This is a genomic window from Alcanivorax sp. DG881 (genome assembly GCF_000155615.1).
Lineage (GTDB): Bacteria > Pseudomonadota > Gammaproteobacteria > Pseudomonadales > Alcanivoracaceae > Alcanivorax.
In genome coordinates this window covers 575135-632096 of the sequence record NZ_DS989915.1, presented here as the reverse complement: position 1 = coordinate 632096, position 56962 = coordinate 575135, and the positions used below count along the sequence as shown (strand labels likewise).

Here is a 56962-nt window from a genome sequence, read left to right as displayed (position 1 = left end):
ACCTGCGCTTCATCAAGGGGGTGATTGATGCCCCGGATCTGCCCCTGAACGTGAGCCGCGAGTTGCTGCAGGATTATGGCCCGGTACAGAAAATTCGTGCTGCGCTGACCAAGCGTGTGCTGCAGATGCTGAAGAAACTCAGCAATGATGATGAACAGTACGCCACCTTCTGGGCCCAGTTTGGCCAAGTGATCAAGGAAGGGGTGGCCGAAGACCGTGATAACCAGCAAGCCATCGCTGCCTTGTTGCGCTTTGCCACCAGTAGTAACCCGGATTCGGTGACTACCTCCCTGGATCACTATCTGGACAACAAGCCTGCAGAGCAGGACAGCATCTACTACCTGCTGGCGGACACCCCGTCGGCCGCGCGACAAAGCCCGCACTTGGAAGTGTTCCGCAAAAAAGGCATTGAAGTCTTGCTGCTCAGTGATCCCGTCGATGAATGGATGGTGGGCTATCTGGAAAGCTACAAGGATGTGAAGTTGGTCAATGCTGCCCGTGGTGAGCTGGACCTGGGCGATGATGAACAGGCGAACAACGATGATCCGCTGATTCAACGCCTGTCCGGCAGCCTGAGCGAGCATGTGGAAGCGGTGCGTGCGACGACGCGTCTGGTGGATTCCCCGGCCTGTCTGGTACTGGCGGAAGACCAGCTCGGCCCGCAGATGCGTCGAATGCTGGAAGCGGCAGGTCAGCCTGTTCCGGAGAACAAGCCGGTACTGGAGGTAAACCTGAGCCACGATTTGTTGGCCAAACTGAGCAGCATCGACGCGGGGGAGCGCTTTGATGATCTGGCTGCACTGTTGCTGGACCAGGCTATGTTGGCGGAAGGCCAGCTGCCAAAAGACCCGGCGGCAACCGCGCGTCGAATGCATGAAATGCTGGTGAAGACAGTCAGCAATTGATGGCAGACATCTGAACGCGCAAAGCTGGACGGCCCCCTTTTTCTCGAAAAGTGGGGCCGTTTTCGTTCATGGCGCGACGCAGAAAGTGACAAGGCCTTGAGCGGGGTTGCCTGGCCGATCTTTCGCAGTGAGAGCCGGAAGCTGGGCGCCTGACGCGAAAGCCTGCAAAGTGGCTGGCTGCTGCTTTGATTAATCTTTCAGCGGCTCCTTAACTGTCAACTGTCCACGGCTTCAATTATGATGCCCGAAAGCGTAAACAAGGCGTTCCTATGACGCAGAACAAGCATAATGCCGCCATTCTTGGCGGGGGCAGTTTCGGTACTGCCATGGCCAGCATCCTTGCGGCCAACGGTCACAGCGTGAACCTGTGGGTGCGCGATCCGGAAACTGCGGCCGCGATCAATATTGATCGCGAGAACAGCCGCTACCTTCCCGGTGCCGAATTACCGGAAGGGGTGACGGCCACTGACAACCTGGAAGAAGCCTTAACACACGCCTCCATGGTTTTTGTGGCGATTCCCAGCAAGGCGTTTGCCGAGGTGCTGGAGCAGGCCCGTCAGTGGGTGCCGGACAATACCCTGGTGATCAGTTGTACCAAGGGGATCTATGCGGAGGGTTTCCTGCTGATGAGCGAGCTGCTGCATCAGTATTGGCCGCATACCCGTATTGGCGTGCTCAGTGGCCCCAATCTGGCCAAGGAAGTGGTGGAGCAGAAATTCACCGGTACGGTGATCGCCAGCCCCGATGAGCAGCTGCGACAGACCGTGCAGGACGCGCTGAGCTGCGACTATTTCCGCGTGTACGACAACCCGGATATTTATGGTGTCGAACTTGGCGGGGCGCTAAAAAATATCTATGCGGTGGCATCAGGCATGGCCGCTGCCATCGGGGTAGGTGAGAACAGTCGCAGTTTTCTGATTACCCGTGCGCTGGCAGAAATGAGCCGCTTCGCGGTGGAACTTGGCGCCAATCCGATGACCTTCCTGGGCCTGTCCGGGGTGGGGGATCTGATTGCTACCTGTACCTCGTCGCTGTCACGCAATTACCAGGTGGGCTTCCAGCTCGGCGAAGGTAAAAGCCTGGAGGAAGCGATTGCGCACCTTGGGCAGACTGCCGAAGGGATCAATACCATCAAACTGGTGGCTGACAAGGCGGCGGAACTGGATGTTTATATGCCTTTGGCCACCGCGTTGTACAAGGTTGTCTATCACGGCAAGCCGCTGGAACTGGTCATCCAGAATCTAATGAGTGGTGAGTACAAGCACGATGTGGAATTTCAGCTGGGTGCATTCAGCTCATGAAACTCTACCTTAGCCGCCACGGGCAGGCCGTGTCCCAGGCGGCCACGGATGCCCTGCGGCCGCTAACGGAAGCCGGACGGGCGGCACTGCTCTCGCATTGGCAATCCTTGCAAGGCCGTGGTGTCCAGATCAATGGCCTGATCGTGAGCCCGTACCTGCGCGCCCAGCAGACCGCAGATTGTATTGCCCAGGTATACAGTGGCTTATCCCGGCAAGAGTGCCCCTACCTGACCCCCGATAGCCAGCCCCAGGCCCTGTTTGACTGGCTGTTGGCTAACCCGCCAGCGCCGAATACGGTGCTGGTGAGTCATATGCCGCTGGTGTCGCAATTGACCGCCAAATGGACCGGAGTACCAGAGCGGGTGGGCTTCAATGTGGGGACGGTTGCCTGTTTCGATGTGGATGTGACCGCCGCTGACGGAGCGCAGTTGCTATGGTTATGCAGTCCTGGCGAGGAGCTCACTAGCCGTTAATCGGTGATTCACCACCCTTGATAGCCCCCTGTGCACCGTTCACCGATCCGGTCTTTGCAACGAGAGATTGGCGTCGTAGCCTGAATCTGGTGACACAACGAACGCATGGCAGACTCCTGAACCGTGTCACCGGAACCACACCTGAGGGGGGAAATCATGGTGTCTCCTTGCACCGTGAGGCTTAGGTCGAATTAAGCACCAACCATCGGTTGGTGCTTTTTTTATGCTGTTCAGCGGTCCGGGATCTGAATCGTTACTGCCTGTTTTTTACGGGGTGGTTCAGGGCTGTTGCGTATCCGTAGTGCTGTTTTCCATGGGGCCCCAGGCCAGTTTCTCGATGGGGTCGCCATCGGAACCCACCAGGTTGATGGCCATGGGAATGCGGGCCAGAAATTCCAGCCCTTCTGTTCTTCTTAATTCTTTCAGATATTGCTTAACCCGGCCGCTGATCCAGGGGTGCAGTGTTGCCTTGATGCTGACGGCCTTGCCGCGTGCGCCCCGTTGCTGGAACCAGTCCATGAGTGCGGACCGCATGACCGGAAAGTGAGCCTGGAACTGCTCAAAATCATCAGCCACCAGGTAGATGTCGTATTGGTACAGGTTGCCTCGCCAGCTCAGGCCCAGCTTGGACTCTTTCAGGCGCAAGCGCGGGGCCAGTGGCGTTGTGGTGCCCTGTTCCTGGGGCCGGTAGCGGGAGCGGTCTGCGGTATAGTGCCCCGGGCCGGGCTCCAGATTATCCAGTTGGGCAATCAGCGCGCTGCCGCTTTCCGGGCGGTCTGCCGGGTCTTTGGCCAGTAACTGGCGGATCAGTGGCTGGTAGCGGCGTAATGCCACTGGCAGCAGGGGGAGTGGATCGCGCAGATGGGCCAGGCCCATGCTGCGTGCGTCCGGGGCGCTAAACGGGGGCTTGCCCGCCAGCATTTCGTAGAACACGCAACCCAGGGAATAGAGATCCGATTGTAGCGTCAGCGGCTGGGAGCGATGTTGCTCGGGGCTCATGTACTTGGGCGTGCCCATGATGGCATTAGACTGGGTCACGCTGGTATCGCGCAGCACGTTGGAGGCGATACCGAAATCCACCAGCAGAGCGGAACCGTCGGCGCGGAACAGCACATTATCGGGTTTGACATCGCGATGGATAAAACCGTGCTCGCCGGCATAGTTCAGCGCGCCGGCCAGCTGGCGCAGTATGCTCAGGGCATGACTCTCATCAAGGGCGTCGTCGGCGAGGCGCTGTTTGAGGCTGCCGCCGGTCACGTATTCCATGGTGAGATAATAATAGCCCTGATGCTCCCCCACGTCGTAAACCGGCACGATATGGGGATGGTTGAGGCTGGCAACGGTGCGGGCTTCCTGCATGAAGCGCTCGGCGAAGCGAGGTTCCAGCGCCAACGTCGGCGTCAAAATCTTGATGGCAACCTGCCGCTCAAAGGAGTGCTGGGTGGCAAGGAACACATGGGACATGCCGCCTTTGCCCAGCCGGCTGGTCAATCTGTATCCGGGAATTGAAATGGCCATGATATTTTTTATAGGTCGTCCTGACCGTCGCAGTATAGCCGGGGGCTATTCGGGTTGCTCACCGTACAGGGCATTCATTTCTGCCTCTGATCGGCGTGCGCGCGCTAATTTGGCTTCCAGCCGTTTTTTCTGCTGATCAAGACCAAGGAAAAACGACACCTTGCTTTGTAGTAGCTGGGGATCGATGGGCTTGAACAGATAATCCACCGCGCCACTGCGGTAGCCCTGCTGCACAAAGCGGGTTTCCTTGGAGATCGCGGTAACAAAGATGATGGGCACGTTCTGGGTGCGCTTGTGAGAACGCATGATGCCCGCGACTTCAAAGCCATCCATTTCGGGCATCTGTACATCCAGCAGGACCAAGGCGTAGTCTTCCTTGAGCAGTTTGGACAAGGCTGCGTTGCCACTGCTAACGCTATCCACCTGGCAATCCAGGTCCTCGAGCACCACTTCCAGGGCGACCAGGTTCTGTGGGGTGTCGTCCACCAGAAGCACCCGGGAAGCGGGGAGCTGGAGGTCGTCGTCACCAGTGGGGGAGATGCTGTTCATGCTGTGGTCCGTAACGTGCCTGAGTTGATACTTTAAGCTGATACGAGCGTATCAACTTTTTACTGATTCGTCTCCTTCTTCCAGCTTCCACTGCTGAACGGCAACCTGGTTTTTCACCTGCTCGAGAACGTCCAGCAGGGTGTCGCGAACCAACGCATCCAGTTGCTCACCTTCACCGCCGGCGGCGTTGATCAGGTCGTGCAGCAGTTGTTCCAGCTGCGGGCGATTGGCGGGGGAAGCCAGGTCATCCACCAGTTGGTCCACGAAGGCGCTGCCGGTTTCACGCACGGCATCGCCCAGCAGGGCGATGGCCCGGGGGCCAGCAACAGGGATGGCGGCCAGGCGCCGGCCTGCCTGGGTGCGCACCAGGGATTCGTCTGTCAGATGAGAAAAGTATTCGGCCAGTTGATCGCGATACTGGCCATGGCTTTTCTGGGTGGCGTTGGCGATGCGGGCGGCGGCAAAGCTCACCAGTTGCTCCTTGCGCGGAGCCAGGACCTGGGATTCGATACGATGGAGCAGGGGGCTGCCACCACCAATTTCCCGCTGAGCGCCACTTAGCACATTGACCACCACGCGGTCGGAGATTTCTTCCACGACGATGCCGTAGTACTTGAGGATCGTCTGCCCCAGCCAGGTTTGCGACAGGTCGACGATGCCCATGCGCTGCAGCCGGAACAGCAAGCTGATGACGCGCAGAATACGCAACCAGCGGAAGCTGCCCACGGGGATGCAGCCAAGCAAGTCGTACCAGTGTGCAAAGGGGTAGAAGAACCAGCGGTGGTACGTGCGCCGGGCGATGGCGACGATCCAGCGAATAGTGAATTCGGTCAGGTAAACCGCCACGAAGCAGAGGTCGTAGAACAGGAAATCGTTGTGAATGGTGTCCCGGTAAAAATCATGGAATGCCGGCGTCAGTGACGCCAGCAGTTCCTGAACGGGAGGAACCTGAAACAACCAGTCGAACAGGATCAGGCCCAGATTGGCGATGACCAGCACAATCATGCCCAGGTCGATGATAAAGCCAAGGGTATCCAGGTTGGCTTTCAGCTTTTCCGGGTGCAGCCTGATCTTCATGGGAGGCCCTGTTCAGCCGTTGAAACGCGCCCATACCGGGCAATGGTCCGAAGGTTTTTCCATGCCGCGCATGTCGTAATCCACACCGGTGGTATCCAGCTTGGCCATGAGCGGCTGGGTGGCGAGCACGGTGTCGATACGCAGCCCGCGCCGGGGCTCGCGATCAAAGCCCTTGGAGCGGTAGTCGAACCAGGAGAATACATCGTCGGTGGAGGGGTTCTGGTGACGGTAAGTGTCGGTCAGGCCCCAGCCCACCAGTCGTTCCCACCATTCTCTCTCTTCCGGGAGGAAGCTGGTCTTGCCTTCGCGCAACCAGCGCTTGCGGTTGGCTTCGCCAATGCCGATATCCAGATCGGTGGAGGAAATATTGAAATCCCCCATCACCGCGACTTGATCGCTGGGCTGGTGATGATTGATCAGATAATGCTGCAGGTCTTCGTAGAATTTTTTCTTGGCCGGAAATTTTGTCGGGTGCTCGCGGTTTTCTCCTTGCGGGAAATAACCATTGAGTACGGTGATCAAGCTGCCGTCGCTATGTTTCAGGGTGCCGATGATCATGCGCCGCTGGGCATCTTCCTCGTCAGTGGGAAAACCGTACTGCACAGATTCCAGTGGTTCACGGGTAATCAATGCCACCCCGTAGTGGCCTTTCTGGCCAAAAAAATAGGGGTGATAGCCCATGTCCCGAACCGCCTGCTCCGGGAATTCCGGATCGTGGACTTTGGTTTCCTGCAGGCCGATCAATGCGGGCTGGTACTTGTCGATCACCGTCTGTAGCTGATGCAGACGAGCACGAATGCCATTGATGTTGAATGAAATCAGGGTCATAGCGCCTCCTTTGTGCCGGCATTGTACACTACCTGGAAAGCACCGGCCGCATATGCCTTGCCAGGATGTATGGCGTTATCGGCCATGGTGTCGCTGTTGCCAGTGCCGCTATGATGTGCCTTTTGTTTGGGCCGGACACCCAGGCCCCAGGGAGAGTTCATGCCTGAACAATCAGGTCATCGTCAGGTGCTTGCCTTTGCTCACGCCAATGGCATACCCGGGCACAGTTACGACACTTTTCTGGCACCGCTGGCAGAGGATTATCAGCTGGTGGTACTGGACCGCGCCGGGCACGATCCTGCCTTCCCGGTGGATGATGGCTGGCACAGCCTTAGCCTGGAACTGGAGGCTCAGCTGGCGCCGTTGCCCAAACCTATCGTGGGGGCGGGGCATTCGCTGGGGTCGGTATTGATGTACCTGGTGGCTCAGCGCCATCCGGACTGGTTTTCCTGCCTGATCATGCTCGACCCACCGATGATGAATGGTTTGCATGGGGCGTTGATGCACGCAGCGAAACTGACGGGGCAAATCGATAAAGTGACCCCGGCAGGTAAAAGCCGTGGGCGCCTGGATTACTGGCCTGATTGGGATTCCGTGGTCAGCTATTTTTCTTCTCGTGGGCTGTTCAAGGCGTTCGATCCCCGTTGTTTGTCCGATTACCTGAAAGCCGGTGTGGAACCCTGGCAAGACGGCTGGCGGCTGCGTTTTCGGCCGGAAGTGGAAGTGGAAATTTTCCGCCATACCCCCACAAACGCAACCCGGTTGCCGCGGCTGAAAGTGCCGGGCGCTATCGTAACCGGCAAGGATTCGCCGTCACCCTTCCATGACAGTGCCAAACGCCACGTGAAACGCCACCGCATGCTGCATCGCATCGCGGAGGGTTCGCACATGTATCCGCTGGAAAAACCCGAGCAGACCCTGTCGCTGTTTCGGGAATTGCTGGATGAATTGCAACCGAAGGGAGCCTGATGAATGGACGCCATCGAACGAAAATTCAGTGTCTACGGCCAGACGCTCAGCGCGCTCGAATGGCCGGGCCGTGACGACGGTGGCACCGCTGAGCCCGTTCTGGCCTTGCATGGCTGGCTGGATAACGCGGCCTCATTCTCGCCACTATCGACCTACCTGAAACGGCCGTTGCTGGCGCTGGACGTATCCGGCCATGGCCATTCCGACCACCGTCCTGATGGTGTGGTCACCCATTTGGTGGATCACGTTCGTGATGTGCTGGCCGTGGTGGACCAGTTGGGCTGGGAGCGTTTTACCCTGATGGGGCACTCCATGGGAGCGGGCATTGCCTGCCTGTTCGCGGCGGCCTGCCCGGAACGGGTATCCCGATTAGTGCTGATTGAAGGGTTGGGGCCGCCCAGCACTGATGGCAAGGATGTGGCTACCAACCTGCGTAAAGCGCTGGATGATTCTGCTTCCCTGGCCGGGAAGCGCAAGCCGGTGTATGCCCGTGTCGATGATGCGATTGAGGCGCGTACTAAAGGGTTTGGTGGTTTGAACCATGAAGCCTCTGCGCTCCTGAGCGAGCGAGGCTTGATGCCGGTGGAAGGGGGGTGGACCTGGCGGGCGGACAGCCGCCTGCGGCTCACCTCTTTTTTGCGCCTGACCGAAGAGCAAGTCGAAGGCTTTATACGTGCCATCAAGGCGCCGACCTGTCTGATCATTGGCGAACAGGGCATGGGAGGGAATGGCATGTTCGATCACCGGTTGGGCTGGCTGGAGGGCGCTTCGATTGTGCGATTGCCAGGGCGCCATCATTTGCACATGGAAGCACCGGAAAGCGTAGCCGCCAGCATTAACGATTTTCTTTGCGCCACGGATGCAATCATTGAAGACTGACCAAAACCACCAGGGTATGCATTGATCCGGTTTTAATCGGTCATGGTGCTGTGAAGCTGTGCGGTTATCCTCGGAAGAAATCGAGACAGATTCCGTCAGGGGAGCAGTATAATGAAAGTGGTTGAAGTGGCAGGATTGGCCGATTACGTTGGCAAGGAATTGGGTACTTCAGACTGGTTTCAGATCGATCAGGAGCGCATCAATGCCTTTGCTGATGCCACTCTGGATCACCAGTTTATCCACGTGGACCCGGAGCAAGCGCGGAGTACACCGTTTGGCACCACCATCGCCCACGGTTACCTGACCTTGTCACTGCTACCGTATCTACAGGCATCCATCGACGATTTCCTGATGCCAAAAGGCATGAAAATGGCGATGAATTATGGCTTCGACAAGCTGAGATTCATGGCCCCGGTGAAAGAAGGCAAGCGTATTCGTGCGCGCGCTACCTTGCTGGAAACCACCGAGAAACGGGAAGGGCAGTGGTTACTCAAGTTTGCCTTTACGGTCGATATTGAAGGTGAAGACAAACCTGCGCTGGCCGCTGAATGGTTGCTGATGTACTTCGTTTGACCGGCTTTGCCTGCGGTTTGTGTAAACGACGGGCCGCAGGCAGCGTTACGCAGGGTGAGGTGAAGCAAAAGCGCTGACCGTTCACTGGATTTTTCCCTGGCTTTGCACTTCTGTGATCTCTCTTTGCTGATTTCCTGCTATTCTTGATCTGCTGATTTCGTCGTACTGTGTCGTATTGTAGTGTGTCGACGGCGTTAGTGCCTCCCCGGGCGCATTCTCCGACATGAGCGCAGACACACACGCTCGGTACATAAGAAAAACAGAACAGAAAGGCAGGGCAGGAAGATGTTGCACCGTCCCCGGCAGTGGTTACGCCACATCATAGATAACCGTTCCGCCATCCGTCGGGATCTGCGCCTCAGCCTGAATCACCTCACTGACATTCCCCGCATGGTCATGCCGGCAGGGGATGAGCCTGGTATTCGTTCCGAACTTTCCTGGTCGTCCTATTCCAGTCGTGGTGAAGCCCTGCTTTCCTTGCTGCAACTGCTGGTTCCTGCTACCCGGGAATCCATCAGTCAGGGCACGCTGGTGTGTCACCCGCCCCGTGCGGTGCGTGAGAACACGCGCAGTCGCTGGTTTTTCATTAATGGAATAGGAACCGCGGGGCCGGTGGCGTTACTGAATGCGTCGGAAATCGCCCGCTTGTTCGGGCGACCCGTGCATTTGATTCACACCCCGACCTGGGGGTTGTTGCGTGATGTAGCTGAATCGATTACCGCCAGAACACTGCGCAAGGATGGCAAGCTGTCACGGCCGGCAATGCACATTCTGGTGGATGCACTGGAAAACAATGATCGCGTTGTGCTGGTGTGCCACTCTCAAGGTTCCATTGTTGCCAGCTACATCGTTCGCAAACTGTTGCGCCATCCCAGTACCCGCCTTCTGGTCAAGAAGCTGGAGCTGTATTGCATCGGCGGCGTGGCTGACAGCCTGGATATCGATCCGCAACTGACTTTGGCAGCGGGGCACCCGGTGCCGTATGTGGAGCACTTTGCCAACGGACGCGATTACCTCGCCCAGTTGGGCATCCTTTCCCATCTTGATAGCACCGCAGGTACGGTTTACTGCATGGCAGCCCGGCCTGGACATCTTCTCAACGAACACTATTTGCCTGCTATTGTGCGGGGGGACTTTTGTCAGCGCCGGTCACGGCTTTATGGTTATGTGCGCGGGCGTGAGCCCGGGCCGCAGGGTGCGCTGGCGCTTTTGGAAAAGGAAACCGGCAATCATGGATAAGGCGCCTAAACCCTTACTGCTGTTTGTGGATGACTCCAAGGTAATGCGCCTGGCGGCGGACAAGATGCTCGGTGGCGAGTTTCGTGTCGAGGTGGCTGAAAATGGTCTCCAGGCCTGGACCATGATTACCAACAACCCGTCCATCAGTGTGGTGTTCTCTGACCTGGCCATGCCGGAGATGGATGGCTTTGCATTACTGAAAAAAATTCGCACCAGCGAAGATGAAGGTATCGCTGGCTTGCCGGTAATCATTGTCACCGGTGCGGAAAATGATGAAGAGGCCCGCGCTGAAGCACTGCGCCTGGGGGGAACGGATTTTATCAGCAAGCCGTTTAATTCCACGGATTTGCTGGCCCGGGCCAGAGCCCATGCCAATTACCAGAACGAGCGCAAGGAACTGGCCAAGCAGGCAATGATTGACCCGCTGACCCGGCTTGGCAACCGCCGTTACCTGGAGCACCGCTTGCGCCAGGAGCTGGCATTGGCCGCGCGTCAGCAGTACAAGCTATCCGTCGTGCAACTGGAGATTTACCAATTCAATCAACTTTTCGTACAGCTTGGTAAAAAGCGAACGGATATGGTGCTGTTGAAGCTTGCGCAATCACTGCGTGGGGTGATCCGCAAGGAGGACTCCCTGGCACGCAGCAGCGTGGCGCAATTTACTGTGTTGCTACCCAGTGCCGGCCCGGCGGGCGCCAAACGGTTTGTGGAACGGGCATTGAAAGTCAGCGAAAAGCTGGCCTTCCAGTTCCGTGGCAAGGTGCAGCGTTTGCCTCTGACCGTGATTATCCAGACCCCGGCCGCTCATGCGGGATTGACGCCGCGTCAGGTACAACTGACGCTGGATGAACAGTTGAAACAGGCCCGTACCCTGGGGCCGGGTGCGGTACTCAGTGATGATGCTGACACCACCTTGTCGGTGGATGACGCGGCCCCCATATTAACGATTGAACAGGCATTGGCGCTGTTGCGAGCGGGGAAATCCCGTCCCGTTGTCAGTGCCTTGCCGGATTTGAAGCGCCAGCTGGCACCGCTGTTACAGTTGATGAAGCGGGTGGCCTCAGGGCAGGAGACAGTATGAAAGTGATGGTTGACCGCCAGTACCCCATCGGTGTGGACCGGCTTTACGAAATCCTGACGAGCAAAGCGTTTTATGAGACCCGCTACGAGTGGGGCAAGGTGGACAATTACCGTTTTGGGGCCTTTGAGGATACCCCGCGGGGAAAGCTGATTCAGCTGATCCAGCCCATCGAAATACGCACAGACAAGGTGCCGTCCATGGCACGCCGTTTCTTGCCGGAAAGCGCGGATTTGCTGACAGAGTTTCTCTGGACTCCCACCACACAGGCTGGTCGCTATCAGGCCGAGTACCGGTTTGAATTGGGCAACGTCCCCATGAAAATCAGTGGTGTCATGGTACTCACCGGGGATGACAAGGAAGCGGTTCAGCACACCGAAGTGGAAATAAGCAGTTCGGTGCCGCTGGTGGGTAAAAAACTGGTATCGCTGGTCGCACCGAAAATTGACGATGCGCTGGCGGGGGATTACCGGCATACGCTGCGCTACGTGGAAACCTTTGCCTAGGGCCTGTTATCGTGGTGCCAAGGCTTTTGTGAGCAGCCTGCGCCTGGTCCGGTTTATGGCTCGGGTTCCCGGCGGCGATAGCGCTGTCCGCGTTGCTGCATTTTGTTATCCCAGCGTTTTCTGAACCAGCGTTTAAGACGCCAGTGCGCTCGGGTAGGCGCCGAGGGAAGATGCAGGGTTGCGCTCTCGGGCTTGTCCAGCATGGCCATAATATCGGCACTCAGAGACAGCGCAGTATCCAGGCTGTCACGAATCTTGCGTTCAAAGCGGGCCTGGCTGAGCGGGTCCGTGGCATCCAGCTGTACAGATAGCTCCCGGTAAAGGGGCAGTGCAATAAGGGTGGCGTTGACCGGGCTGTTGGCCAGTTCGCTGTTCAGGCTTTCGGTGAGGGCGACAATGCCTGCGTAGGTGCTGCTGCTTGCTGATGTCAGTGGCCCGGCCAGTAAACCGCAATCGGGCACCACATTAATAATTCTCCCGTTTCCCTGTTTCTTCATGGCCGTCAGGGCGCTTTGGCAGTTGTGCACGACGTGCATTTTCTGCTCGCTGGCCAGCGCTTGCCACTGCTGTTCCTGGATGGCTTCAAAAGGCCCTACCAGCAGGTTTCCAGGCAGGTTAATGATTACGTCCAGCTGCTGCCAGCGGCGCAGAACCCGATTTATACCCCGTTGAATATCCTGAGCATTCCCCGTGGTTGTTTCGATGAAGAGGGCTTCATGGCCGCCTTCATGCAGGCTGCGGCACAGCGCACTGCCGGTGCGTGTGTCGTCACTGGCGATGGCAACCCGGTAGTGGCCGGCGGCCGCCCGGGCCAGGGCCTGGCCGAGTGGGCTGCAGCCGCGGGTGATAAGGAGGGTGGGCGATTGTTTCAACGTGTCTCCATATGCGAGAAGCAAAGCAAAAATAATGTTGTGAACAGGTGTTGACTTGGAGAATTATAAAGTTAACATGTGTTCACATAAAGCATTAAAGGGAGCAATTGTTATGACTTTATTCTCACGTTTGTTCAAAGATACCCTGGCCCTGATGATTGCGGTTGCCGTAACGGTTTTTCTCGTGGCAGGCCTTGAAAACAACGGTGAAAACCTGTTTTCCGCAATGCTGGCGTTTGCCTGCATGGTACCTGTTATTGGCAGTGCTGCTGTTGCCATCAAGCGCGACTGGGATAATAGCGGGTCTGCACACGCATTCTAAGACTGTTCACTGGCTGTTGCATCTCGGTCCGCATGTCCGGCTGTTGTCGTTACCGTTTCCATCTCGGAGACCGGTAGCGACAACACCTGTTCTTCCCCCTCACTCCGTGCCAACACCACGGTAACCACGCTGTCGCCCCAGACGTTGACTGCAGTGCGGCACATATCCAGCACGCGGTCGGTGACCAGAATCAGCCCGATGGCTTCTGCCGGCAGGCCGATGGCGCCAAGAATCACCGTAATCGCCACCAGCGACGCAGCGGGAATGCTGGCCACGCCGATGGAGGTGAGCAGGGCGGTGATCACGATCATGAACTGGGTGGTCAGCGACAGGTCCAGGCCGTAGGCCTGAGCAATGAACATGGCTGCTACACACTCATACAGGGCGGTCCCGTCCATGTTGACGGTGGCGCCCAATGGCAGCACGAAGCTACTGGTGCGCGTCGATACCCCGGAGCGTTTCTGCACACATTCCATGGTCAGAGGCAGCGTTGCGGCCGAACTGGCGGAAGAAAACGCGGTGAGCAGCGCGGGTATCATGGCTTGGATATGGCGAAGCGGTGAGCGCTTGGTTGCCAGGGCAATCAGGATCGGCATGAAAACAAAAGCATGCAGGCCCAGCGCTACCAGTACGGTGAGGAAGAACCAGGCGAGTGGCTCGATGGCATCCATGCCGGTGCGGGTTACCGTGGCCGCGATCAGGGCAAATACGCCCAGCGGGGTGAAGCGGATCACCAGCATGGTGATTTTCATCACTACCTGGTAGATGCCGTCGATAATGTTGCGCAGGCTCTGGCCGGAGGGCGAGCGCTCGGTACGCAGGAAAAACCCGAACAGTAGCGAAAAGACGATCAGCCCCAGCATTTGGCCGTTGGCTGCCGCCGCTATCAAATTGGGCGGCAGCATCTGGCGGAGGATATCGGTGAAATCGCCGGCCCCACGGCCTTCGATTTTAGCCAGCGCATCCTCGGTTTCCGTGGCCAGGCCGAGTAACTCCCGGGCGGGCTGATCATTGATAATGCCGGGGCTGAACAGGTTGACCACGGTGAGGCCGATCAGCACGGCTACCAGGGTGGTGGTCATGTACAGGGCCACGGTTTTCAGGCCCATCCGCCCCAGATTCTGCCCATCGCCGACGCCCACCATGCCGTTGATAATGGCCGTCACAATCAGCGGGATGACGACCATTTTCAGGGCATTGATAAACAGGGTTCCCACCAGATCGTAACCACTGAGCACAGGTAGCCCGAACAGCGTGCTGGATTCGGCGGTGAAACTGCCTGCCAGTGCGCCGGCCAACATGGCAATGAATATCTGGTGGTGTAATTTCACTATCTCCCCCCCTGGTGGCCATCAATGGCCACCCGTGCCTTTACTTATTCCATTCCTGAGAGTACCTGATCCTGTCTCTGTGCACAGCGGGGCAGAACTACATCAAGGTTTGCAGGGCCTCCTTGTCATCCAGCCGGGCCAGTGTTGCCTGGTAAGCGGGCCTTGAGTTGCTGGTCTGCCTCGACAGGCCCCAGCTGTTCGCATAACAGCACATAGTGCGGTTCAGTTGGTCACGCAAGCTGGCCAGGGGCAGGGGCTTAGTGATTTGTCCCGTGATTGCAGCCAGTATTCCATGGTCAGTCGGGTTTCGGTGCTAACACTGCGCTGGCGCAGTTGTGCCCCCAGATCCAGCTGTAACTGGGTGGCTGCCCGTTTGCCAAGCCTCTGCCACAGGGCCTGGAGCAGGCACTGAAACGCATGGGTGCACGGGTGCGCTTCGGTGTGGCTGTCGTTGCTGTTGGCCAATGGATCGGCGGCAAGTTCGCTGTCGGACAGCGTCATCGCTTGCACCAAACTCATGTGAATATGGTGGCGCCGCTCGCCCAGGTCGAACAGGCGGCATAGGTCGCTGACAAAGCCTTGCAGGGAAAAGCTCGGTCGTTCCGCGTAATGCAGCTGCCAGTGGCTGATCGCCTCCAGCAGTACCGGCTCATTCATGTAGGGCGCCAGGCCGGTGACGATAGCGCGTCGCCGACGCTGGACGCTTTGGTTGATGGGCGCTGGGCTCATGGACGCAGCTCCTGCCCGCGGGCCTTGTCTGCGTTGTAGGTGTCACGGTTGTAGAGCGTGTTCTGGGGGAATTCCGGGTAGCCGGTTTCGGCGTGCTCGCTGAGGTCCAGACCCCGTTGTTCGTGCAGAGCCGGTGCCCGCAGGCCTGCCAGAATGGATACCAGCATGTACATGATCAGCGCGGTGAAGAATGCCCAGCCGAATGCCACGATTACTCCCAGCAGTTGAACCATCACGCGCTGCCCGTTAAACAGGTCGCCGTCGTAGAACAGCCCGGCAGCCAGGGTGCCCCAGGCACCGGCGAAGGCATGCACAGGGACGGCGCCGACCACGTCATCCAGGCGGAAGGCGAGCAGAATGCGGGCGCCGAAAGCCGCCAGCGCGCCGGCCACCAAGCCGGTGATGACGGCAAAGCCGGGTGCCATGACGGCACAGCCAGCGGTCACCGCCACCAGCCCCGCCAGGCTGCCATTCACGGTTTCTGTCAGTAATACCGGGCGGCGACTTACCATCCGGTAGATAACGCTGCCCACGGCACCGGCTGCGGCGGCCAGCTGGGTATTCAGATTCACCTTGGCGATATCCACGCTGGCAGAGAGGGTGGAGCCCCCGTTGAAGCCAAACCAGCCGAACCAGAGTATGAAGCCGCCCAATGCCACATAGGAAAGGTTATGGCCGGGAATGGTGCGTGGTTTGCCCTGGCTGTCGAAACGGCCGAGTCGCGGGCCTACCACCATAATACCGGCCAGTGCGCACCAACCGCCGATACTGTGGACCACCGTGGAGCCGGCGAAATCAATAAAGCCCATCTGGGCGAGCCAGCCATTGCTGTTCCAGGCCCAGTTGCCGAACAGCGGGTAGATAAGGCCGGTAATCACCACTGCACCGCACAAATAACCCACGTAGCGGGTGCGTTCCGCCATGGCCCCGGAGGCGATGGTGGCGGCGGTAGCGGCGAACATGATCTGGAACAGGAGCATGGCCCAGGTGCTGGCGTCAGCCTGGTTGAGCATGAACTGATCCTGCCCGAACCAGCCATTGCTGCTGGTGCCGAACATCAGCCCGAAGCCCACGGCCCAGAACACCAGAGTGCCAACACACAGGTCCATGTAGTTCTTCATGACCACGTTCAGTGAGTTTTTTGCCCGGCTCAGCCCGCTCTCAAGCAGTGCAAAACCCGCCTGCATGAAGAACACCAGCGCCGCAGCGATGGCAATCCAGACGGTATCGGTGGCAGTCAGGGTATCGGCGTTGGCGAACTCGGGAAGAATCAGCAGAGAAAGCCAGTGATAGCGTCGCAACAGCATAGCGGTGAATCCCATTCGTCATTGGTTGTGAGAAGGGATTGCAACCGCTGTGCCAGCGCGTAAAGCCGACGGAATCAGGGGGTTTGTAGTTCTTTTGTCTTAATGAATGCCCTGTTGTGGTGCTGAGAGTTTTTGTGGTGCGCAACGCGCCCTATGCGGTGGCATCCACGGGCTGACCCATCTGCCGGATGAGTTGAAGCTGCCGCTCGGACACTTTCTGTACCGACAGGCGAGGCCGCACCACAAGCTCCATGTCGGCAAATTCGGGGTGGTGCTTGATCTGCTTCAGCGTCAAGGGCTGCGGGTAGTGGCAGGCAAACTGTATATCGGCCTGATACCAGCGGGGCATTTCGCGGGTGCTGCGTGGGTCATAGCCATCCGCAGCAGGATCAAACTGGGTCGGATCGGGGTAGGGGTCGCTGGTGACGCGGGCTTCGCCAACAATGGCGGGGACCGCGCAGCTGGAATGATAAATCAGCACGGTATCGCCGGCTTTCATTTCATCGCGAAGACGGTTGCGTGCTTGATAATTGCGCACGCCATCCCAGCCGCTGGTGGCGTTCTTGCAGTTGCGCAGATCATCGATGCTGAAGGCATCCGGTTCCGTTTTTAATAACCAGATAGTGCTCACTCCTGTGGGTGATGTTTGAGAAGGCACTCCTTGGCCTGGCTGATGCTGCCACAAATGTAAACGGGAAAGGCCGGTTTGTTAAGCTTCAGCATCATATTGGCATAGGTCCGGTTGAGTACGCTTTCCAGCACCATCGCCTTGGCTTCGGTAATTTGCGCAAAATCCTCGCCACAGGAGTAGCGGGCGGCGGTGTAATCCAGCCCTTTGATATGGCCGACGTAAATGGTGAGCTGTTTACGCTGCTGGTGCTGATTGAACAGGCGCAGCCGTTGCCGGTAAATGGACAATTGAACGCGCATGTCCACCTGGGTGCCTTTCTTTAGCTCGACCAGGGCGAAGGGGCCCTCCTGCGTTACCGTAACCGCGCTCATTGCTGTCCTTTTACTGCAAGCGTGACAGGCTTTTATAACCGATTCTGTGCTAATCTTCAGCGCTTCTTTTTACTGGTGTTCGTCAACGGTGCAGGATCGAGGGTGATCGGCGCAGTTGTCAGTAGCGTGTTGTCGGTGGAGGTGGATGCGTGATCAGTTCGCAACAACAGAATGAGGCCATGGCCACCCTGCAAACAGTCCGTGACTGTCTGCGTTTTGGGGAAAGCATGCTGCGCAGTGGCGGGGTGTTCTTTGGGCATGGCAATGATGATCCCTGGGATGAAGCCCTGGCCCTGTTGATGCATCAGCTGGCGTTGCCGCTGCAGAGCGATCCCCGGATTCTCGATGCCCGTTTACTGCCCTCTGAAATCAGTGGGTATCTGAGTCAGCTGGTGAAGCGGGTGAATGACCGGGTCCCGGTTCCTTATCTCACCCATGAAGCCTGGTTTTGTGGCCTGCCGTTCTATGTGGATGAGCGGGTGTTGATACCGCGTTCGCCGTTGGCTGAGCTGATTGAGCAGTCCTTTACGCCCTGGGTCGATCCTGAGCGAGTGCATCGGGTGCTGGACCTGTGTACCGGTAGTGGCTGTATCGCGATTGCCTGTGCCTACGCGTTTGAGCATGCCCAGGTGGATGGCAGTGATATCAGCGCTGAGGCACTGGCGGTATGTGAGGAAAATATTCAGCGCCACGGGCTTGCGGAGCAGGTGCGGGCGCTACAATCCGATGGGCTGGCCGCGGTGGATGGCCCCTACGACCTGATCGTCTCCAACCCGCCCTATGTGGATGCCCAGGATATGGCGAGTTTGCCGGACGAGTACCGCCATGAGCCAGAGCTGGCGTTGGCATCCGGTGATGACGGCCTCGATTTCACGCGCAAGCTGTTACTGGATGCACCGGATCAGCTGACTGAAGAGGGTGTGCTGATCGTGGAAGTGGGCAACAGTTGGGAAGCCATGTTGCAGACCTGGCCCCAGGTGCCGTTCTTCTGGTTCGAATTCGAGCGAGGCGGGCACGGGGTGTTCATGCTTACCCGCGCGCAGCTGCTAGAATACCGTGACGATCTCCTGGCTGATTGAGTCAGCGATGCGGCAAGAGCCTTTGCCAGTCTGAAGTGATTTGACGGATTTTTTTTGTAATAGATTGATTTTATTAATTTTTCAAGAGGGGCAGCATGTCCGGTAACAGTTTCGGTGAGCGTTTTCGCATTACCACTTTCGGTGAAAGTCATGGCCCCGCCCTGGGCGCTATCGTGGACGGCTGCCCCCCGGGCCTGGAAATCAGTGAAGCGGACCTGCAGGTTGAACTGGACCGCCGAAAGCCGGGCACCAGCCGCTATACCACCCAACGGCGTGAACCGGATCAGGTGAAAATTCTCTCCGGGGTGTTCGAAGGCAAGACTACGGGCACTTCCATTGGCTTGCTGATCGAGAATACCGACCAGAAATCCAAGGATTACTCCAACATCGCCGGCACTTTCCGTCCTGGCCATGCGGATTACACCTACACCCAGAAATACGGTTTCCGTGATTATCGCGGCGGCGGACGTTCCTCTGCCCGGGAAACGGCCATGCGCGTGGCCGGCGGCGCCATTGCCCGCAAATTCCTGGAGCAGCGCCTGGGCATTCGTATCTATGGTGGCTGCACCCAGATTGGTGATGTGAAGGCCGAGTCCTGTGACTGGTCGGCGGTGAACAAGAATCCGTTCTTCTTCCCGGATGAGAGCAAGGTGCCGGCCCTGGAAGACCTGATCAATGCACTGCGCAAGGACGGCTCTTCCATCGGTGCCCGCGTGGAAGTGTTTGCCGATGGTGTGCCGCCCGGTTGGGGCGAGCCGGTTTTTGATCGCATTGACGCGGATCTGGCCAAGGCAATGATGTCCATCAATGCGGTCAAAGGGGTGGAAGTCGGCGACGGCTTTGCCGTGGTGAACCAGCGCGGCGAGCAGCATCGCGATGAAATGACCCCGGAGGGTTTTTTGAGTAACCATGCGGGCGGCGTGCTGGGTGGCATCAGCTCCGGTCAGACCGTTCGCGTGGCCATGGCGCTCAAGCCCACTTCCAGCATTCTGATTCCCGGCAAGAGCATCGGGCTGGACGGTGAAGCTGCCGAGGTGGTGACCAAGGGGCGCCATGATCCTTGTGTCGGGGTCCGTGCTACGCCCATTGCCGAAGCCATGCTGGCTATCGTGCTGATGGATCATTATCTGCGCCACCGTGGTCAGAATGGGGATGTGGTGCCGCCGTTTGCGCCGATTCCAGGGTAAGTAACGCCTGACGCCAGATGCAGGATGCCTGACAAAGATAGAGCGTTGTGCTTAGCGGCTTGGCTGCGTCACTTACGCTGCTTAGAGTCAGGCGCCAGGCTTTCAGCCAAGAGCAAGGTTCCTCTTTCATGCCCTATTATTGGCGCCTTTCCGGCTTCTACTTTTTTTACTTCGGTCTGCTTGGCACGCTGGTGCCGTACTGGTCTCTGTACCTGAAAGACCTGGGCTTCAGTGCGGTCGCCATCGGCGCTCTGATGGCCATTCCCCAGCTCACCAAAATCGGCGCTCCGAATCTGTGGGGCTGGCTTGCTGATCGTAGCGGTCAGCGTTTGCGCATTATTCGTGCCGGCAATCTGCTGGCGGCCATCGTATTCCTGCCCGTGTTCTGGGTGGATACGTTTTGGTCCATGGCCGCGCTGCTGGTGTCTTTCAGCTTCTTCTGGAACGCGGTATTGGCACAGTTCGAAGTGCTCACACTGCAATCTCTGGGTCGCCAGTCACACCGCTACAGCCATGTGCGGTTGTGGGGGTCGGTGGGCTTTATTGTGGCGGTGTTGGTGCTCGGCGAAGTTCTCGACCGGGTGGGCACGGGGGTGCTGCCCTGGGTGCTCAGCGGCCTGTTGTGGCTACTCTGGCTGGGAACGCTGACCCTGCCCGCGGGCAATGCACCGCGAGCGCAAGCTGGGGGGCAGGGGGCATCGGTATGGCAGATTCTGTGTCGCCCGGCGGTAAGTCTGTTTCTGGTGGCGGCTTTCCTGATGCAGCTGTCCCACGGGCCGTACTACACCTTTTACAGTATCTATCTGGAAGCTCTGGGCTTCAGTAAGTTCATTGTCGGTTTGTTGTGGTCCCTGGGCGTCGTGGCGGAAGTCGGGTTGTTCCTGATCATGCATCGCCTGCTGGCACGCTTTCATATTCCCTGGCTTCTGGTGGCCAGCTTGCTGCTGGCATCGCTGCGCTGGCTGATGATTGGCGTCGCTGGCGATTCCCTGTGGCTGTTGGCGCTGGCTCAGCTGCTGCATGCGGCCAGTTTTGGCAGCTTCCATGCCGCCAGTATTGCCTGGGTGCACCGTCAGTTTGGGGAAGCACTGGCGGGTCAGGGGCAGGCGCTGTACTCCAGTCTGGGCTTTGGGGCTGGTTGGGCGGCCGGAGCGGGCTTGTCGGGGTTGTTGTGGGAGCAATGGGGCGTGTTGCTGTTTTTCGTGGCATCGCTGGTGGCGGCGGTAGCGGCTTCGCTTTTGATTGTCGGTGGTGCTACCCGGTCGCCCCGGTAGCGGCTGGGGGCAGCCGCTAGCCTTTTGTTTAGATAATCTGGCTGCGCAGGGCACGCAGGAAGGCTTTTGCCGCGTTGGACTGGCTGCGGGCCGGGTGCGTGACGACACCCAGCTGGCGCTGGGGCAATGGCGCGTCCACAGGCAGCTGTACCATTCCCCGATCCACCATGGTGGCGGGCAATACGCTCCAGCCCAGACCGATGGACACCATCATGTGGATGGTTTCCAGATAGTTGGTGGACATGGCGATATCCAGCTTCAGGTTGTGCTCATCGAACAGCCGCTCCACGATGCCGCGGGTAAAGGTGACCGGTGATGGCAGGATAGCGCTGTGATCGGTGAAGGCTTCCAGGGTCAGGTTTTCCTGCTTTGCCAGCGGGTGTTCCGGTGCGCACATGAACACCAGCGGGTCGTTCCAGATGACTTCGCTGTGCAAACGCTCATCCGGCTGCGGGGGCAGGGTGACCACCCCCATTTCCAGTTCCCCGTGCAGAACACCTTCCCAGGCTTCCTCGGAATCAATGAAATGAATGTCGAGCTTCACCAGGGGGTAATCCCGGGAAAACTGGCGCAGAACCGGTGGCAATCTGTGCAGTCCAATATGGTGGCTGGTGCCGATTCGCAATTTACCGCCCACTTCCCCTGATAAATCGTGAATGGCGCGGGCCATGTCTTCCACGTCCATCAGTACCTGGCGTGCACGCGGCAGCAGTGAGCGGCCGGCTTCAGTTAGCTGGATCTGGCGGCCTACACGGTCAAACAGGCGGGCTTCAAGCTGTTGTTCCAGCAGGGCAATCCGTTTGCTGATGGCAGGCTGAGTGATGTACAGGCGCTCAGCCGCGGCAGAAAATGAGCCGGTTTCGGCAACGGCCATAAAGGCGGTTAGCGTTGGGGTATCGATCATTCCCGGGGCATCCACAGTGTCGGTACGGAGGATAATAATTGGTTATCTTAAAAATGAAAAATATGAATTGGATTTATTGATGGCGTAGTTCTACATTAATTACCAGTGATAAACCAGCCATAGTTGTGACAATACGCTGCGGCACTACGCTACGGTTCAGGAGAAAGGCATGGCAGGCAAGACCCTCTATGACAAATTGTGGGAAGCCCACCTCGTTACCCAGCGCGAAGATGGCTCGGCGCTGATCTATATTGATCGCCAGATCATCCATGAGGTGACCTCGCCCCAGGCGTTTGAAGGCCTGCGTCTGGCGGGCCGTCAGCCGTGGCGGACCAGTGCCAGTGTGGCCACCATTGATCACAACGTGCCGACCACGCCGTTCAAGAGTGCCGCCGACATCGCCGATGACACCTCGCGGATTCAGGTGCAGACCCTGCAAGACAATACCCGTGAATTCGGGATCACCGAATTCGGGATTGGCGATGTGCGCCAGGGCATTGTGCATGTGATGGCGCCGGAACAGGGTGCTGTGGTGCCCGGCATGACCGTCGTCTGTGGGGACTCCCACACCTCCACCAACGGTGCCTTGGCCTGCCTGGCCCACGGTATTGGTACCAGTGAGGTAGAGCATGTATTGGCGACCCAGACGCTGGTGGCCAAGAAAATGAACAATATGCGCGTCTCTGTTGAGGGTGAGCTTGGCCCCGGCGTCACCGCGAAAGACGTGGTGCTGCATATCATCGGCGTGATTGGCACCGCTGGCGGTACCGGGTATGCGCTTGAATTTGCTGGCAGTGCCATGCGCAGCTTGAGCATGGAAGGGCGCATGACAGTCTGCAACATGGCCATCGAAGCCGGCGCCCGTGCGGGCATGGTGGCAGTGGATGATGTGACCATCGATTATGTGAAAGGCCGCCCGTTTGCCCCCAAGGGCGCGGATTGGGACAAGGCAGAAGCTTACTGGCGTACGCTGGTCTCTGATGCCGATGCCCGCTTCGATGAAGAGGTCAACATTGATGCGGCGGACATCAAGCCTCAGGTGTCCTGGGGGACCAGCCCGGAAATGGTGGTGCCGGTGGATGCCAATCTGCCGGACCCGGCGGCGGAAAGCGATGAAGTCAAACGTTCTGGCATGACCCGCGCTTATGAATACATGGGCCTGACACCGGGAATGCCGGTGACGGATATCAAGGTGGACCGTGTCTTTATCGGCTCCTGCACCAACTCGCGCATCGAAGACTTGCGGGCGGCGGCGGAAGTGGCCAAGGGCCGCCAGAAGGCCGGTAGCGTCAAGCAGGTGTTGGTGGTGCCGGGCTCTGGCCTGGTCAAGCAGCAGGCGGAGAAAGAAGGCCTGGACAAGGTCTTTGTGGCGGCAGGCTTTGAATGGCGTGAACCGGGTTGTTCCATGTGTCTGGCCATGAACCCGGACCGGCTGGAAGCCGGCGAGCACTGCGCTTCCACCTCGAACCGTAACTTCGAGGGGCGCCAGGGTAATGGCGGCCGTACGCATCTGGTGAGCCCGGCCATGGCAGCAGCAGCGGCGGTGGCAGGCCATTTCGTTGATATTCGCGAACTCGATCAGGCATAAGGAGCAACACCATGGAAAAGTTTGTGCGTCATGATGGTCTGGTTGCCCCGCTTGATCGTGCCAATGTGGACACCGACCAGATCATCCCGAAGCAGTTTCTCAAGTCCATCAAACGGACCGGTTTCGGGCCCAATTTGTTTGACGAATGGCGTTATCTGGACGAAGGCTTTCCGGGCCAGGACAACAGCTCCCGCCCGCTGAATAAAGACTTTGTGCTGAATTTGCCCGCCTATCAGGGAGCCAGTGTTCTGATCACCCGGCGCAACTTCGGTTGTGGCTCCAGCCGTGAGCATGCGCCCTGGGCGTTGATGGATTTCGGCTTCAAGGCGATCATCGCCCCGAGCTTTGCCGATATCTTCTACAACAACTGTTTCAAGAACGGGTTATTGCCCATTGTGTTGTCGGAAGATAACGTGGAAGCCCTGTTTCAGGCTGTTCATGGCAAGGAAGGCTACCGGATCACTATTGATCTGGAGGGCCAGCAGGTGATTCCCGAAACCGGGGCGCCGCTGCCTTTCGAGATTGATGAGTTCCGCAAGCACTGCCTGCTGAATGGTCTGGACGAAATTGGCCTGACCCTGAATGAAGCGGAAGCGATTCGTGCCTATGAAAAAGGTCGCATGGAACGCGAGCCCTGGGTTTTTGCCGACCATTAAAAGAATAACCAAGGAGGTTGTATGTTGCGTTTACTTTCGCTGTCGCTGGTTTCGGTATTGATGCTGTCTGGCTGTGCATCCACGGGCATGTACGACGCCCCCACCGGGGAGCAGGCGGCCACGCTGAGTGTGGATAACCAGCTGTCGGCCCCGACAGCGCAGGGCGAAGACGCTGGCTGGCAGATGCCTACCAGTAGCGAAGCCAAGGCATCCCTGTTCAAGGTGGATGGCGAGCGCATTACTGAGCAAGCGGGCGCGCAGAGTGTGCAGATTGAAGCCGGTAAGCACTCGGTGGAAGTGTTTGCCGACCAGGCGGGCATTCTTCGTTTCGGCAAGTTCCGCCACAACTTCGCGCAAGGTGGCATCTATCAGGTTCGCATCAGTGCCGCTGAGGGCAAGAAAGATTACACCCTGGAGCTGGTAAAGGCGTCCGCGCCGGATGATGTTCTGGTAACCAAAGACTTTTAATAGCCCGCAAGGGCGGTAGTAGACAGGAAGCAGTAATGAGCAAGGTGTTGGTGTTGCCCGGTGACGGTATTGGCCCGGAGATCGTGAAAGAAGCGGTCAAGGTGCTGAACGTGGCCAAGCAGAAGTTCGGGCTCGAAGTGGAGCTGGATGAGGCCCTGGTTGGGGGCGCAGCGGTGGATGCGGAAAATGACCCGCTTCCGGAAGGTACGCTGGAAAAAGCCCGTGCCGCCGACGCCATTTTGTTCGGCTCCATTGGCGGTCCGAAATGGGACACCATCGAACGTGACAAGCGCCCCGAGCGTGGCCTGTTGCGTTTGCGCTCGTCGCTGGGTCTGTTTGCCAACCTGCGCCCGGCGATTCTGTTTCCGCAATTGGCGGATGCATCCAGCCTGAAGCCGGAAGTGGTGTCCGGGCTGGATATCCTGATTGTGCGCGAGCTGACCGGTGGCATCTATTTCGGTCAGCCTCGCGGTATCAAGGAAGAAAACGGCGAGCGTGTAGGCTTCAACACCTATGTCTATACCGAGTCGGAAATGCGCCGGATCGCGAAAGTGGCCTTTGAATTGGCCATGAAACGCGACAAGCGCGTGTTGTCGGTGGACAAGGCCAACGTGCTGGAAGTCACCGAGCTCTGGAAAGAAGTGGTCACCGAGGAGGCAAAGGCCTATCCGGAGATCGAGTTGTCACACATGTATGTGGACAACGCGGCCATGCAACTGGTGCGTGCGCCGAAACAGTTTGATGTGATTGTCACCGGCAATTTGTTTGGTGACATTCTCTCCGATGAAGCCGCCATGCTCACCGGCTCCATCGGAATGTTGCCCTCCGCGTCACTGGATGAAAACCGCAAGGGCTTGTACGAACCCTGCCACGGCTCGGCACCGGATATTGCTGGCCAGGGCATCGCCAACCCGCTGGCGACCATTATGTCGCTGGCCATGCTGATGCGTTACAGCCTGGAGCGTGGTGATGTGGCTGATGCCATTGAAGCCGCTGTAGAGCGTGTTCTTGATCAGGGGCTTCGTACTGCGGATATCTACACCGAGGGCACTCGCAAAGTGGGCACCGAAGAAATGGGCAGCGCCGTTGCCGATGCTTTGTCACAAGCATGACTGAGGCATGACGCACAGGCGCAACACGCGCATTGATTCACTGATAGAAAGGGCAACCCTTTCAGGAGACAGTTTCTAATGAAGAAAGTCGGTTTTGTCGGCTGGCGTGGCATGGTGGGTTCCGTACTGATGGAGCGCATGACTGCCGAAAATGATTTTGCAGATATCGAACCGGTCTTTTTCTCGACCTCCCAGGTTGGACAGGCTGGCCCGGACGTGGGCAAGGATATTCCGGCCCTGGGCGATGCCAAGAATATTGATGAACTGAAAGCGCTGGATGTGATCGTGACCTGTCAGGGTGGCGATTACACCAGCGAGGTCTACCCCAAGCTGCGCGAAGCGGGCTGGGATGGCTACTGGATTGATGCAGCATCCACGCTGCGTATGCAGGACAACAGCGTAATCGTGCTGGACCCGGTGAACCGTTCCGTGGTGGATTCTGCCCTGGACAGTGGCACCAAGGACTTTGTGGGTGGTAACTGCACGGTAAGCCTGATGCTGATGGCGTTGGGTGGATTGTTCAATGAAGGGCTGGTGGAGTGGGCGAGCGCCCAGACCTACCAGGCCGCGTCCGGCTCTGGTGCACAGAACATGCGTGAGCTGATTGCCCAGATGGGTAAGATTCACGGCGATGTTTCCGACAAATTGGCCGACCCGGCCAGTGCCATTCTGGATATCGATCGCCAGGTGGCGGCAAGCATGCGCAGCGATGCCATGCCCCGTGAGCACTTCGGCTTCCCGCTGGCCGGTTCCCTGTTGCCCTGGATCGACAAGGAAATGGAGAACGGTCAGAGCAAGGAAGAGTGGAAAGCCCAGGCAGAGACCAACAAGATTCTCGGCCGCAGCGGCAACCCGATTGCCCTGGATGGCACCTGTGTCCGTATTGGTGCCATGCGTTGCCATGCCCAGGCGTTGACCGTGAAGCTCAACCGTGATGTGCCCATGGACGAAGTGAACGACATCATTGCCAAGTCCAACGACTGGGTGAAAGTGGTGCCGAACACCAAGGAAGACACGCTGCGGGATCTCACGCCCACTGCCGTGACCGGTACTCTGGGGATTCCTGTGGGCCGTCTGCGCAAGCTGAACATGGGCGGCGAGTTCCTCAATGCCTTTACCGTGGGTGACCAGCTACTGTGGGGTGCGGCTGAACCGCTGCGCCGTATGCTGCGAATTCTTCTCGAGCGCTAAGCGCCAAATAGAGGTAAGTGATGGATCGGTCTATCAATCTGGCCATCGTCGGTGCAACCGGCCTGGTCGGAGAGGCCATCATCAAACTGCTCGCTGATCGGAAATTTCCGGTCGGCGAGCTTTTTGTTTTGGCTTCCGAAAATGGGGCCGGCAGCAAGATCGCGTTTGCCGGCAAAACCCTGACAGTGCGCACCGCCGAGGATTTCGATTTCTCCCAGGTGGAAGTGGCGTTGTTTGCGGCGGGAGCGTCGGTGAGCCAGGCCCTGGCACCGGCTGCGGCAGAGTCCGGCGCGGTGGTGGTGGATCTGTCGCCGGCCTACCGTTATGAGACGGACATTCCGTTGGTCGTCGCCGATGTGAACGACGAGATGCTGGCCCATGCCCGGGAGCAAAACCTGGTGGCCTGCGCTGATGCGTCCACGGTTCAGTTGCTGCGCGCCTTGAAACCGCTGACCGAACTGGGGCCCCTGCAGGACGTGGTGGTTACCCAGTTTCAGGCGGCATCCGCCACCGGCAAGGCCGGCGTGGATCAGCTGGCCCAGCAAAGCGTGCGTCTGCTCAATGGCCTGTCTCCCAGTGAAGCGGCTCAGGCGCAAATCGCCTTCAATGTGTTGCCGGTGAGTGGTCAGATTCAGGAAAACGGCTTCACCAGCGAAGAGCTTAAGTTGATGCTGGAAACCCGCCGTATTCTGGCGGATCAGCCCCTGTCCATCCAGGTCACCACGGTGCGTGTGCCGGTTTTTTATGGATATGGGCAGAGTGTCACCGTACGTAGCATGCAGGGGTTGTCGGCAGCGCAATGCCATGCCTTGTGGGATGACGGTGGCGATATGTCGGTGCAGGACAGTGATGATCCGCAAGCCATGTCCCCTGTGGCCATGGTGGAAGGTGAGCCTGTAATGCGACTTTCCCGGGTCCGTGAAGAGATGGAAGCGGGCGGGGCGTTGAGCTATTTTAGCGTTGCCGATAATGTCCGTTGGGGGGCTGCATTGAACGCGGTGAAAATAGTCGAGAAGTTGCTAAAAGACTATCTGTAATGGATACTTACTGACATTATGTGACGCGGTTTCTAGGTTTTGTCTCTGGCCTGAGGCAGAATGTGTGAACGGCGTCATATAGGACAGCTTGCCGCCACGGGTACATCCGTAAGGCCCGCGGGATCGGGCTGAGCGCGGGAAACATAATAAATAAAGGGTTCGACCATGCTTCGAAAACTTGGGTTTGGCTTAACAGCTGTGGCGATGATGGCGCCTGGCGTAGCGGCAGCATTGGGGGTAGGGGAATACCAGCTTAATTCCTATTTGAACCAGCCCCTGGATATGGATGTCTCTCTGCACGAGGTCGGTGACCTGTCTGCAGAAGAAATTCTGGTGAATCTGGCGCCCCAGTCAGAATTCGATGCTGCTGGCGTTGATCGCAGCTATTTCCTCAATCGTCTGGCATTTTCTGTAGAGCTTCAGGAGGGTGACAAAGCCCAACTGCATATTTCTACGGACCAGCCGGTGCGTGAGCCTTACCTGAACTTCCTGGTTGAATTCCTGTGGCCCACAGGCCGATTGATGCGCGAATACACGGTATTGCTGGACCCGCCCAGCTTTGCCGATAGCGCCGTGACCGCTGCGCCGACCATCAGTCGTGTCCCTCAGCCGGTGACGCGCAGCGAACCGACCCCTGCGCCGGCACCCGCGCCTGCGCCAACGCCAACCTCCCAGCCTGACAGTACCCCTGAGCCCGCCATCGAATCGGAACCTCAGCAGGTCCAGTCTGCCCCGGCCGTGGCCGATAGCGGTCCCCGCAGCCGTTATACCGTACGTTCCAGCGATACCATGTGGCAGATTGCCCTGAACAATCGCCCCTCAAACAGTGTATCGGTGCAACAGATGCTGGTGGCGATTCAGGAAATGAATCCGGATGCCTTCATCAACAACAACGTGAACCTGGTGCGTGAGGGCACGGTTCTGCGTATTCCTAACGAGCAGGAAGTGCGCAACATCTCTACCCGTTCCGCCATTGTGGAAGTGGCAGACCAGAACCGCCAATGGCGTGACATGCTGGAAAAGCGTGGCATCCAAACCCCGCAGCGGGCCCAGATTGATGGTTCCCGCCAAGTGGCTGACAGCGATGATGAGCCTGAGGCTCCAACCCGTGGTGAAGTGAAACTGGTGGCTCCGGAATCCACTGCCGGTGTGGATGATGGCGACAGCACTGGTTCTGACGAGCAAGGTAGCGCGAATACGGCGGTGCTTGAGAACGAACTGGCGATTCGCGATGAGAGCCTGGATCGTCTGGACCGTGAAAATTCCGAACTGAAATCCCGGCTGAGCGATCTGGAAGCGCAGAACTCCACCAGCGAAGAGCTGCTGCAGCTGCGTAATGACCAGATTACCCAGCTGCAGGAAGAGCTGCGTCAATTGCGCGAAGAGCAGGGCGTGGCCTCCCCGGACAATGATCCGTTGATGGAAGAGCCCGCTGAGCCTGAGCTCTCTGCGGACGCTGACGATGCGGCGGGTGATGATGAAGCGAAAGAGTCTATTGCCGCTGCTGATGGGATTCAGGAAGACGATACGCAGGCCGCAGGCGATGACGTTGCTGTTCTGGAAAGCTCCGACGAAGAAGCAGCGGAGCAGGGTGGTGTAACCGATGCCGGTGACGCAGAAGGTTCACAGAGTGCTGCTGACAGTGCCGGTGACAAAGAGGTTGCGGCGGACAGCGCGGTTAAACCGGTAGAGCCGGTGTCCAAGCCTGAGCCAGTGGCGCCTGCCCAGCCGCCGGTTGCCCAGAGTGGCGGCATTGTCGATCTGATCATGGAAAACCTGCTGTACATCGCGCTGGGTTTGCTGGCCATTTTGCTGCTGATTGCCCTGCTGCTGCGCGGCAAGAAGAAAGATGACAATGATGATCTGGATGGTCCGCTGTTTGATGATGTTGACGACCAGCAGGACGATGAATTTGGCCTGAACCTGGATGATGATAACGCACCGACCGTTGCTGCCGTTGATGATGACGCTGACGATGCGGCCCCGGTACAAGGGCAGGGCGGTAGCCAGGATCCGCTGGAAGATGTGGAAGTGTATGTGGCCTACGGCCGCTATCCGCAAGCGGTTGACTTCCTGCGCAACGAAATCAATAAATCACCAGAACGGGCAGACTTGAAAGTGCGTCTGCTGGAACTGCTGAAAGAAATGGGTGACGACGCGGCATTCCAGCAGCAGGCAACCACCTATGCCGGCACCGGTGCCGATGTGGATGCGGCCATTGCCCGTTTGGGCGGTGCGACAGCGCCGGCAGCGGCTCAGGATGATGACGAGCTGTCTCTGGATGATCTGGAGATGGGCCTGTCTTCTGATCTGGGGAACGAGTCAACCAGCGCGCCGACCATTGAGGCGGAAGCGCCGTCTCTGGAGCCGGAAAGCACGGACGAGTTGGCGGATTTCGATTTTGAGCTGAATTCTGCCGAGGCAGACAACGAAGACGCTACCGTCATGCTGAATGCGGACAGCGAAACATCGTCTTCTTCTGCTAATGCGCAGGATGATGATTTCAGCCTGGATTTCGACAGCGAAGATGACGCGGCAAAAGAACCGCAAATGTCTGACGCAGACAAGCAGTCAATGTCTGCTGATTCGCTGTTGGAACTGGATGATGTGGGCAGCGCGACTCTGGAAGATGACACCGAATTCGGTGATCTGAATCTGGATGAAATGAACGCAGAATTCGATGATCTGTCTGCCGAGCCGGCAGCAGACGAAGAGCTGGATCTGTCGCTGGATGATCTGGACCTGTCTGATGAAACAGGCAGCGCCCCGCAGTCCCTCGAAGATGACACCTTGTCAGATCTGGATATCGATCTGGAGCTGGACGAAGCCGAGAAGTCCCTGAGTGGAAGCACCCAGGCGGAAGAGTCACTTGACGATATCACCGCGCTGGATCTGGACGCACCGCAGGAAGATGCGACGCCGGTGGCTGACACACAGATCGACGCGGACGAAGTGGCCGCCGCAGATGATGGCTCCCTGGAAGACCTGCTGGGCGATGACGACCAGACCCTGTCTTTCGACGCCCCTGAAGCTGCCGACGCTGACGTCAGCGATGCGCAGCCGCAGGATGATGCTGTGTCCATCGAGCCGACTGTTGCGCCCGCCGCTCCGGTGGATGAGACGCCGGCTCCATCCAGCGCTGATGTGCTGGCTGATGAGGATGATTTCGACTTCCTGGGTGAAACAGACGAGAACGCGACCAAGCTGGATCTGGCCAAAGCCTATATCGACATGGGCGATAACGAAGGCGCCAAGGATATCCTCAACGAAGTGATTTCTGAGGGTAATGACCAGCAACAGTCCGAAGCCCGAGAGCTGCTCAGTCAGGTGGGTTAACCCCTCTCTCGCTAGGCAAAAAGGGGGCGATGCCTTATGGTATCGCCCCTTTTTTTGTTTTAGTCGAAAGTGAAAAGCGGTAACGCGAGGCGCGCTGGAATAGCGAAGGGAGTTCCTGGCCGGCTGAGGTTCAGGTCGCGTTCCTGCGTTGAACGTTCAACGCGTCACTCAACTCATCTCTGAGGGTTCCATGACACGTATTGCGCTGGGTATTGAGTACGATGGCACCGATTTTCGTGGCTGGCAGACGCAGCAACCAGGTGTACGCACGGTGCAGGAATGCCTGGAAGCGGCGTTATCCAAAGTGGCCAACCACCCAGTGGCCGTGGTCTGTGCGGGGCGAACGGATGCAGGTGTGCACGGTACTGGCCAGGTGGTCCATTTTGACTCGGAGGCCCCCCGTGAAATGAAGAGCTGGATCATGGGGGCCAATACCAATCTGCCGCGGGACGTGACCGTGCGGTGGGCAACGCCGGTGGATGATGCTTTTCATGCGCGCTTTTCCGCAGTGAGTCGCCGTTATCGTTATGTCATCTACAACCATGCCCGCCCGCCGGCCTTGTTTCGCAACCAGGTGACCTGGAATTATCGACCGCTGGATGTGGCCGCCATGCGTGAAGCGGCTGCGTATCTGGTTGGTGAGCATGACTTCACTGCCTACCGCAGTGTGCACTGCCAGGCGAAATCACCCTTGAAGACGATGCACAGTCTGGAGCTCTATGAGCACGGCAAAGTGCTCGTACTCGAAGCCCATGCTAACGCGTTCTTGATGCACATGGTGCGTAATATTGCCGGGGTGCTGATGAGCGTGGGAGCGGGCAAGAGGCCTGCTCACTGGGCCAGGGAGGTGCTGGAGGGCCGTGACCGGCGCAAAGGGGCCGCTACGGCACCGCCCTTTGGCTTGTACCTGGTAGACATCGAGTATCCAGACAGCTTTGCATTGCCGAAAGATCCCCTTGGCCCCCTGTGGTTACCGGATGACCTTCAGGCATAATGGTGTAAGTGCAATATGCCGCACGCTTCATGCAACACGCTACAACCCTTGATTTTTGTTACACTGGAGTACCCATGACCATACCCCGGGTCAAAATCTGCGGTATTACCCGAATTGAAGATGCCCAAGCGGCGGCGAAGGCCGGTGCCGATGCAATTGGTCTGGTTTTCTATGGGCCCAGCCCCCGCGTAGTGACTGCGGCCCGCGCGGCACAGATCTGCGCCAGCCTGCCCCCGTTTGTTACCACGGTGGCGCTGTTTGTGGATGCCCCCCGTGACCAGATCAACCGGGTGCTGGCCACCGTGCCGGTGGATGTAGTGCAGTTCCATGGCAATGAAGACCCGCAGTACTGTGATAGTTTCGGGCGCCCCTGGATCAAGGCGGTACGGATGAAGGACGACGTGGATTTGCATGAGTACGCGCAGGCGTACCGCAACGCGTCGGGGTTACTGGTGGATAGCTATGTGCCGGGGCTGCCAGGCGGCACCGGCGAAGTTTTCAACTGGAGCAGGGTTCCGAAAGACTTGCCCTTGCCCGTGGTGCTGGCTGGTGGCTTGCACCCGGAAAATGTGGCCGCGGCTGTGACACAGGTTCGGCCATGGGCGGTGGATGTGAGTGGTGGCGTTGAACAGAAGAATGTTCAGGGCTGCCGCAGTGGCGGCATCAAGGATGCCTCCGCCATTCGCGCCTTTATCAATAGTGTCAAAACACGAGGAGTAGCTGGTGTCTGAACGCCCTGATTTTTCTGCTTTTCCTGACGCGCGTGGCCACTTTGGCCAATTTGGTGGCAGCTTTGTTTCCGAAACCCTGATGGGGGCTTTGGACGAACTGACCGCCATGTATGCGCGTCTCAAGGACGATCCGCAGTTCCGCGCGGATTTCGACTACGACCTGGCCCATTATGTGGGTCGCCCGTCTCCGCTGTACCTGGCAGAGCGATGGTCCAAGCAGCTCGGTGGCGCAAAGATCTGGCTCAAACGTGAGGATCTCAACCACACCGGCGCGCACAAGGTGAATAATACCATCGGCCAGGCGCTGTTGGCCAAGCACATGGGCAAACCGCGGGTAATTGCGGAAACCGGGGCTGGCCAGCACGGTGTAGCTACTGCCACTGTCGCGGCTCGCCTGGGTCTGACATGTCAGGTCTACATGGGGGCTGAAGACGTGGAGCGTCAGAAGCTCAACGTCTATCGCATGAAGCTGCTGGGTGCAGAAGTGATTCCGGTGACCTCCGGTTCGCGGACCCTTAAAGACGCCATGAACGAAGCCATGCGTGATTGGGTCACCAACGTGGATGACACCTTCTACATCATCGGTACGGTAGCCGGCCCGCATCCTTACCCGCAGTTGGTGCGTGATTTCCAGTGCATTATCGGCCGTGAAGCCCGCGAGCAAAGCCTGAAGCAAGCCGGTCAGCTTCCGGATGCACTGGTGGCCTGCGTGGGCGGTGGCTCCAACGCCATTGGTCTGTTCCACCCGTTCCTCAACGATGACGATGTGGCCATGTATGGCGTGGAAGCAGCCGGTGACGGGATCGAAACCGGCCGTCATGCTGCGCCGCTGAATGCGGGCCGCCCTGGCGTTCTGCACGGTAACCGCACCTACCTGATGGAAGATGACAACGGCCAGATTATCGAGACGCATTCTGTTTCGGCCGGTCTGGATTATCCCGGTGTGGGTCCCGAACATTCCTGGCTCAAGGACATTGGCCGGGTGAATTATGTGGCTGCAGACGACCAGGAAGCCCTCTCGGCATTCCGTGAGCTGACCCAGGTGGAAGGCATTATGCCGGCACTGGAATCGGCCCACGCACTGGCGTATGCCCGCAAATTGGCGCCCACCATGTCACCGGACCAGAACATTGTGGTGAACCTGTCTGGCCGGGGCGACAAGGATATTCTGACCGTAGCCGCCATTGACGGGATCGAATTCTGATTCGATGTCAGGCGGTTGGCTTATAGCGGCCGGTGTCGTGTGGTCAAGCACGACACCGGCCCGGAAAGCCCGCTGGGCTTTCCACTACCTGTTTTAAGGAGCAGAAATGCGTCGTATTGAAAGTTGTTTCCAGCGCCTGGACGGTCAGAACCGCAAGGCACTGATTCCTTTTGTGACGGCCGGTGATCCAGTCAAGGATGTGACGGTGCCGTTGATGCATGCCATGGTGGATGCTGGGGCGGATATCATTGAACTGGGCGTGCCGTTTTCCGACCCCATGGCCGATGGGCCAGTGATCCAGCTGGCCTGCGAGCGCGCACTGGCACACAACACCTCCACCCGGGATGTGCTGGCCATGGTCAAGGCATTCCGCGAAACCAACACGGACACGCCGGTGGTACTGATGGGCTACCTGAACCCGGTGGAAGTCATGGGGTACGAAGCCTTTGCCGAAGCCGCAGCGGATGCGGGTGTGGATGGCGTGCTGCTGGTGGATTTGCCACCGGAAGAGGCCCTGGAGGTGAAACCGGTAATGGATGCCCATGGCCTGGACATGATTTTCCTGGTGGCCCCCACCACCTCGGATGCCCGTATCAAGCTGATTGGTGAGGCCGGCTCTGGCTACCTGTATTACGTATCCCTGAAGGGCGTTACCGGCTCCGCCACCCTGAATGTGGATGAAGTGGCGAGTCGGGTTGAAACAATTCGCAACCTTGCTCAATTGCCCATTGGTGTCGGCTTTGGTATCAAAGACGCTGAATCTGCGCAGGCGGTGAGCCGGGTGGCCGATGGTGTAGTTGTCGGTAGTGCCCTGGTTAACCAGATCGCTGAAAACAAGGATACTCCGGACGCGATTAATGACGCGGTTGGCGGTATTCTCAGCGCTATGCGTAACGCCATGGATCAATAACGGGACCTCTGCATGAGCAATAGCAACTGGCTGGAAAAAATCCTTCCCGCCGTACGTCGCCCCCAGGAAAGCCGGCGCAACAATATTCCTGAAGGGTTGTGGCGAAAGTGTCCGCGTTGCGAAGGAGTGGTCTATCGGCCGGAACTGGACCGCAACATGGATGTGTGTCCCAAGTGCGATCACCATTTGCGCATTGATGCTCGCCGTCGTCTCAAGCTGTTTCTGGATGAAGGCGCGCAAACGGAAATTGGGGCTGAGCTGGCGCCGGTGGACCGGCTCAAGTTCAAGGACTCCAAGAAGTATAAAGACCGTCTGGTGGCTGCGCAGAAAGCCACTGAGGAAAAAGACGCTCTGGTGGTGTTGAAAGGGGCGTTGCACGGCGAGCCGCTGGTGGCCTGTGCTTTTGAATTCAATTTCATGGGCGGCTCCATGGGCTCCGTGGTCGGCGAGCGTTTTGTCCGCGCGGTGAACGTGTGCCTGGAACAGAAGCTGCCGTTGGTGTGTTTCGCCGCCAGTGGCGGGGCGCGTATGCAGGAAGCCCTGTTCTCGCTCATGCAGATGGCAAAAACCAGTGCCGCCCTGGAGAAGATGCGCCAGGCCGGTTTGCCGTTTATCTCCGTGCTGACGGACCCGGTTTATGGTGGCGTTTCTGCGTCACTGGCCATGCTGGGGGATGTCAATGTGGCAGAGCCCAATGCCCTGATCGGTTTTGCCGGCCCCCGCGTGATCGAGCAGACAGTCCGCCAGAAATTGCCGGAAGGTTTCCAGCGCAGTGAATTCCTGCTGGATCATGGCGCTATCGATATGATCGTGTCCCGACATGATATGCGTGACACCCTCCATCGTTTGTTGGCGAACATGATGGGCTGGTCGCCACTGGCACTGAATGACTGATACCTCTCTGCCTGATTCCTTGGCCGGGTGGCTGCGCCGCATCGAAGCCATGCACCCGGCCGAGATCGAACTGGGCCTGGATCGGCTCCACGGCGTTGCTGCCCGCCTGGCGGTGGCGCATTTTTCCGTTCCCGTGATTACTGTTGCTGGCACCAATGGCAAAGGTTCCACGCTACGTTTAATGGCGGCGCTAGCTGAGCGCCAGGGCCGCAAGGTCTGCCTGTATACCTCTCCGCACCTTCATGTGTTCAACGAGCGGGTCCGCTTGCCTGAAGTCCTGGCCAGCGATGTGCAGTTATGTGCGGCGTTTGCCCAGGTGGAGCAGGCGAGGGCAGGCGTGCCGCTCACCTATTTCGAATTTACCACGCTGGCCGCGCTCTGGTTGTTCAAAGCCAGCACTGCCGATCTGATCCTGCTGGAAGTCGGCCTGGGTGGGCGGCTGGATGCGGTCAATATTGTTGAACCCGACGTGTCTGTGGTGACGTCCGTAGGGCTTGATCACCAGGACTGGCTGGGCGATACCCGCGAGGCCATCGCTGCCGAGAAGTGCGGCATTGGCCGGGCGGACAAGCCGCTGGTGTTTGGTGAAATGGACTGGCCGGACAACCTTGTTTCGCTGGCCGCAACGCTGGGGTCGAGCCCGGTGTTTGCCGGCCGGGACTTTCATGTCCAGGGCGAGGCGTTGGTTCTGTCAGACAACCGACAGTTGCGTTTGCCCGCGCAGGTACGCCTGGGTGTAGACAACCTGGCCACGGCCTGTCAGGCGCTGGCTCTGGTAGGCATTGAGTGCGGCGATGCGGATGTGGTGGCGGTGGCTGAACTGGGCCTGTTTGGGCGTTGCGAGCAGCAGCACATCGGCGGGGTATCCTGTTGGTTTGATGTGGGCCACAATTTGCCGGCGGTACAGCGTTTTCTGCAGCAGCTTCCGGCCTGTGCCGGGACCCGGCATCTGGTGTTCGGTATGATGGCCGACAAACCCGTTGATGCAGTGATTGGGCTATTCGACGGCATGGCTACCCGGTGGTATCTGGCCGCACCGCAGATTCCCCGTGCGGCACCGACGGCAAGACTGCGAGAGGGGCTGCCTGACACCGCGCAGTACCAGGAATATGCCAGTGTGGCGGCGGCTACTCGCGCCGCGCTGGATGCGGCTGGTGGTGAGGATCAGGTGGTCGTCTTTGGTTCCTTTTATACCGTGGCAGAAGCTCGGGAGCAGGCGCAGTAACGGCGGCGCTAGTGAATGCTGAATGGAGAAACCGGTGGATAATCGAGCGCGTCAGCGCATTGTGGGCATTGTACTGTTACTGATTCTGGCCGGCGCACTGGCTCCGTTCCTGTTCCGTACCCCTGAGCAGGTGCGCAATGCGTTGGATATGCGTATTCCCGAGCCGCCGGAACACAAAACCGTGCTGGTTGAACCCGTAGTGCCGCAGGAGCGTCTGGACACGGCGGACGAGCGTATTGTGGCTGACCGTGAGGCGATTCAGGACGCTGCCGAGCAGCAACTTGGCGACGAGGATGGCGACGAGGACACGCAAACCGTTCCGCAGCAGCCGGAACCGGTCGCACCAGTGAAGGACGATGCGCCAGTGCCGCCGCCGGAAGACCCTGTGACGCCGCCCCAGGTCGACCCCGCTGATGGCCCTGTGCTGGCCGGGTTTGTGGTCCAGACGGGCAGTTATTCCGATGCGGATAATGCCAGCGGCATGGTCGATAAACTCAAAGACGCAGGCTATCGGGCATACATACAAACCGACAGCCATGAAGGGAAAGTGGTGCATCGGGTTATGGTCGGGCCGGAAATTCGCAAAAACGATGCTGAAGCCACCCGGCAGAAGCTGGCCGACGACGAGCGTTTCAAGCTTAAGGGGCTGGTGCGGATTTACGTGCCCTGACGGATGGCCGCCTGTGTGGTTGTGTCCCTGTTTCGTACAGCGGGAAAGCCGGGCATGCATGGGCAAGCGGGTTCGCCTCTGATAAACTGCGCCGTCTGTATTTGCAGGGTGCCATGTCCGCCTTTTCCTGGTCCGGCATTGCCCTTTTTCAGCCCTAACCCGCCGGCGAGAGCACGCTTTACATGAATCTGGCAGACGGCATCATTCTGTTTGTTATCGCAGTCTCCGCACTTCTGAGTGTGCGCCGTGGGTTTACCCGCGAAGCCTTTTCGTTGCTCACATGGGTAGCGGCCTTTATTATCGCGCGCCTGTTCAGCCCGGCCCTGGATATCCTTCTCCAGGAGCAGATCTCCACCCCCAGCCTGCGGGCCGCTGTCGCTTTCGGCAGCCTGTTCGCCTTGACGTTGGCGGTGGGAGCCCTCATCAACCATTTGCTCGGTGAGCTGATCCGCGTCACCGGCCTGAGCAGTACAGATCGATTGATGGGTATGGTGTTCGGCGCCCTGCGTGGGGTCTTGCTGATGGTCGTACTGGTTGCCCTGGGTCGGCATCTCTTTGCCGCTGACCCCTGGTGGCACGAATCTACCCTGGTGCCGCATCTGGTGATGATGGAAGCGTGGACCCGGGACGTTGGCGAGAGTCTTCTCGCCTTTATCATGAATGTAAGCGGCAGCTAGAGGTAAGTACCATGTGCGGCATTGTGGGTATTGTCGGTCATAGCCATGTGAACCAGGGGATCTACGATGCCCTGACCGTTCTCCAGCATCGTGGCCAGGATGCGGCTGGTATCGTGACCTGTGACGGTGATCGTCTCTACCTGCGCAAGGATAACGGCATGGTGCGTGATGTTTTCCGCACCCGCCATATGCGTCGGCTGGTCGGTAACATGGGGATTGGCCATGTGCGCTATCCCACGGCAGGCAGCTCCAGTTCGGCGGAGGCCCAGCCGTTCTATGTAAACTCTCCCTATGGCATTACGCTGGCCCACAACGGCAACCTCACGAATGCGGAAGCGCTGGCCGAGCATATCTTTCGTGCCGACCTGCGCCACATCAATACCACCTCCGATTCCGAAGTCCTGCTGAACGTGTTTGCCCACGAGCTGCAAAGCCGCGGCAAGTTGCAGCCGGAACCGGAAGACATCTTTGATGCGGTGGCTGCAGTCCATCAACGGGTGGAAGGGGCCTACGCCGTGGTGGCCATGATCACTGGCTACGGCATCCTGGCTTTCCGCGACCCCCATGGTATTCGCCCGGTGTGCTTTGGCCGCAAGGACACCCCCAACGGACCGGAATACATGGTGGCTTCAGAGTCTGTGGCTTTGTCTTCCCTGGGTTTCCATGTGGAGCGTGATCTGGCCCCGGGCGAAGCGATTTACATCACCGCTGATGGTGAGATGCATACCCGTCAGTGCGCGCAATCTCCGAGCTTGCATCCGTGTATTTTTGAGCAGGTTTATCTGGCGCGCCCGGATTCCATTATCGATGGCATCTCCGTGTACAAGGCGCGCCTGCGCATGGGCGAAAAACTGGCTGAGAAAGTGGAGCGTGAATGGCCGGACCACGATATCGACGTGGTCATTCCCATTCCCGATACCAGCCGCACGTCCGCCTTGCAGATGGCCAATCATCTGGGCGTGAAATACCGTGAAGGCTTTATCAAGAACCGGTATATCGGTCGTACCTTCATCATGCCGGGCCAGCAACAGCGCAAGAAATCCGTGCGCCAGAAACTCAACGCCATCGAACTGGAATTCCAGGGCAAAAATGTACTGCTGGTGGATGACTCCATCGTGCGCGGTACCACTTGCAACGAAATCATCCAGATGGCTCGGGAAGCCGGCGCACGCAAAGTGTATTTCGCCTCAGCGGCGCCTGCAGTGAAATACCCGAACGTCTACGGCATCGATATGCCGGTGGCCCAGGAGCTGATCGCCCACGGCCGTACCACCGATGAAATCGGTGAACTGATCGGCGCTGACCGGTTGATCTACCAGGATCTGGATGATCTGGTGGAAACCTGTCAGGAGGGCAACCCGAATGTGGCGTCCTTTGATTGCTCCGTGTTCAATGGTGAGTATCTGGCCGGCAATATTACCCCGGATTATCTGGCCAACCTGGAAGCGCGGCGCAACGACGCGGCGAAAGGTAACAGCGAGAAGACCCAGGCTCTGGCGGATAATGAAATTATCGATCTGCATAATGCAAATTAACGCGGGCACGCGCACGTGACACGCGACAAGGCAATTGAGACGTGCTGCCAGATGAATGAATCCGTCGCTGCGAATCGACTCGGCTTTTTTCGCGTGTAAAGATACTTCCTTTGGGCACCAATCTCTGACGCGTTGTCGCGTGTCGCGTGCAGCATGAAAGCGAGAATAAACCATGAGTGATGAACTGGATCCCAGCAGCTTGAGTGTGGAAACCCTGGCTATCCGTACGGCGCAATTGCGCACGGATGAAATGGCGCATTCGGATCCCATCTTCATGACATCCAGTTTCGTCTATGAAAACGCGGCGCAAGCAGCGGCGCGGTTTAGTGGTGAAGAGCCCGGCAACATCTATTCCCGTTTTACCAACCCTACCGTACGCGCCTTCGAGCAGCGGCTTGCGGCTCTGGAAGGCGGTGAGGCCTGTGTGGCTTTCGCCTCCGGTATGGCGGCGATCAGCGGCACGTTTTTCGCTCTGCTGGCACCAGGCGACCACATCGTCAGCTCGCGCAGTGTGTTCGGCACCACCAACGTGATTTACGACCGCTACCTGAAGAAATTTGGTATCGACACCACGCTGGTGGACATGAGTGATCTTTCCCAGTGGGAAGCGGCGATTCGCCCGGAAACGAAAATGTTGTTTCTGGAAACGCCGTCGAATCCACTGGCGGAAGTCGGTGACATTGCCGCCCTGGCCAAGCTCGCCCATGACAACGGGGCGTTGCTGGTGGTGGATAACTGTTTCTGCACGCCGGCCCTGCAAAAACCAATCGAGCTGGGTGCTGACCTGATTATCCACAGCGCGACCAAATATCTGGACGGGCAGGGGCGTTGCCTCGGTGGTGCCGTGGTCGGCCCTAAAGAGCCCATGAATGATATTCTCGGGTTCGTTCGTTCTGCCGGTTCCTGCATGAGCCCCTTCAATGCCTGGGTCTTTATCAAGGGGCTGGAAACCCTGAGTCTGCGAATGAAGGCGCAAAGCGAGCGGGCCAAGGTGCTGGCTGAATGGCTGGAAGCACAGCCGGGGATTGCCCGGGTGCATTATGCCGGGCTGAAAAGTCACCCGCAGCATGAACTGGCGGGCAAGCAGCAGTCTGCCTATGGCGCAGTCATGTCCATTGAAGTAGAAGACGCTGCCGGTAATCGTGATCGTCAGGCAGCCTGGCGCTTTATTGATGCCACTCGCCTGATTTCCATTACCGCCAACCTGGGTGATGTTAAAACAACCGTGACTCACCCGGCGACGACTACTCATGGGCGAGTCAACGAAGAAGAAAAACAGCGAGCCGGTGTGACAGAGAATCTGATTCGTCTGGCCATTGGCCTGGAGGGAGTAGAGGACCTGAAAGCAGACCTGAGCCGCGGCCTGAAGGCGCTGGCCAGCGCCTGATCTCCCGCCTCGCTGTCCGTATCGGCAATGAATGCATAAAGGGGACGCATGCAGGCACTGGATAAAGCCCTGGCCCAGGTGGGGCGAGTTGTACTGGGCAAAGAAGAGCAACTGAAACTGGCGCTGACCTGTATGTTGGCCAACGGCCACCTGCTGATCGAAGACCTGCCGGGCATGGGTAAAACCACCCTGGCCCATGCGCTGGCCCGGGTGTTCCAGCTGGATTACCGGCGGGTGCAGTTCACCAGCGATATGCTGCCGGCGGATATCCTGGGTGTGTCCGTATTCGACCCCAACACCCAGCAATTTTCCCTCCGCGAAGGTCCGGTATTCACCCAGCTGCTGCTGGCCGATGAAATCAATCGTGCCACGCCGAAAACCCAGAGCGCCTTGCTGGAAGCCATGGAAGAGCGGCAGGTCACGCTGGATGGGGTGACCCGGCCATTACCCGCGCCGTTTTTTGTGGTGGCGACCCAGAACCCGGTGGATCAGGCCGGCACCTTCGTGCTGCCGGAATCCCAGCTGGACCGTTTTCTGATGCGTATATCCCTGGGCTATCCGGCTCCGGATGTGGAGCTGGAACTGCTCGCCGGCGGTGATTTGCGCCAGCAGGTGCGCGAGTTGAAAGCGGTAATCAATGGCGAAGGGCTGATGAAGCTGGCCCAGGTAGTGGGCAAAATCCGGGTGACCCGCGAGCTGCTCGACTATGTACAGCGACTGCTTGACGCTACGCGCTCCGATGACCGCTTTGTGGCGGGGCTGTCACCCCGTGCTGGCTTGGGGCTGTTACGTGCCGCACGGGCCTGGGCGCTGATTACCGGCCGTGACTATGTGCTGCCAGAAGACGTGCAGGCGGTCTGGGCCTCGGTGGCAGAACATCGCCTGAGTGCTCGGCAAGGGGGCAGTGTGGCTGCCATTAGCCAGTCATTGCTCCAGTCCGTGCCTGTGGTACGGCGCTAGGGCGGCATCGTGAGGCTTCCTCAAGGACCGCGCCGGCTGTACGAGCGATGGTTGGCACGCCGTCTGCCGGCAGCCAGTCAGATAGTTCTCGACCAGAAACGTATTTTTATTTTTCCTACCGGCTACGGGTTTTTCTATCTGTTAGTGGCCGCGCTGCTGTTTATCGGTGGCATCAATTATGAAAACAACCTGATTCTGGCCCTGTCTTTTCTGATGGCGAGCCTGTTTCTGGTGGCCATCCTGCATACGTTTCGCAATTTATCCGCCCTGGGTCTGCGCAATGGCACGGCGGAATCCGGCTTCAGTGGCGAAGAAGGGGCACTGGAAGTGGTGCTGTTTGCTGAGCAGCGTGCTCACCATTGTATCTGGTTGCGCTGGCCAGGGCAGGACGCACAACAGGTGAGTGTCCTGGCGGGCGAGGAGGAGAGCCTGTGGCTGAATCTGCCGTTGGCCAGAAGGGGCAAAATCCCGGCACCACGATTGAAAGTGGAAAGCCGTTTTCCTCTTGGCTTGCTGCGTACCTGGTCCTACGCGACGCTCGATCATTATTGCCTGGCCTGGCCGCGTCCGCAGGAAAGTGAAGATTGCCCTGCCGATGGTGGCAAAAATAACCAGCGGGCATTCAGCAGTGGCCAGTCCGGCAACGAAGAGTTTCAGGGGTTGCGCCGGTATGTGCCGGGTGACTCCTTGCGCAAGATCGACTGGAAAGGGTATGCCCGTGGTCGCGGCCTGAATACCAAGCTGTTCGAAGAGCCTGTGGGCGGACGGCTCTGGCTGCGCTGGGACAAGCTGGAAGGGTTGGGTGATGAACAACGGCTTTCCATTCTGTGTCACTGGGTGCTGGAGCTGGATCGGCAACACCAGCCCTATGGGTTGGTGTTGCCGGGCCTGACATTGGCACCGGATACCGGTGATGTGCATCGCTGGCGCTTGCTGGATGCGCTGGCCTGTTACCCGGAGTTCTGATGGCGCGTATTTACCAGGTTCCTTCCCATACCCGGCTTTGGCTGACGCTTGCGGTAACGTTCTGTGCGCTGCCTCAGCTACTCAAAGGCCCGCTTTGGCAGGGTGGTCTGTTTGCGTTGGTGGTCGCGATCCGTGCCCTGGTCAACCGCCAGCGGATGGCGTTGCCCGGGCGTATTATCCGCAGCCTGTTGCTGATGGGGGCGGTGGCGCTCACCTTTTACAGCTTCGGTCGCCTGTACGGTCCGGAAGCGGGGGTGGCGCTGTTGGTGTCGCTGTTCGGGCTCAAGTATCTGGAAGTGGTCAGTCAGCGTGATGCCTACGTCTTGCTGGTGCTGGGCTTCTTTGTTTGCGCGACCTCGTTGCTGTTCTCGCAAAGTCCGTTGATGTTCTTGTATGTGCTGCTGTGCATGGTGCTGCTCACCGCCTGCCTGGCGGGTATCAACCATAGCGACACCCGTGCCAGCGGGATGCAGCACCTTAAACGCGCCGGCATCATTATGGCCCAGGCGGTCCCCTTGATGCTGATTCTGTTTGTGCTGGTGCCTCGGGTGGCGCCGCTATGGAACATGCAGGTGGGCAACGGAAAAGCCCGCACCGGGATGACGGACAGCATGGCCCCCGGACAGATCAGCGAGCTGTCAGAATCGTCCGCGCTGGCGTTCCGTGTCGCTTTTGACGGCGATATGCCGCCGCCGGCAGAGCGCTACTGGCGCGGCCTGACATTGAGCCATTTTGATGGCCGGGCCTGGCAGCAGGCGATTCCCCGCGGCATGGATGAGGCTGGCTACCTGTACAGCGGTCGTGGGCCGGCACCGGACTGGGTCGATGCCTTGACGGCCGGGCGGAGTGACGGCACCAGCTATGCGTATCAGGTCATTGTCGAGCCCACTCAGCGGCGTTGGTTGTTTGCCATGCCGGTACCCTTTGTCAGCGAGGGAGGCGTCAGCCTGGCCCGGGACATGCGGCTGGTGGCCAACAACCCGGTGAGCCAACGACAGAGCTATCAGGTGGTCAGTGTGCCGGCGGCAACCCGGCGGCTGCCATTGGCTGCAGAAGAGAAGGCTCTGATGCTGTCGATTCCTGACGAGAGCGGCCGCCGTGCCCGTGGTCTCGCCCAGCAGTGGCGCCTGGAGAGCCAGTCGGATGCGGCAGTGGTGCAGCAGGCGCTGAGGTATTTTCGCCAACAGCCTTTCCACTACACGCTGCGACCGCCCAAACTGGTGGCCGACCCCATTGACGATTTCCTGTTCCGTTCGCGCAAGGGGTTCTGCGAGCATTATGCTTCCAGCTTCACCTTCCTGATGCGCGCTGCCGGAATCCCTGCCCGGGTGGTGGTGGGCTATCAGGGGGGCGAACAGAACAGCCTGGGTTCCCACTTGCTGGTGCGCCAATACGACGCCCATGCCTGGAGTGAGGTGTGGCTTGAGGGACAGGGCTGGGTGCGGGTGGACCCCACCGGTGCGGTGGCGCCTGAGCGCGTGGAACGCGGGTTGCGGGCTGCCCTTGAAGAGGGCGACTCCGGGGATGCGCTTGGAGGTATTCAACTCGATGGCTTTGCTGGTAGTGGTCTGTTGGGGGTCATGCGTGAGTGGGCGGATTATGTGGATTTCCGCTGGCAGACCTGGGTGTTGAGTTATGACAGCCAGCTGCAGTTGTCCGTGCTGAGCAAGCTGCTGGGCCAGGTGACACCGCTGCGTGTAGCGGTAACCCTGATGGTGTCTGTGGCATTGCTGCTGGGGCTGTATGGCTTGTATTTGTTCTGGCGCAACCCGGTCCATAGCCAGTCGCCCATGGAGAAAGAATTCTGGCGGTTACATCAGCGTGTGCAGGGCTGCGGGTTGGCGTTGTCCCCGGGGGTGACCCCTTCACAGTTGGCTGAGGCCATTGCAGGGCGCTGGCCCCGGGCCGCCAGCCCGGCCCGTGACTGGGCCCGTTACTACCAGCGTGCTCTGTACGATCCACGACAAAAAGCCAGTAAACAGCAAATGCGTCATTTACGTGGCCTGCGAAATCGCTTATACAAATTATTGGACTAGTGTGCTAGCCGGGAGGCGGGTACGCTGGTGTTCGCTGCAATGATTTGCTTTGGGTTGTTATGGAGAACGACGAATGCGTGCCGCAAATTACAAGAAAGCGTTAGAGCTGACAGAGCACACCCCCTGGGCCCAGCAGTTCTGGGATGATCTGGTGCCCCTCAAGAACAAGGTCGTCAACCACCCGGTATTCGCGGAGATGGCCAGTGGCCGGCTGAGCCTGCCGCGTTTCCGTTGTGCGTTATTGAATTTCTACCCGCTGGTGGAAAACTTCCCCAAGTACATGGGGCTGAACCTGGCGAAAACCCTGCCGGGCCGCTTTCCGGGCCATGAGCAGGCGAAAAACTGGCTGATCAGCAACATCAAGATTGAGCAGCGCCACGCCTATTGGTATCAGGACTGGGCCATGGGATTCGGCCTGACACTGGAAGATCTGGAATTTGTTGAGCCTCCCGCGGCGATGGATGCGGTGAATAATTTTCTCTGGACCATGGGGCGCCAGGGCAGCCTGGAAGAAGGGATCGCCGCCACCAATCTGGCCATTGAGTGGGCCACGGGTGAGTGGAGCCAGAGTGTGGTCAAGGGCATGAAGGCGTATCAGGAAGACGGGGTCGCCACGATTAACCGTCATTCCATGGCCTGGCTGAGAGCTCATGCCTCTTATGACGACGATCACCCCCATGAGGCCATGGAGTTGGTGAAGTTGCTCTGTGTAGAGCAGGAAAGCCGTGACCGCGCCTTCAAGGCGGCCCAGCGTGGGTTGGAGTATTACATTCAGGCGCTGGATTATTGCTATCAAACGCCGGAAGCTTGAAGCCGGATGCCTGACGCTCGCGCCTGACCTTTACCGTTAGGCGTCCTGCGTCAGGCCTCGGGCGTTCCTACATATACACTTTCAGCTTGTCGCGAATCACTTTCTGGATTGCCTTGATCTCCATGGGGGAGCGGTCCACCAGCTTGGACGGTTGAATGCGATGCAGGTGCAGGCAGGGGAAATCCTTGCGAAAAGCCCGCAGGTCGCCTTTGGTGATAACCGGTAGAAAGGGAACTTCCTTCGTTTCTTTTTTCATCAGCGCCCACAAACCCACTTTCAGCGGCACTGGCTTGATAACACGCTTGCCGTACTTGAGCAGGCGCAAGGTCAGAAACAACCCCTCCTTACCGAACAGATCGCCGGGCACGATGTACATGCCGCTGGCATGCACACTGTGGTCGCCGATACTGTTGAAGGTATCGTGGTACGCGTAGGGATTAGGCAGAATTATCATCGAGCGATCATCGTCATCGGGCAACGAGATGTCGTAGTTGGTATAGAGCTGCTGCACGGGCGCACTGTAAACGCACAGCGTTTCCTGGAACTGCTTGATAAAATTGACTGCCCGCTTGTGGTTGTCAAACTGGTCCAGTTTCCAGATTAGATGCTCAGGGATCCCCAAATCATTCAGCATAAATCACTATCTGATGTAGTTATTAATTATTAGCTATATGGGCAGAATATAGCATAGGTTTTGCTCGTCACGAGCATTACAGCGTGATGAAAAGTGGCAGCGTGACGGTGGTCACGGCGAAACGGCGACGGACGTAACGAATGGCAACAGATTTCCCGGTAGATCAGGCGATTAACCCGCTGTTACAGGCGTTAAAGGCGCACGGGCGTGCCATTCTTGAGGCGCCACCGGGGGCGGGGAAGTCCACCCGTGTACCTCTGGCGCTGCTGGACAGTGAGTGGGGGCAGCGCGGGAAAATCCTGATGCTGGAGCCACGCCGTGTGGCGGCCCGGTCGGTGGCCACGTTTATGGCCTCGCAACGGGGAGAAGCCGTGGGGCAGTCGGTAGGCTACCGCACCCGTACCGATACCCGGGTGAGTGCCCGGACGCACCTGGAAGTGGCGACCGAAGGCGTGCTGACCCGTATGTTGCTCAACGATCCGGAACTCCCCGGTGTGAGCCTGGTGATTTTTGATGAATTCCATGAGCGCTCTCTGAACGCGGACCTTGGCCTGGCCCTGATTCTGGAGGCGAGTGAGGCTTTTCGTCCCGACCTCGGCCTGTTGGTGATGTCCGCCACGTTGGACTGCGGCCCGCTGGAAACCCTTCTGCAGGCGCCGGTGGTGCGTAGCGAAGGGCAGAGCTACCCGGTGTCCGTTGCCTATGCGCCGGTGCCGGCCCGCCAGGACTGGCGCAACCATTGCGCGGAACAGGTGATGAGCCTGATAGGCGACGCCGGGGTGATGCTGGTCTTCCTGCCCGGGCAGAGCGATATGCGTCGTGTTGCCAGCCAACTGAATCAGCGGAGCTGCCCGGTGCCAGTGGTCACGCTGCATGGCGGCTTGTCTCTGGACAAGCAGCAGAGAGTGATTGCGCTGGCAGCCAGTGAGCCGCACCTGATCGTGTTGACGACCAATGTGGCAGAAACCAGCCTGACCATCGAAGGGGTAACTCACGTGGTCGACAGCGGTTTTGCCCGCGAGCCGGTCTATGATGCTGCCCGGCACCGTACCCGGTTGGTGACCCGCCGCATCAGTGAGGCCAACGCCCGCCAACGTAGCGGCCGGGCAGGGCGCCTGGGTCCAGGCCATAGCCTGCGACTGTGGGGTGAAGCGGACGTGCTGGCGCGATATCAATTGCCGGAAATCCAGCGCGTGGGGCTGGACCGGTTGGTGCTGGATCTGGCCCGCTGGGGGTGCCATGAGCCGCAACAGATGCCATGGCTTGACGCGCCGCCGCAGGCCGCCTGGGACAGTGCGGTAGAGCGCCTGCAGCGGGGTGGTGCGCTGGATGACAGTGGATCGCTGACGGCACGGGGTGAGGCCATTGCCCGTCTCCCTGTGGATCCAGCGCTTGCCCTTTTGTTGATTGCTGCCAAAGAGGCCGGGCTCGCTGAGCCGGCGGCCCGGCTTGTCGCGGTGCTGTCCGAGCGGGATATCCTTGCCGGCGAGGGTGTGGATTTACGGCGTCGCCTGGAGGCGCTGGAGAATCATCCGCAACGCTTTGCTACGGTGCTTGCCGAGGCGAAGCGTCTTAACGCCGGGAACGACCAGGCATCGCAAGGCTGGCGCGATGGCATGGGGGGCTTGTTGGCGTCAGTGTTTGCGCTGCAGATAAGCCGGCGGCGTAGTGGTAGTCGGGGGCGTTACCAAATGGCCGATGGCCCGGGCCTGTTCCTGCATGACAACGATAGCCTGCAGGGAACGGAATGGTTGCTGGTCATGGATACGGATGGGCAGCCCAGGGACGCCCGTATTCGTCTCGCCTGGCCTCTGACCGATGAAGAGATTGAATCTGTTCTGGAGCAACACGGCCGTTGGCGGGAACATATTGGTTGGGACACCGAAAAGCAGCGGGTCACCGGGCGGCGTGAAAGAGTGCTGGGGAATCTGGTGCTGCAAAGCCAGACACTGGCGTCCCTGGACAGTGAGCAACAAATAGCCGGGCTGCTGGCCGGTATCCGCAGCCTGGGCCTTGCGGTGCTTCCCTGGGAGGCGCATTGGCGTCAGTGGCAAGCGCGCATTCAGCGTTTATCTGCGATACAGCCAGATGCTGGCTGGCCGGATGTGAGTGATGCGGGGCTGATGGCCAGCCTGGAAGAGTGGCTGGCGCCTTATCTTGCCGGCATGCGCAGTGTGGCGGATCTGAAGAAATTGCCTCTGGGGGCTGCGCTGTCGAGCCTGCTATCGGTAGACCAGCAGCGTCACTTGAAACAGTGGATGCCGGAAACGGTGACGATTCCCACCGGTCGCAGTGTGCGTCTGGATTACACCGGCGAGCATGTGGTGTTGGCGGCCAAGCTGCAGGAACTGTTCGGTTTGCAGGCGTTGCCGCCCCTGGCCGATGGCGCGCTGGCAATCACCGTTCACCTGTTGACCCCGGCAGGGCGACCGGCAGCCATTACCGATAATCTGGCGCGGTTCTGGGCAGAGAACTATGCGGCTGTGCGTAAAGATCTTCGCGGGCGTTATCCCAAGCATCCCTGGCCGGAAGATCCTTTGCAGGCGATACCCACGGCGGTGACCAAGAAACGCCAGGCCCGCAATGATGCGTCATGACCGAACGTGATTGATGAGCTGGATAAGGTGGGCGGCAGCCGGCGTTACTTCCCAAGGCGCCAGCCGGCTGCCAGCCCGAAAAAAGGGCTATAGCTGATAGAGGAAGGTAGGCCCGGGAAACTCTCCGCCGTTGTCCTCGCCAATTTCATGGTCAATCAGCGCATTGGTTTTTTCATTCATGCTCAGTAGTAACGCTTTGTGCGGGTCCGGCGTTGCGGCCAGATTGTCCAGTTCATCCGGGTCGTTGTGAGTGTCATACAGTTCCAGATCGTTGTGCTGCGTCAACGTCGCCCAGTCTGCCGGGCGGTGATGGCTGTCGGGGCTGAAGTAGCGGACGAATTTATAACGCCCGTCGAAGCAGCCGCGATGCAGGCCTCGATTGTTCAGTGCGGGGCCCAGCTTCAATTGGCTAAAGGCTTCTGTCATCAGTCGCATGGGGGTGATCTCGTCGCCTTTTTCAACCAGGGCTTGGGTGATCTCCGGGTCGGTGTAGAGCGTTACTCCATACGCGAACAAATGGCCTTTGCTGTCCCTGTCTGAGGGGCGCCCATCGAGTGCCGCTGACAAGTCGGTGCCGGGGGTTTGCGTGTCGGCCTTGCCCTCGGTTGCCAGGCTTAGCAGCGTGGGAACCAGGTCGACGGAAGAGCCGATATTGTCCACGTCGCGTTGTTGACGCGCGTCCGGGTGGCTGATGATCAGTGGTACCCGGCTGTTCTCCTTGTAGGCGAAGGGCCCTTTCTGGCGAAGGCCATGGGCTCCGGCCATTTCACCATGGTCGGCGGTGTAGACAATGATGGTGTTATCCGCCTGCCCGCTTTCCTCAAGGGCCTGCAGCACCTGGTCCACCTGTCGCGACACGTCTCGCAGGCAATTGAAGTAGTAACTCTGGTTGGCCAGCCAGGCGGCTTCGTTATCTTTGTCGATGTGACCATAAACGCTGTCTATCAGTTTGGCGTAGGCCTGTTGGCACCAGGGCTTGTTGTCCAGTGACGCCCGAAAAGACGCAGGAAGAGAAATGTGGGACCAGTCTTTTGCGTACACCGGATCATGGGGTGCCGGACGAAGCGGTGCCATGAACTGCGGATTGGTGCGTGAGCGTGATTGTTTTTCGCCGGTAGAGAAAAACATGATGTCATGGGGATTGACGAAATTGACCGCCAGGAACCAGGGTTTTTCTTCTGTCTGACCTTTACCCATGAGCCAACGGCAGGCCTCTGCGGTGACCATTCTGTCGGCAATGTAACCCTGCCAGACACTGCCGTGAACATCGCCGGTGAGGTTGTAGTCACTGAAGCCGTGCTTTTCCAGTGCACGGTTTCTGCTTGGGTAATTGCCGTACAGCAGGCCGGGGCCATCCTCGATATCTGACAGGTGCCATTTCCCCTTGTAGGCCGTGTAGTAGCCCTGATCGCGAAAATGATGCCCCAGGGTTTTCAGCTTGTCGTTGAGTGCGGGAAAAGGGGGCGCATGGAGATTGGCTGTCATGTGGGTGTGCATGGTGTGCTGGCCGGTGTACATGACCGAGCGTGAGGGGGAGCACGGTGAGGTGTTGACGTGATAATGGTTGAAGCTGGTGCCTTGCCGACGCAGCCTCTCGTGGCCGGGAAGATCCAGGGAGCCCGGCAGGTCCAGGCCTGAGCGTTCCTGATCGGAAACCAGCAACAGCACATTGGGGCGCCGGTTCTTTCGCAAGCCTGGAGCGCCTTTAACCGGGTTGGCAACGGCCAGGGCAGTGGCGCCAAGGCCAAGTTGTTTCAGTGCTGTACGGCGATTTATTTTTGTCATCTGTCTCTCCCGTGGTAACCCGAACAGGGCAGCGTGGACAGAGTATGGCCGGCTTTGCTATAAGCATGGTTTATATATCCATGCGTAAAGGTAATGCCATGTGGCAATTGCAGCAGCTCCGCCATTTCGTGGCGATCTATGAGCAGGGCAGTGTATCGGCGGCGGCCCGGCAACTGGGGCTGTCGCAACCGGCGTTGAGCCGTAGCATGCAGCGGCTGGAGGACGCGGTTGGGCTGGTGTTGTTTCAGCGCGACACGCACCATCTGCGGCCGACTGACTTTGCACAATCGCTTTACCGGCAGGCAAACCGGATCCTGCAGGAGAGTGCGGGCCTGGATCGTATGGTGGGTCGGCATCGCGAGGGCAAGGCCGGGGTAATCAGTATCGGTTGTGGCCCTTTTGTTCCCGATATTCTTATGCAGATGCTATCCGGGCCGAATGTGCTGGCGCAGGGCCAGCGGCTTGATATTCAGGTGGGGGAATTCCATACCCTGCAAAAAGGGCTGTATGCCTACCGGCATGATTTCATGGTCTACGACCTGCGTTTACGGCAGCGATTACCTGATCAGGATGATCTGGTTACGCACCCTTTATTGGCACTGCCATTACGGGTAGTGGCGTCACCGAAGATCATGGCGGCGAGTGCCGTCGCAGGGAGTGATGAGCAAGCGTTGAAGACGCTGGCTTTTGAGCAGCGTTGGGCGCTGCCGAGAGTGTCACGAAACTACCGCCGGGAAACGGCAACCTGGCTGACGGCGTTAATGAATGAACGGGGAGGCCCGGATTACCAGCTGGACACGATCAGTTCGTGTCTGGCGCTTTGCCGGGAAGGAAAGGCCCTGACCCTGGCACCGGATTCCATGATCGCGGGCGATGTGGCGTCCGGGGCTTTGTGTATCTTGCCGCTGGATGCCGGGGTCGATGCGCAGCCAAGTATGTACCGTCTGCGTTCGCATCCCCTGTCGGAACCCGCCGCGCGAGTCTGGCAGTTTCTTGCGTCCAGCCAGACTTAAGGTGATCCATCGAGTGATAAGCGAAGGTGGGGGTAAGCTCACGATTTAATCCAGTAAGCGGTCGCCAGCGTACCGTTTATTCTTGACCTGCGATGAACCAAAAAAAAAGCCCCGCAAATGCGGGGCTTTTTGGTGAAGCAATTACCGAGCCTTAGACAGACTGGGCAACCGGGATCTTCACGGTGTCTGCCACTTCCTGGTATTCGGCCATCTGGTCGAAGTTCAGGTAGCGGTAGATTTCGGAGGACATGGAGTCGATGGTGTTCGCATACTCCATGTACTCTTCCTTGCTCGGCAGCTTGCCGAGGATGGACGCCACAGACGCCAGCTCAGCCGATGCCAGGTACACATCCGCACCCTGACCCAGACGGTTCGGGAAGTTACGGGTGGAGGTGGATACCGCAGTGGACTTCGGCGCGATGCGAGCCTGGTTACCCATGCACAGGGAGCAGCCTGGCATCTCGGTGCGCGCACCGGCGCTGCCGAAGATGTTGTAGTAGCCTTCTTCGGTGAGCTGGTGCTGATCCATCTTGGTCGGCGGAGCGATCCACAGACGGGTCGGCATGGTGCCGCTTTCCACTTTCTGCAGCAGCTTGCCCGCAGCACGGAAGTGACCGATGTTGGTCATGCAGGAACCGATGAACACTTCGTCGATCTTGGCGCCAGCCACGTCGGACAGGGTCTTGGCATCGTCCGGGTCGTTCGGGCAGCACAGTACCGGCTCGTTGATCTGGTCCATGTCGATTTCGATGACGGTGTGGTACTCGGCATCGGCGTCGGCACGCATCAGGCTCGGGTTGGCCAGCCACTCTTCCATGCCGTTGATGCGACGCTCAATGGTACGGGCATCGCCGTAACCGTTGGCAATCATCCATTTGAGCATGGTGATGTTGGACTTCAGGTACTCGGTCACGCTGTCTTCGGACAGGGTGATGGTACAGCCCGCAGCGGAACGCTCGGCGGACGCGTCAGACAGCTCGAATGCCTGTTCAACGGTCAGGTCATCCAGGCCTTCAATTTCCAGTACGCGACCGGAGAAGACGTTGACCTTGCCCGCTTTGGCAACGGTCAGGTGGCCGTCTTTGATGGCCTGCATGGGGATGGCGTGTACCAGGTCACGCAGGGTGATGCCCGGCTGGCGCTTACCCTTGAAGCGAACCAGAACCGATTCCGGCATGTCCAGCGGCATAACGCCGGTGGCAGCAGCGAACGCAACCAGACCAGAGCCGGCCGGGAAGGAAATGCCCATGGGGAAACGGGTGTGGGAGTCACCACCGGTACCAACGGTATCCGGCAGCAGCATACGGTTCAGCCAGGAGTGGATGATGCCGTCGCCCGGACGCAGGGAAACACCGCCACGGTTCATGATGAAGTCGGGCAGGGTGTGCTGGGTTTCCACGTCAACCGGCTTGGGGTAAGCGGCGGTGTGACAGAAAGATTGCATCACCAGGTCGGCCTGGAAGCCCAGGCAAGCCAGATCTTTCAGCTCGTCACGGGTCATCGGGCCAGTGGTGTCCTGGGAGCCCACGGTGGTCATCTTCGGCTCGCAGTACATGCCGGGGCGAACACCGTCCATACCACAGGCCTTGCCGACCATTTTCTGGGCCAGAGTGAAGCCCTTGTCGGAATCACCCGGCTGTTCCGGCTTGCGGAACAATTCGGACGGTGCCAGACCCAGCGCTTCGCGAGCCTTGGTGGTCAGGCCGCGACCGATGATCAGGTTGATACGGCCGCCGGCGCGCACTTCGTCCAGCAGAACCTGGGAGCGCAGGTCGAATTCGGCGATGACTTCACCGTCTTTTTCTACCTTGCCTGCGAACGGGTAAACGTCGATCACGTCACCGGTGTTCATTTTTTCCACGTCACACTCGAAAGGCAGGGCGCCGGAATCTTCCATGGTGTTGAAGAAGATCGGAGCGATCTTGCCGCCGATGCAGACGCCGCCGGCGCGCTTGTTCGGTACGAACGGAATGTCGTCACCGAAGTGCCACAGTACGGAGTTGGTAGCAGATTTACGGGAAGAACCGGTACCCACAACGTCGCCCACGTAGGCAACCGGATGGCCTTTTTTCTTCAGCTCGTCCATCTGGCTCAGCGGGCCGATTTCACCGTCTTTTTCCGGGGTGATACCTTCGCGCGCATTTTTCAGCATGGCGTTGCCGTGCAGCGGGATATCCGGGCGGCTCCAGGCGTCCTGTGCAGGAGACAGGTCATCAGTGTTGGTTTCACCGGTAACCTTGAATACTGACAAGGTCATTTTTTCGGCCAGATCGGCACGCTTGGTGAACCATTCGCCTTCGGCCCAGGATTCAATGACTTCCTTGGCTTTGGCATTGCCGGCTTTCATTTTGTCTTCCACGTCGTGGAATGCATCGAAAACCAGCAGGGTGTGCTTGAGTTGTTCGGCGGCTTCGTCAACCAGCTCAGCATCGTCCAGAGCTTCGATCAGCGGGGCCACGTTGTAGCCACCCTGCATGGTGCCCAGCAGCTGGACAGCGCGCTTCTTGTCGATCAGAGGGGAGCTGGCTTCGCCTTTCACAATTGCGGTAAGGAAAGCGGCCTTTACATAAGCGGCCTGGTCCACACCGGGCGGAACGCGGTTGACGAACAGGTCCTGGATAAATTCTTCTTCGCCAGCCGGCGGGGTCTTCAGCAGTTCTACCAGGTCGGCAACCTGCTGTTCGGTAAGCGGCTTCGGCGGTACACCTTCAGCGGCGCGCTCTTCTACATGTTTGCGATAGGCTTCTAGCACAGCGTTTCCCTCATCGTCGTCTTGGCTAATTTCTTTTGGAAATCAGTCTTTTAGGGTGTTACTGGGGGTTGGAATTGCGCGCGGAGTATAGCGGAATGGGCATCAATTGTTAAGCCAAACGGGTGTTGCAGCCATTCATGGTATGAATACTCACAATCACTGAAAGCGTAAGACACTGAAAACGTGAGGCACTGAAACCGAGGGCTAGTATGGCGTGTCGACCCCGGACGGTGGGCGGCGGAAGCGCTTGTAGCTCCACAGGTACTGGCTGGGGGATTCGTCGATCAGGTTTTCAATGGAGTGGTTCATGGCCGTGAGGGCGGTATCCAGATCGTCATCGGCCACGCTGTCGTCCGCCGGGCGCACCCGAATTTCGTAGCCCTGGGTGCCGGGCAGACGACGGGCCCAGGCCATAAACGTGACGGCCTGTGTCTGGCGAATCAATTTGCAGGCGAGCGTACCGGTGTAGGCCGATTGCCCATAAAAAGGCACATGCCGCCCGCTGCGGCGGTCGGGGACCTGATCCGGGAGGATGGCGGTCAGGGCACCTTTTTTCATGGCCCTGACCAATCCGGCCACGCCACGGGCGGTGGTCGGATACATGGTGGAGCCAAAGTGCTCCCGGCCACTGCGTACCAGGTCATCGACTTCCGGCAGGCCGGAGGGGGCAAACATGGCATGCAAGCCAAATTCGGTGGCCAGCCAGAAGTTAAGGACTTCCCAGCAGCCCAGGTGCGGCGCCAGAATCATGATGGGTCTGCCATCCTGCACGGCCTGGCGTAATGGCGTATCACCGTCAACGGCCACCACCCGCTTCAGGCCCTCAGCAGGTTGTCGCCAGAACAGTGCAATTTCAAAGGTGTTCTTGACGCTTTCCAGCAGGGATTTGCGGGCCAGTCGAGTCTGCTCTTCCGCAGAGAGAGCGGGGTAGCAAAGCGCCAGGTTGGTCTTGCTGACTTTTAATGCCTGAGTCGGCAACCAGGCCAGCAAGGTGCCAACGGCGGTGGCCAGTGCCCGGTTGATGGCAAAGGGCAGGGCGCCCAGCAGTCGCAATGCGATGATGGCTGCCTGACCTTTTGCTCGCTGTACGCGTGGATGTGTTTTTCTGCCCATGGCGCGACAGTATACGGGCGCGACCGGCGAGCACCAGCCGTGCGGATGAGATTGCGCACAAAAACGCTATAATGCCGGCGCCTGTCTGCGGATGGGTTACCTTGAGCCAGCGAGATCCCCATGCACGACATTTCTCATATCCGTGATTTTCTCCCCTGTGCGACGCCGCCTGCCTGGGTCGACTGGGCATTGCAGCACCCGGATATCCTGCTGATTGACCATGCCCACTGCGAAAAAAAAGCGGCCAGCACAGCGATTAACCTGATGTTTCGTTATGTGGACCGTCCCGAGCTACTGGATACGCTGAGCCAGCTGGCCCGCGAGGAGCTGCTGCATTTTGAGCAGGTGGTGCAGCTGATGCGCCAGCGCGACGTGACCTACGACCACATGACTCCAGCCCGCTATGCCAAGGGGATGCGTCAGCATATACGCACCTCTGAACCTGGGCGCCTGGTGGATACCATGATTGTGGGGGCGTTAATCGAGGCACGCAGCTGTGAGCGTTTTGCCGCACTGGCGCCCCATGTGGATGAGGAGCTGGGGCGTTATTACCACTATTTGCTGAAAAGTGAGTCGCGCCACTTTGAGGATTACCTGAAGCTGGCCGAGCAATATGCGCAGGGGCCGATCGCTGAACGGGTGGATTTCTTCAAGGCGGTAGAGCAGGAATTGATTGAATCGCCGGATGATGAGTTCCGGTTTCATTCCGGAACGCCTGAAAGGGCAATAATAGTTAATAATGAATAATTAATAGTTGCGCGAGCAACGACTTTGCCAC

52 protein-coding genes (1 of these 52 only partly in view) are annotated in these 56962 nt (G+C 58.7%); 37 read left to right on the top strand and 15 right to left on the bottom strand.

Annotated elements, in window-relative coordinates; translation table 11 throughout:
- From htpG to sixA, 3 genes are all read left to right on the top strand, one after another.
- On the top strand, positions 1–905 hold the 3' end of the coding sequence (gene htpG / locus ADG881_RS02840; RefSeq protein ID WP_039926006.1) for a molecular chaperone HtpG. It extends 946 nt beyond the left edge of the window; only the last 905 of its 1851 coding nucleotides appear in the window; its start codon lies beyond the left edge, outside the window; the stop codon is at positions 903–905.
- Between the two features lie 269 nt (positions 906–1174).
- A complete protein-coding gene (locus tag ADG881_RS02835) occupies positions 1175–2206 on the top strand; it encodes an NAD(P)H-dependent glycerol-3-phosphate dehydrogenase (protein ID WP_007150965.1) in 1032 nt (343 codons plus the stop codon).
- Complete coding sequence (gene sixA / locus ADG881_RS02830; protein ID WP_007151305.1) at positions 2203–2679, top strand: phosphohistidine phosphatase SixA; 477 nt, start codon at positions 2203–2205, stop codon at positions 2677–2679. The genes ADG881_RS02835 and sixA overlap by 4 nt, the downstream gene beginning before the upstream one ends.
- A 279-nt stretch (positions 2680–2958) precedes the next feature.
- Here sixA and ADG881_RS02825 read toward each other — a convergent pair whose 3' ends face one another.
- The 4 genes from ADG881_RS02825 to xthA form a co-directional block, all read right to left on the bottom strand.
- Positions 2959–4170 (bottom strand): serine/threonine-protein kinase, encoded by a 1212-nt coding sequence (locus ADG881_RS02825; RefSeq protein ID WP_007149798.1) that lies wholly within the window; start codon positions 4168–4170, stop codon positions 2959–2961.
- Between the two features lie 72 nt (positions 4171–4242).
- Entirely contained in the window at positions 4243–4746 is a 504-nt protein-coding gene (locus tag ADG881_RS02820; RefSeq protein ID WP_007151590.1) for a two-component system response regulator, read from the bottom strand.
- Between the two features lie 51 nt (positions 4747–4797).
- Positions 4798–5823, bottom strand: a complete 1026-nt coding sequence (locus ADG881_RS02815; RefSeq protein WP_007150460.1) for an ion transporter — start codon at positions 5821–5823, stop codon at positions 4798–4800.
- Between the two features lie 12 nt (positions 5824–5835).
- Positions 5836–6651, bottom strand: a complete 816-nt coding sequence (gene xthA, locus ADG881_RS02810; RefSeq protein ID WP_007150217.1) for an exodeoxyribonuclease III — start codon at positions 6649–6651, stop codon at positions 5836–5838.
- 159 nt (positions 6652–6810) lie between these two features.
- Here xthA and ADG881_RS02805 point away from each other — a divergent pair, with 159 nt between their 5' ends.
- From ADG881_RS02805 to ADG881_RS02780, 6 genes are all read left to right on the top strand, one after another.
- Positions 6811–7620, top strand: a complete 810-nt coding sequence (locus ADG881_RS02805; RefSeq protein WP_007150239.1) for an alpha/beta fold hydrolase — start codon at positions 6811–6813, stop codon at positions 7618–7620.
- Between the two features lie 3 nt (positions 7621–7623).
- Positions 7624–8499: an alpha/beta fold hydrolase gene (locus tag ADG881_RS02800; RefSeq protein WP_007148549.1), complete on the top strand. Its 876-nt coding sequence runs from the start codon at positions 7624–7626 to the stop codon at positions 8497–8499.
- Between the two features lie 111 nt (positions 8500–8610).
- Positions 8611–9072 carry a MaoC family dehydratase gene (locus ADG881_RS02795; protein ID WP_007149958.1) on the top strand — a complete coding sequence of 154 codons (462 nt, stop codon included), beginning with the start codon at positions 8611–8613 and terminating at the stop codon, positions 9070–9072.
- 285 nt (positions 9073–9357) lie between these two features.
- A complete protein-coding gene (locus tag ADG881_RS02790; RefSeq protein WP_007148423.1) occupies positions 9358–10311 on the top strand; it encodes a hypothetical protein in 954 nt (317 codons plus the stop codon).
- Positions 10304–11392 carry a diguanylate cyclase domain-containing protein gene (locus ADG881_RS02785; RefSeq protein ID WP_007150823.1) on the top strand — a complete coding sequence of 363 codons (1089 nt, stop codon included), beginning with the start codon at positions 10304–10306 and terminating at the stop codon, positions 11390–11392. The genes ADG881_RS02790 and ADG881_RS02785 overlap by 8 nt, the downstream gene beginning before the upstream one ends.
- A complete protein-coding gene (locus tag ADG881_RS02780; RefSeq protein ID WP_007151245.1) occupies positions 11389–11895 on the top strand; it encodes a DUF2505 domain-containing protein in 507 nt (168 codons plus the stop codon). Before ADG881_RS02785 ends, ADG881_RS02780 begins: the two co-directional genes overlap by 4 nt.
- A gap of 53 nt (positions 11896–11948) precedes the next feature.
- Here the strand turns inward: ADG881_RS02780 and ADG881_RS02775 are convergent, their stop codons facing one another.
- Positions 11949–12767, bottom strand: coding sequence for an SDR family NAD(P)-dependent oxidoreductase (locus ADG881_RS02775; protein WP_007148807.1), 819 nt, complete (start codon positions 12765–12767; stop codon positions 11949–11951).
- A 112-nt stretch (positions 12768–12879) separates the two neighbouring features.
- Between ADG881_RS02775 and ADG881_RS02770 the strand changes: the two genes are divergently transcribed.
- Positions 12880–13089, top strand: coding sequence for a hypothetical protein (locus ADG881_RS02770; protein ID WP_007150122.1), 210 nt, complete (start codon positions 12880–12882; stop codon positions 13087–13089).
- Here ADG881_RS02770 and ADG881_RS02765 read toward each other — a convergent pair.
- The 5 genes from ADG881_RS02765 to ADG881_RS02745 form a co-directional block, all read right to left on the bottom strand.
- Entirely contained in the window at positions 13086–14420 is a 1335-nt protein-coding gene (locus tag ADG881_RS02765) for a dicarboxylate/amino acid:cation symporter (RefSeq protein WP_007148835.1), read from the bottom strand. The two genes, ADG881_RS02770 and ADG881_RS02765, sit on opposite strands and share 4 nt — an antisense overlap.
- 222 nt (positions 14421–14642) lie before the next feature.
- A complete protein-coding gene (locus tag ADG881_RS02760; RefSeq protein ID WP_050760106.1) occupies positions 14643–15149 on the bottom strand; it encodes a hypothetical protein in 507 nt (168 codons plus the stop codon).
- A complete protein-coding gene (locus ADG881_RS02755) occupies positions 15146–16471 on the bottom strand; it encodes an ammonium transporter (RefSeq protein WP_232211676.1) in 1326 nt (441 codons plus the stop codon). Before ADG881_RS02755 ends, ADG881_RS02760 begins: the two co-directional genes overlap by 4 nt.
- A 136-nt stretch (positions 16472–16607) precedes the next feature.
- Positions 16608–17087, bottom strand: coding sequence for an EVE domain-containing protein (locus ADG881_RS02750; RefSeq protein ID WP_007150384.1), 480 nt, complete (start codon positions 17085–17087; stop codon positions 16608–16610).
- Complete coding sequence (locus ADG881_RS02745; protein WP_007149949.1) at positions 17084–17458, bottom strand: hypothetical protein; 375 nt, start codon at positions 17456–17458, stop codon at positions 17084–17086. The genes ADG881_RS02750 and ADG881_RS02745 overlap by 4 nt, the downstream gene beginning before the upstream one ends.
- A 149-nt stretch (positions 17459–17607) precedes the next feature.
- Here ADG881_RS02745 and prmB point away from each other — a divergent pair, with 149 nt between their 5' ends.
- From prmB to ADG881_RS02730, 3 genes are all read left to right on the top strand, one after another.
- Positions 17608–18537: a 50S ribosomal protein L3 N(5)-glutamine methyltransferase gene (prmB, locus tag ADG881_RS02740; RefSeq protein ID WP_007148532.1), complete on the top strand. Its 930-nt coding sequence runs from the start codon at positions 17608–17610 to the stop codon at positions 18535–18537.
- A 95-nt stretch (positions 18538–18632) separates the two neighbouring features.
- Entirely contained in the window at positions 18633–19724 is a 1092-nt protein-coding gene (aroC, locus tag ADG881_RS02735; protein WP_007150886.1) for a chorismate synthase, read from the top strand.
- Between the two features lie 128 nt (positions 19725–19852).
- Positions 19853–20998 (top strand): MFS transporter, encoded by a 1146-nt coding sequence (locus tag ADG881_RS02730; RefSeq protein WP_007148429.1) that lies wholly within the window; start codon positions 19853–19855, stop codon positions 20996–20998.
- Between the two features lie 28 nt (positions 20999–21026).
- On the opposite strand, the gene ADG881_RS02725 is transcribed toward ADG881_RS02730, so the two are convergent.
- Positions 21027–21902 (bottom strand): LysR family transcriptional regulator, encoded by an 876-nt coding sequence (locus tag ADG881_RS02725; RefSeq protein WP_007150235.1) that lies wholly within the window; start codon positions 21900–21902, stop codon positions 21027–21029.
- Between the two features lie 169 nt (positions 21903–22071).
- Here ADG881_RS02725 and leuC point away from each other — a divergent pair, with 169 nt between their 5' ends.
- The 21 genes from leuC to ADG881_RS02620 all read left to right on the top strand — a co-directional run bounded on the left by leuC (position 22072) and on the right by ADG881_RS02620 (position 46290).
- A complete protein-coding gene (leuC, locus tag ADG881_RS02720; RefSeq protein ID WP_007150369.1) occupies positions 22072–23490 on the top strand; it encodes a 3-isopropylmalate dehydratase large subunit in 1419 nt (472 codons plus the stop codon).
- Between the two features lie 11 nt (positions 23491–23501).
- Positions 23502–24146 (top strand): 3-isopropylmalate dehydratase small subunit, encoded by a 645-nt coding sequence (gene leuD, locus ADG881_RS02715; RefSeq protein ID WP_007149422.1) that lies wholly within the window; start codon positions 23502–23504, stop codon positions 24144–24146.
- Positions 24147–24167: 21 nt separating this feature from the next.
- Positions 24168–24614: a hypothetical protein gene (locus tag ADG881_RS02710; RefSeq protein ID WP_007148799.1), complete on the top strand. Its 447-nt coding sequence runs from the start codon at positions 24168–24170 to the stop codon at positions 24612–24614.
- A gap of 35 nt (positions 24615–24649) precedes the next feature.
- The gene (gene leuB / locus ADG881_RS02705) at positions 24650–25726 is read left to right on the top strand and encodes a 3-isopropylmalate dehydrogenase (protein WP_007151605.1); all 1077 of its coding nucleotides are present in this window, start codon (positions 24650–24652) and stop codon (positions 25724–25726) included.
- A 78-nt stretch (positions 25727–25804) separates the two neighbouring features.
- Positions 25805–26917 (top strand): aspartate-semialdehyde dehydrogenase, encoded by a 1113-nt coding sequence (asd, locus tag ADG881_RS02700; RefSeq protein WP_007150277.1) that lies wholly within the window; start codon positions 25805–25807, stop codon positions 26915–26917.
- A 20-nt stretch (positions 26918–26937) separates the two neighbouring features.
- Entirely contained in the window at positions 26938–27954 is a 1017-nt protein-coding gene (locus ADG881_RS02695) for an aspartate-semialdehyde dehydrogenase (RefSeq protein WP_007150115.1), read from the top strand.
- Between the two features lie 165 nt (positions 27955–28119).
- The gene (locus ADG881_RS02690) at positions 28120–31290 is read left to right on the top strand and encodes a FimV/HubP family polar landmark protein (protein WP_039925999.1); all 3171 of its coding nucleotides are present in this window, start codon (positions 28120–28122) and stop codon (positions 31288–31290) included.
- A 190-nt stretch (positions 31291–31480) separates the two neighbouring features.
- Positions 31481–32284: a tRNA pseudouridine(38-40) synthase TruA gene (gene truA, locus ADG881_RS02685; RefSeq protein ID WP_007150847.1), complete on the top strand. Its 804-nt coding sequence runs from the start codon at positions 31481–31483 to the stop codon at positions 32282–32284.
- A 74-nt stretch (positions 32285–32358) separates the two neighbouring features.
- Complete coding sequence (locus ADG881_RS02680; RefSeq protein WP_007150744.1) at positions 32359–33015, top strand: phosphoribosylanthranilate isomerase; 657 nt, start codon at positions 32359–32361, stop codon at positions 33013–33015.
- Positions 33008–34219 (top strand): tryptophan synthase subunit beta, encoded by a 1212-nt coding sequence (trpB, locus tag ADG881_RS02675; protein WP_007148923.1) that lies wholly within the window; start codon positions 33008–33010, stop codon positions 34217–34219. The genes ADG881_RS02680 and trpB overlap by 8 nt, the downstream gene beginning before the upstream one ends.
- Positions 34220–34325: 106 nt before the next feature.
- A complete protein-coding gene (gene trpA, locus ADG881_RS02670; RefSeq protein WP_007149825.1) occupies positions 34326–35129 on the top strand; it encodes a tryptophan synthase subunit alpha in 804 nt (267 codons plus the stop codon).
- Positions 35130–35141: 12 nt separating this feature from the next.
- A complete protein-coding gene (accD, locus tag ADG881_RS02665; protein WP_007150713.1) occupies positions 35142–36023 on the top strand; it encodes an acetyl-CoA carboxylase, carboxyltransferase subunit beta in 882 nt (293 codons plus the stop codon).
- Positions 36016–37248, top strand: a complete 1233-nt coding sequence (locus tag ADG881_RS02660) for a folylpolyglutamate synthase/dihydrofolate synthase family protein (protein ID WP_007151298.1) — start codon at positions 36016–36018, stop codon at positions 37246–37248. Before accD ends, ADG881_RS02660 begins: the two co-directional genes overlap by 8 nt.
- Before the next feature lie 34 nt (positions 37249–37282).
- Positions 37283–37918, top strand: a complete 636-nt coding sequence (locus ADG881_RS02655; protein ID WP_232211675.1) for an SPOR domain-containing protein — start codon at positions 37283–37285, stop codon at positions 37916–37918.
- Between the two features lie 182 nt (positions 37919–38100).
- Complete coding sequence (locus tag ADG881_RS02650) at positions 38101–38595, top strand: CvpA family protein (protein ID WP_007148633.1); 495 nt, start codon at positions 38101–38103, stop codon at positions 38593–38595.
- Between the two features lie 11 nt (positions 38596–38606).
- The gene (gene purF / locus ADG881_RS02645) at positions 38607–40130 is read left to right on the top strand and encodes an amidophosphoribosyltransferase (protein WP_007148625.1); all 1524 of its coding nucleotides are present in this window, start codon (positions 38607–38609) and stop codon (positions 40128–40130) included.
- Between the two features lie 172 nt (positions 40131–40302).
- Positions 40303–41517: an O-succinylhomoserine sulfhydrylase gene (locus ADG881_RS02640; RefSeq protein WP_007150458.1), complete on the top strand. Its 1215-nt coding sequence runs from the start codon at positions 40303–40305 to the stop codon at positions 41515–41517.
- Between the two features lie 48 nt (positions 41518–41565).
- Positions 41566–42477 (top strand): MoxR family ATPase, encoded by a 912-nt coding sequence (locus tag ADG881_RS02635; protein WP_007150232.1) that lies wholly within the window; start codon positions 41566–41568, stop codon positions 42475–42477.
- A 51-nt stretch (positions 42478–42528) separates the two neighbouring features.
- Positions 42529–43443 carry a DUF58 domain-containing protein gene (locus ADG881_RS02630; protein WP_007149398.1) on the top strand — a complete coding sequence of 305 codons (915 nt, stop codon included), beginning with the start codon at positions 42529–42531 and terminating at the stop codon, positions 43441–43443.
- Positions 43443–45479: a DUF3488 and transglutaminase-like domain-containing protein gene (locus tag ADG881_RS02625; protein ID WP_007149125.1), complete on the top strand. Its 2037-nt coding sequence runs from the start codon at positions 43443–43445 to the stop codon at positions 45477–45479. Before ADG881_RS02630 ends, ADG881_RS02625 begins: the two co-directional genes overlap by 1 nt.
- Positions 45480–45552: 73 nt before the next feature.
- On the top strand, positions 45553–46290 hold the full coding sequence (locus tag ADG881_RS02620; RefSeq protein WP_007149922.1) for a TenA family transcriptional regulator: 738 nt from the start codon (positions 45553–45555) through the stop codon (positions 46288–46290).
- 67 nt (positions 46291–46357) lie between these two features.
- Here the strand turns inward: ADG881_RS02620 and ADG881_RS02615 are convergent, their stop codons facing one another.
- Positions 46358–46924, bottom strand: a complete 567-nt coding sequence (locus ADG881_RS02615; protein ID WP_007149727.1) for a hypothetical protein — start codon at positions 46922–46924, stop codon at positions 46358–46360.
- 140 nt (positions 46925–47064) lie between these two features.
- On the opposite strand from ADG881_RS02615, the gene hrpB reads away from it, so the two are divergent.
- Positions 47065–49521, top strand: a complete 2457-nt coding sequence (gene hrpB, locus ADG881_RS02610) for an ATP-dependent helicase HrpB (RefSeq protein ID WP_007148411.1) — start codon at positions 47065–47067, stop codon at positions 49519–49521.
- Between the two features lie 87 nt (positions 49522–49608).
- On the opposite strand, the gene ADG881_RS02605 is transcribed toward hrpB, so the two are convergent.
- Positions 49609–51306, bottom strand: a complete 1698-nt coding sequence (locus tag ADG881_RS02605; RefSeq protein WP_007149000.1) for a sulfatase-like hydrolase/transferase — start codon at positions 51304–51306, stop codon at positions 49609–49611.
- A gap of 80 nt (positions 51307–51386) precedes the next feature.
- Between ADG881_RS02605 and ADG881_RS02600 the strand changes: the two genes are divergently transcribed.
- Positions 51387–52319, top strand: coding sequence for a LysR family transcriptional regulator (locus ADG881_RS02600; protein ID WP_232211674.1), 933 nt, complete (start codon positions 51387–51389; stop codon positions 52317–52319).
- A gap of 151 nt (positions 52320–52470) precedes the next feature.
- Here ADG881_RS02600 and acnB read toward each other — a convergent pair whose 3' ends face one another.
- Together acnB and ADG881_RS02590 are read right to left on the bottom strand one after the other, a co-directional pair.
- On the bottom strand, positions 52471–55071 hold the full coding sequence (gene acnB / locus ADG881_RS02595) for a bifunctional aconitate hydratase 2/2-methylisocitrate dehydratase (protein WP_007149196.1): 2601 nt from the start codon (positions 55069–55071) through the stop codon (positions 52471–52473).
- A 204-nt stretch (positions 55072–55275) separates the two neighbouring features.
- Positions 55276–56184 (bottom strand): lysophospholipid acyltransferase family protein, encoded by a 909-nt coding sequence (locus ADG881_RS02590; protein ID WP_007148432.1) that lies wholly within the window; start codon positions 56182–56184, stop codon positions 55276–55278.
- 120 nt (positions 56185–56304) lie between these two features.
- Between ADG881_RS02590 and ADG881_RS02585 the strand changes: the two genes are divergently transcribed.
- Complete coding sequence (locus ADG881_RS02585; RefSeq protein ID WP_007150653.1) at positions 56305–56931, top strand: tRNA-(ms[2]io[6]A)-hydroxylase; 627 nt, start codon at positions 56305–56307, stop codon at positions 56929–56931.
- Positions 56932–56962: the final 31 nt, after the last annotated feature.

What these genes read in the sequence shown, in the direction of transcription:
- ADG881_RS02650 (WP_007148633.1), top strand. Translation starts at nt 38,101, where the DNA reads ATGAATCTGGCAGACGGCATCATTCTGTTTGTTATCGCAGTCTCCGCA.
- ADG881_RS02710 (WP_007148799.1), top strand. Translation starts at nt 24,168, where the DNA reads ATGTTGCGTTTACTTTCGCTGTCGCTGGTTTCGGTATTGATGCTGTCT.
- leuB (WP_007151605.1), top strand. Translation starts at nt 24,650, where the DNA reads ATGAGCAAGGTGTTGGTGTTGCCCGGTGACGGTATTGGCCCGGAGATC.
- ADG881_RS02805 (WP_007150239.1), top strand. Translation starts at nt 6,811, where the DNA reads ATGCCTGAACAATCAGGTCATCGTCAGGTGCTTGCCTTTGCTCACGCC.
- purF (WP_007148625.1), top strand. Translation starts at nt 38,607, where the DNA reads ATGTGCGGCATTGTGGGTATTGTCGGTCATAGCCATGTGAACCAGGGG.
- trpA (WP_007149825.1), top strand. Translation starts at nt 34,326, where the DNA reads ATGCGTCGTATTGAAAGTTGTTTCCAGCGCCTGGACGGTCAGAACCGC.
- ADG881_RS02745 (WP_007149949.1), bottom strand. Translation starts at nt 17,458, where the DNA reads ATGAGCGCGGTTACGGTAACGCAGGAGGGCCCCTTCGCCCTGGTCGAG.
- ADG881_RS02780 (WP_007151245.1), top strand. Translation starts at nt 11,389, where the DNA reads ATGAAAGTGATGGTTGACCGCCAGTACCCCATCGGTGTGGACCGGCTT.
- hrpB (WP_007148411.1), top strand. Translation starts at nt 47,065, where the DNA reads ATGGCAACAGATTTCCCGGTAGATCAGGCGATTAACCCGCTGTTACAG.
- ADG881_RS02795 (WP_007149958.1), top strand. Translation starts at nt 8,611, where the DNA reads ATGAAAGTGGTTGAAGTGGCAGGATTGGCCGATTACGTTGGCAAGGAA.
- ADG881_RS02755 (WP_232211676.1), bottom strand. Translation starts at nt 16,471, where the DNA reads ATGGGATTCACCGCTATGCTGTTGCGACGCTATCACTGGCTTTCTCTG.
- sixA (WP_007151305.1), top strand. Translation starts at nt 2,203, where the DNA reads ATGAAACTCTACCTTAGCCGCCACGGGCAGGCCGTGTCCCAGGCGGCC.
- ADG881_RS02760 (WP_050760106.1), bottom strand. Translation starts at nt 15,149, where the DNA reads ATGAGCCCAGCGCCCATCAACCAAAGCGTCCAGCGTCGGCGACGCGCT.
- ADG881_RS02800 (WP_007148549.1), top strand. Translation starts at nt 7,624, where the DNA reads ATGGACGCCATCGAACGAAAATTCAGTGTCTACGGCCAGACGCTCAGC.
- ADG881_RS02730 (WP_007148429.1), top strand. Translation starts at nt 19,853, where the DNA reads ATGCCCTATTATTGGCGCCTTTCCGGCTTCTACTTTTTTTACTTCGGT.
- ADG881_RS02820 (WP_007151590.1), bottom strand. Translation starts at nt 4,746, where the DNA reads ATGAACAGCATCTCCCCCACTGGTGACGACGACCTCCAGCTCCCCGCT.
- ADG881_RS02835 (WP_007150965.1), top strand. Translation starts at nt 1,175, where the DNA reads ATGACGCAGAACAAGCATAATGCCGCCATTCTTGGCGGGGGCAGTTTC.
- ADG881_RS02625 (WP_007149125.1), top strand. Translation starts at nt 43,443, where the DNA reads ATGGCGCGTATTTACCAGGTTCCTTCCCATACCCGGCTTTGGCTGACG.
- truA (WP_007150847.1), top strand. Translation starts at nt 31,481, where the DNA reads ATGACACGTATTGCGCTGGGTATTGAGTACGATGGCACCGATTTTCGT.
- ADG881_RS02660 (WP_007151298.1), top strand. Translation starts at nt 36,016, where the DNA reads ATGACTGATACCTCTCTGCCTGATTCCTTGGCCGGGTGGCTGCGCCGC.
- ADG881_RS02815 (WP_007150460.1), bottom strand. Translation starts at nt 5,823, where the DNA reads ATGAAGATCAGGCTGCACCCGGAAAAGCTGAAAGCCAACCTGGATACC.
- ADG881_RS02635 (WP_007150232.1), top strand. Translation starts at nt 41,566, where the DNA reads ATGCAGGCACTGGATAAAGCCCTGGCCCAGGTGGGGCGAGTTGTACTG.
- ADG881_RS02690 (WP_039925999.1), top strand. Translation starts at nt 28,120, where the DNA reads ATGCTTCGAAAACTTGGGTTTGGCTTAACAGCTGTGGCGATGATGGCG.
- ADG881_RS02640 (WP_007150458.1), top strand. Translation starts at nt 40,303, where the DNA reads ATGAGTGATGAACTGGATCCCAGCAGCTTGAGTGTGGAAACCCTGGCT.
- ADG881_RS02590 (WP_007148432.1), bottom strand. Translation starts at nt 56,184, where the DNA reads ATGGGCAGAAAAACACATCCACGCGTACAGCGAGCAAAAGGTCAGGCA.
- ADG881_RS02680 (WP_007150744.1), top strand. Translation starts at nt 32,359, where the DNA reads ATGACCATACCCCGGGTCAAAATCTGCGGTATTACCCGAATTGAAGAT.
- asd (WP_007150277.1), top strand. Translation starts at nt 25,805, where the DNA reads ATGAAGAAAGTCGGTTTTGTCGGCTGGCGTGGCATGGTGGGTTCCGTA.
- ADG881_RS02725 (WP_007150235.1), bottom strand. Translation starts at nt 21,902, where the DNA reads ATGATCGATACCCCAACGCTAACCGCCTTTATGGCCGTTGCCGAAACC.
- ADG881_RS02770 (WP_007150122.1), top strand. Translation starts at nt 12,880, where the DNA reads ATGACTTTATTCTCACGTTTGTTCAAAGATACCCTGGCCCTGATGATT.
- ADG881_RS02615 (WP_007149727.1), bottom strand. Translation starts at nt 46,924, where the DNA reads ATGCTGAATGATTTGGGGATCCCTGAGCATCTAATCTGGAAACTGGAC.
- xthA (WP_007150217.1), bottom strand. Translation starts at nt 6,651, where the DNA reads ATGACCCTGATTTCATTCAACATCAATGGCATTCGTGCTCGTCTGCAT.
- ADG881_RS02620 (WP_007149922.1), top strand. Translation starts at nt 45,553, where the DNA reads ATGCGTGCCGCAAATTACAAGAAAGCGTTAGAGCTGACAGAGCACACC.
- aroC (WP_007150886.1), top strand. Translation starts at nt 18,633, where the DNA reads ATGTCCGGTAACAGTTTCGGTGAGCGTTTTCGCATTACCACTTTCGGT.
- ADG881_RS02585 (WP_007150653.1), top strand. Translation starts at nt 56,305, where the DNA reads ATGCACGACATTTCTCATATCCGTGATTTTCTCCCCTGTGCGACGCCG.
- ADG881_RS02600 (WP_232211674.1), top strand. Translation starts at nt 51,387, where the DNA reads ATGCGTAAAGGTAATGCCATGTGGCAATTGCAGCAGCTCCGCCATTTC.
- leuC (WP_007150369.1), top strand. Translation starts at nt 22,072, where the DNA reads ATGGCAGGCAAGACCCTCTATGACAAATTGTGGGAAGCCCACCTCGTT.
- accD (WP_007150713.1), top strand. Translation starts at nt 35,142, where the DNA reads ATGAGCAATAGCAACTGGCTGGAAAAAATCCTTCCCGCCGTACGTCGC.
- ADG881_RS02785 (WP_007150823.1), top strand. Translation starts at nt 10,304, where the DNA reads ATGGATAAGGCGCCTAAACCCTTACTGCTGTTTGTGGATGACTCCAAG.
- ADG881_RS02790 (WP_007148423.1), top strand. Translation starts at nt 9,358, where the DNA reads ATGTTGCACCGTCCCCGGCAGTGGTTACGCCACATCATAGATAACCGT.
- ADG881_RS02695 (WP_007150115.1), top strand. Translation starts at nt 26,938, where the DNA reads ATGGATCGGTCTATCAATCTGGCCATCGTCGGTGCAACCGGCCTGGTC.
- ADG881_RS02605 (WP_007149000.1), bottom strand. Translation starts at nt 51,306, where the DNA reads ATGACAAAAATAAATCGCCGTACAGCACTGAAACAACTTGGCCTTGGC.
- leuD (WP_007149422.1), top strand. Translation starts at nt 23,502, where the DNA reads ATGGAAAAGTTTGTGCGTCATGATGGTCTGGTTGCCCCGCTTGATCGT.